61 protein-coding genes and 1 other annotated feature (1 of these 62 cut by a window edge) are annotated in these 57,457 nt (G+C 40.5%); of the genes, 51 read left to right on the forward strand and 10 right to left on the reverse strand.

Annotated features, from left to right (window positions below; translation table 11 throughout):
- Together QM911_RS02830 and QM911_RS02835 are read right to left on the reverse strand one after the other, a co-directional pair.
- The coding region (locus QM911_RS02830) for a transposase (protein ID WP_414313051.1) at positions 1–199 on the reverse strand (199 nt) is incomplete at its 3' end.
- A gap of 239 nt (positions 200–438) precedes the next feature.
- On the reverse strand, positions 439–1,929 hold the full coding sequence (locus QM911_RS02835; RefSeq protein WP_414313052.1) for a Sau3AI family type II restriction endonuclease: 1,491 nt from the start codon (positions 1,927–1,929) through the stop codon (positions 439–441).
- A 114-nt stretch (positions 1,930–2,043) separates the two neighbouring features.
- Between QM911_RS02835 and QM911_RS02840 the strand changes: the two genes are divergently transcribed.
- From QM911_RS02840 to QM911_RS02850, 3 genes are read left to right on the forward strand one after another with little or no spacing between them, the layout of a single operon-like run.
- The gene (locus QM911_RS02840; protein WP_414313053.1) at positions 2,044–3,327 is read left to right on the forward strand and encodes a DNA cytosine methyltransferase; all 1,284 of its coding nucleotides are present in this window, start codon (positions 2,044–2,046) and stop codon (positions 3,325–3,327) included.
- Positions 3,314–4,462 carry a hypothetical protein gene (locus QM911_RS02845; protein ID WP_414313054.1) on the forward strand — a complete coding sequence of 383 codons (1,149 nt, stop codon included), beginning with the start codon at positions 3,314–3,316 and terminating at the stop codon, positions 4,460–4,462. Before QM911_RS02840 ends, QM911_RS02845 begins: the two co-directional genes overlap by 14 nt.
- A gap of 1 nt (position 4,463) precedes the next feature.
- Positions 4,464–5,501, forward strand: a complete 1,038-nt coding sequence (locus QM911_RS02850) for a DGQHR domain-containing protein (RefSeq protein WP_414313055.1) — start codon at positions 4,464–4,466, stop codon at positions 5,499–5,501.
- 242 nt (positions 5,502–5,743) lie between these two features.
- Here the strand turns inward: QM911_RS02850 and QM911_RS02855 are convergent, their stop codons facing one another.
- Entirely contained in the window at positions 5,744–6,130 is a 387-nt protein-coding gene (locus tag QM911_RS02855; RefSeq protein WP_414313056.1) for a bleomycin resistance protein, read from the reverse strand.
- 11 nt (positions 6,131–6,141) lie between these two features.
- Positions 6,142–6,969 carry an exodeoxyribonuclease III gene (locus QM911_RS02860; protein ID WP_414313057.1) on the reverse strand — a complete coding sequence of 276 codons (828 nt, stop codon included), beginning with the start codon at positions 6,967–6,969 and terminating at the stop codon, positions 6,142–6,144.
- Between the two features lie 132 nt (positions 6,970–7,101).
- Here QM911_RS02860 and QM911_RS02865 point away from each other — a divergent pair, with 132 nt between their 5' ends.
- From QM911_RS02865 to trpA, 14 genes are all read left to right on the forward strand, one after another.
- Positions 7,102–7,557 (forward strand): DUF3290 family protein, encoded by a 456-nt coding sequence (locus tag QM911_RS02865; RefSeq protein ID WP_414313058.1) that lies wholly within the window; start codon positions 7,102–7,104, stop codon positions 7,555–7,557.
- Positions 7,554–8,189: a DUF421 domain-containing protein gene (locus QM911_RS02870; protein ID WP_414313059.1), complete on the forward strand. Its 636-nt coding sequence runs from the start codon at positions 7,554–7,556 to the stop codon at positions 8,187–8,189. The genes QM911_RS02865 and QM911_RS02870 overlap by 4 nt, the downstream gene beginning before the upstream one ends.
- A 54-nt stretch (positions 8,190–8,243) precedes the next feature.
- Positions 8,244–9,989, forward strand: a complete 1,746-nt coding sequence (locus QM911_RS02875) for an ABC transporter ATP-binding protein (RefSeq protein WP_414313060.1) — start codon at positions 8,244–8,246, stop codon at positions 9,987–9,989.
- Positions 9,979–11,721 (forward strand): ABC transporter ATP-binding protein, encoded by a 1,743-nt coding sequence (locus QM911_RS02880; protein ID WP_414313061.1) that lies wholly within the window; start codon positions 9,979–9,981, stop codon positions 11,719–11,721. Before QM911_RS02875 ends, QM911_RS02880 begins: the two co-directional genes overlap by 11 nt.
- A gap of 105 nt (positions 11,722–11,826) precedes the next feature.
- Positions 11,827–12,519, forward strand: a complete 693-nt coding sequence (locus QM911_RS02885) for a sugar transferase (RefSeq protein ID WP_414313062.1) — start codon at positions 11,827–11,829, stop codon at positions 12,517–12,519.
- A gap of 39 nt (positions 12,520–12,558) precedes the next feature.
- Positions 12,559–13,785, forward strand: coding sequence for a DegT/DnrJ/EryC1/StrS family aminotransferase (locus QM911_RS02890; protein ID WP_414313063.1), 1,227 nt, complete (start codon positions 12,559–12,561; stop codon positions 13,783–13,785).
- A gap of 60 nt (positions 13,786–13,845) precedes the next feature.
- Positions 13,846–14,076: a binding site (T-box leader), on the forward strand.
- Positions 14,077–14,237: 161 nt separating this feature from the next.
- Positions 14,238–15,416, forward strand: a complete 1,179-nt coding sequence (gene trpB, locus QM911_RS02895) for a tryptophan synthase subunit beta (RefSeq protein ID WP_414313064.1) — start codon at positions 14,238–14,240, stop codon at positions 15,414–15,416.
- A gap of 293 nt (positions 15,417–15,709) precedes the next feature.
- Positions 15,710–17,071, forward strand: coding sequence for an anthranilate synthase component I (gene trpE, locus QM911_RS02900; protein WP_414313065.1), 1,362 nt, complete (start codon positions 15,710–15,712; stop codon positions 17,069–17,071).
- Positions 17,068–17,634, forward strand: a complete 567-nt coding sequence (locus tag QM911_RS02905) for an aminodeoxychorismate/anthranilate synthase component II (RefSeq protein WP_414313066.1) — start codon at positions 17,068–17,070, stop codon at positions 17,632–17,634. The genes trpE and QM911_RS02905 overlap by 4 nt, the downstream gene beginning before the upstream one ends.
- Before the next feature lie 10 nt (positions 17,635–17,644).
- On the forward strand, positions 17,645–18,649 hold the full coding sequence (trpD, locus tag QM911_RS02910) for an anthranilate phosphoribosyltransferase (protein ID WP_006146009.1): 1,005 nt from the start codon (positions 17,645–17,647) through the stop codon (positions 18,647–18,649).
- Entirely contained in the window at positions 18,646–19,413 is a 768-nt protein-coding gene (gene trpC / locus QM911_RS02915) for an indole-3-glycerol phosphate synthase TrpC (RefSeq protein WP_414313067.1), read from the forward strand. The genes trpD and trpC overlap by 4 nt, the downstream gene beginning before the upstream one ends.
- Positions 19,400–19,999, forward strand: a complete 600-nt coding sequence (locus QM911_RS02920; RefSeq protein WP_414313068.1) for a phosphoribosylanthranilate isomerase — start codon at positions 19,400–19,402, stop codon at positions 19,997–19,999. Before trpC ends, QM911_RS02920 begins: the two co-directional genes overlap by 14 nt.
- Entirely contained in the window at positions 19,977–21,200 is a 1,224-nt protein-coding gene (gene trpB, locus QM911_RS02925) for a tryptophan synthase subunit beta (protein WP_070677728.1), read from the forward strand. Before QM911_RS02920 ends, trpB (QM911_RS02925) begins: the two co-directional genes overlap by 23 nt.
- A complete protein-coding gene (trpA, locus tag QM911_RS02930) occupies positions 21,193–21,975 on the forward strand; it encodes a tryptophan synthase subunit alpha (RefSeq protein WP_414313069.1) in 783 nt (260 codons plus the stop codon). The genes trpB (QM911_RS02925) and trpA overlap by 8 nt, the downstream gene beginning before the upstream one ends.
- Here trpA and QM911_RS02935 read toward each other — a convergent pair.
- Positions 21,944–22,606 carry a prepilin peptidase gene (locus QM911_RS02935; RefSeq protein ID WP_414313070.1) on the reverse strand — a complete coding sequence of 221 codons (663 nt, stop codon included), beginning with the start codon at positions 22,604–22,606 and terminating at the stop codon, positions 21,944–21,946. The two genes, trpA and QM911_RS02935, sit on opposite strands and share 32 nt — an antisense overlap.
- A 70-nt stretch (positions 22,607–22,676) precedes the next feature.
- On the opposite strand from QM911_RS02935, the gene QM911_RS02940 reads away from it, so the two are divergent.
- The 8 genes from QM911_RS02940 (at position 22,677) to QM911_RS02975 (ending at position 26,510) form a co-directional block, all read left to right on the forward strand.
- Positions 22,677–23,132 carry a GNAT family N-acetyltransferase gene (locus tag QM911_RS02940; protein ID WP_414313105.1) on the forward strand — a complete coding sequence of 152 codons (456 nt, stop codon included), beginning with the start codon at positions 22,677–22,679 and terminating at the stop codon, positions 23,130–23,132.
- A gap of 86 nt (positions 23,133–23,218) precedes the next feature.
- Positions 23,219–23,968, forward strand: a complete 750-nt coding sequence (gene truA, locus QM911_RS02945) for a tRNA pseudouridine(38-40) synthase TruA (RefSeq protein WP_414313071.1) — start codon at positions 23,219–23,221, stop codon at positions 23,966–23,968.
- Entirely contained in the window at positions 23,958–24,731 is a 774-nt protein-coding gene (locus QM911_RS02950) for a bifunctional hydroxymethylpyrimidine kinase/phosphomethylpyrimidine kinase (RefSeq protein ID WP_414313072.1), read from the forward strand. The genes truA and QM911_RS02950 overlap by 11 nt, the downstream gene beginning before the upstream one ends.
- Positions 24,709–25,170, forward strand: a complete 462-nt coding sequence (locus tag QM911_RS02955) for an ECF transporter S component (RefSeq protein WP_000814958.1) — start codon at positions 24,709–24,711, stop codon at positions 25,168–25,170. The genes QM911_RS02950 and QM911_RS02955 overlap by 23 nt, the downstream gene beginning before the upstream one ends.
- A 67-nt stretch (positions 25,171–25,237) precedes the next feature.
- Entirely contained in the window at positions 25,238–25,462 is a 225-nt protein-coding gene (locus QM911_RS02960; RefSeq protein ID WP_000646475.1) for a YqgQ family protein, read from the forward strand.
- A gap of 5 nt (positions 25,463–25,467) precedes the next feature.
- Entirely contained in the window at positions 25,468–25,848 is a 381-nt protein-coding gene (locus QM911_RS02965; RefSeq protein WP_000259322.1) for a rhodanese-like domain-containing protein, read from the forward strand.
- Between the two features lie 92 nt (positions 25,849–25,940).
- A complete protein-coding gene (locus tag QM911_RS02970) occupies positions 25,941–26,168 on the forward strand; it encodes a hypothetical protein (RefSeq protein WP_000660082.1) in 228 nt (75 codons plus the stop codon).
- A gap of 114 nt (positions 26,169–26,282) precedes the next feature.
- Positions 26,283–26,510, forward strand: a complete 228-nt coding sequence (locus QM911_RS02975) for a DUF4190 domain-containing protein (RefSeq protein ID WP_414313073.1) — start codon at positions 26,283–26,285, stop codon at positions 26,508–26,510.
- Positions 26,511–26,553: 43 nt separating this feature from the next.
- Here the strand turns inward: QM911_RS02975 and QM911_RS02980 are convergent, their stop codons facing one another.
- Positions 26,554–27,279: a 16S rRNA pseudouridine(516) synthase gene (locus QM911_RS02980; protein WP_414313074.1), complete on the reverse strand. Its 726-nt coding sequence runs from the start codon at positions 27,277–27,279 to the stop codon at positions 26,554–26,556.
- 161 nt (positions 27,280–27,440) lie between these two features.
- Between QM911_RS02980 and typA the strand changes: the two genes are divergently transcribed.
- Positions 27,441–29,282 (forward strand): translational GTPase TypA, encoded by a 1,842-nt coding sequence (typA, locus tag QM911_RS02985; RefSeq protein WP_049503436.1) that lies wholly within the window; start codon positions 27,441–27,443, stop codon positions 29,280–29,282.
- A 19-nt stretch (positions 29,283–29,301) separates the two neighbouring features.
- Positions 29,302–29,550 (forward strand): DUF3165 family protein, encoded by a 249-nt coding sequence (locus tag QM911_RS02990; RefSeq protein WP_000262655.1) that lies wholly within the window; start codon positions 29,302–29,304, stop codon positions 29,548–29,550.
- A 70-nt stretch (positions 29,551–29,620) separates the two neighbouring features.
- On the opposite strand, the gene QM911_RS02995 is transcribed toward QM911_RS02990, so the two are convergent.
- Positions 29,621–30,592 (reverse strand): aromatic acid exporter family protein, encoded by a 972-nt coding sequence (locus QM911_RS02995; protein WP_414313075.1) that lies wholly within the window; start codon positions 30,590–30,592, stop codon positions 29,621–29,623.
- A gap of 64 nt (positions 30,593–30,656) precedes the next feature.
- A complete protein-coding gene (sstT, locus tag QM911_RS03000; RefSeq protein ID WP_414313076.1) occupies positions 30,657–31,862 on the reverse strand; it encodes a serine/threonine transporter SstT in 1,206 nt (401 codons plus the stop codon).
- A gap of 151 nt (positions 31,863–32,013) precedes the next feature.
- On the opposite strand from sstT, the gene QM911_RS03005 reads away from it, so the two are divergent.
- The 23 genes from QM911_RS03005 (at position 32,014) to QM911_RS03115 (ending at position 54,070) form a co-directional block, all read left to right on the forward strand.
- The gene (locus QM911_RS03005; protein WP_414313077.1) at positions 32,014–32,580 is read left to right on the forward strand and encodes a mechanosensitive ion channel family protein; all 567 of its coding nucleotides are present in this window, start codon (positions 32,014–32,016) and stop codon (positions 32,578–32,580) included.
- Between the two features lie 51 nt (positions 32,581–32,631).
- Positions 32,632–33,537 (forward strand): magnesium transporter CorA family protein, encoded by a 906-nt coding sequence (locus QM911_RS03010; protein WP_049508908.1) that lies wholly within the window; start codon positions 32,632–32,634, stop codon positions 33,535–33,537.
- A gap of 24 nt (positions 33,538–33,561) precedes the next feature.
- Positions 33,562–34,089, forward strand: a complete 528-nt coding sequence (locus QM911_RS03015) for a YqeG family HAD IIIA-type phosphatase (protein ID WP_414313078.1) — start codon at positions 33,562–33,564, stop codon at positions 34,087–34,089.
- Between the two features lie 2 nt (positions 34,090–34,091).
- Positions 34,092–35,198, forward strand: a complete 1,107-nt coding sequence (gene yqeH, locus QM911_RS03020; protein ID WP_414313079.1) for a ribosome biogenesis GTPase YqeH — start codon at positions 34,092–34,094, stop codon at positions 35,196–35,198.
- A 211-nt stretch (positions 35,199–35,409) separates the two neighbouring features.
- Positions 35,410–35,721, forward strand: a complete 312-nt coding sequence (yhbY, locus tag QM911_RS03025) for a ribosome assembly RNA-binding protein YhbY (RefSeq protein ID WP_000060171.1) — start codon at positions 35,410–35,412, stop codon at positions 35,719–35,721.
- Between the two features lie 51 nt (positions 35,722–35,772).
- A complete protein-coding gene (locus QM911_RS03030; RefSeq protein ID WP_075227798.1) occupies positions 35,773–36,402 on the forward strand; it encodes a nicotinate-nucleotide adenylyltransferase in 630 nt (209 codons plus the stop codon).
- A complete protein-coding gene (yqeK, locus tag QM911_RS03035) occupies positions 36,402–36,995 on the forward strand; it encodes a bis(5'-nucleosyl)-tetraphosphatase (symmetrical) YqeK (RefSeq protein WP_414267103.1) in 594 nt (197 codons plus the stop codon). Before QM911_RS03030 ends, yqeK begins: the two co-directional genes overlap by 1 nt.
- Entirely contained in the window at positions 36,996–37,496 is a 501-nt protein-coding gene (locus tag QM911_RS03040; protein WP_414267104.1) for a cysteine hydrolase family protein, read from the forward strand.
- 12 nt (positions 37,497–37,508) lie between these two features.
- On the forward strand, positions 37,509–37,862 hold the full coding sequence (gene rsfS / locus QM911_RS03045) for a ribosome silencing factor (protein WP_049503418.1): 354 nt from the start codon (positions 37,509–37,511) through the stop codon (positions 37,860–37,862).
- Positions 37,863–37,972: 110 nt separating this feature from the next.
- On the forward strand, positions 37,973–38,713 hold the full coding sequence (locus QM911_RS03050; protein ID WP_414313080.1) for a class I SAM-dependent DNA methyltransferase: 741 nt from the start codon (positions 37,973–37,975) through the stop codon (positions 38,711–38,713).
- A 9-nt stretch (positions 38,714–38,722) separates the two neighbouring features.
- Entirely contained in the window at positions 38,723–39,820 is a 1,098-nt protein-coding gene (locus QM911_RS03055; RefSeq protein ID WP_414313081.1) for a nucleotidyltransferase, read from the forward strand.
- Between the two features lie 217 nt (positions 39,821–40,037).
- The gene (locus QM911_RS03060; protein ID WP_414313082.1) at positions 40,038–41,651 is read left to right on the forward strand and encodes a ribonuclease Y; all 1,614 of its coding nucleotides are present in this window, start codon (positions 40,038–40,040) and stop codon (positions 41,649–41,651) included.
- Between the two features lie 136 nt (positions 41,652–41,787).
- A complete protein-coding gene (gene gmk, locus QM911_RS03065) occupies positions 41,788–42,414 on the forward strand; it encodes a guanylate kinase (protein ID WP_060956086.1) in 627 nt (208 codons plus the stop codon).
- A gap of 24 nt (positions 42,415–42,438) precedes the next feature.
- The gene (gene rpoZ / locus QM911_RS03070; protein WP_007554975.1) at positions 42,439–42,753 is read left to right on the forward strand and encodes a DNA-directed RNA polymerase subunit omega; all 315 of its coding nucleotides are present in this window, start codon (positions 42,439–42,441) and stop codon (positions 42,751–42,753) included.
- An 84-nt stretch (positions 42,754–42,837) separates the two neighbouring features.
- Positions 42,838–45,234 carry a primosomal protein N' gene (locus QM911_RS03075; protein WP_414313083.1) on the forward strand — a complete coding sequence of 799 codons (2,397 nt, stop codon included), beginning with the start codon at positions 42,838–42,840 and terminating at the stop codon, positions 45,232–45,234.
- Positions 45,235–45,246: 12 nt separating this feature from the next.
- Complete coding sequence (gene fmt, locus QM911_RS03080) at positions 45,247–46,182, forward strand: methionyl-tRNA formyltransferase (RefSeq protein ID WP_414313084.1); 936 nt, start codon at positions 45,247–45,249, stop codon at positions 46,180–46,182.
- Positions 46,175–47,488, forward strand: coding sequence for a 16S rRNA (cytosine(967)-C(5))-methyltransferase RsmB (gene rsmB, locus QM911_RS03085; protein WP_414313085.1), 1,314 nt, complete (start codon positions 46,175–46,177; stop codon positions 47,486–47,488). Before fmt ends, rsmB begins: the two co-directional genes overlap by 8 nt.
- Positions 47,489–47,503: 15 nt before the next feature.
- Positions 47,504–48,244, forward strand: a complete 741-nt coding sequence (locus tag QM911_RS03090) for a Stp1/IreP family PP2C-type Ser/Thr phosphatase (RefSeq protein ID WP_414313086.1) — start codon at positions 47,504–47,506, stop codon at positions 48,242–48,244.
- Positions 48,241–50,145, forward strand: coding sequence for a Stk1 family PASTA domain-containing Ser/Thr kinase (gene pknB / locus QM911_RS03095; RefSeq protein ID WP_414313087.1), 1,905 nt, complete (start codon positions 48,241–48,243; stop codon positions 50,143–50,145). The genes QM911_RS03090 and pknB overlap by 4 nt, the downstream gene beginning before the upstream one ends.
- 88 nt (positions 50,146–50,233) lie before the next feature.
- On the forward strand, positions 50,234–50,992 hold the full coding sequence (locus QM911_RS03100; protein ID WP_414313088.1) for a threonine/serine exporter family protein: 759 nt from the start codon (positions 50,234–50,236) through the stop codon (positions 50,990–50,992).
- Between the two features lies 1 nt (position 50,993).
- Positions 50,994–51,443 carry a threonine/serine exporter family protein gene (locus QM911_RS03105; RefSeq protein ID WP_049503410.1) on the forward strand — a complete coding sequence of 150 codons (450 nt, stop codon included), beginning with the start codon at positions 50,994–50,996 and terminating at the stop codon, positions 51,441–51,443.
- A 180-nt stretch (positions 51,444–51,623) separates the two neighbouring features.
- Complete coding sequence (locus QM911_RS03110) at positions 51,624–52,796, forward strand: hydroxymethylglutaryl-CoA synthase (protein ID WP_414313089.1); 1,173 nt, start codon at positions 51,624–51,626, stop codon at positions 52,794–52,796.
- A complete protein-coding gene (locus QM911_RS03115; RefSeq protein WP_414313090.1) occupies positions 52,796–54,070 on the forward strand; it encodes a hydroxymethylglutaryl-CoA reductase, degradative in 1,275 nt (424 codons plus the stop codon). Before QM911_RS03110 ends, QM911_RS03115 begins: the two co-directional genes overlap by 1 nt.
- Positions 54,071–54,220: 150 nt before the next feature.
- On the opposite strand, the gene QM911_RS03120 is transcribed toward QM911_RS03115, so the two are convergent.
- Positions 54,221–55,186: a LacI family DNA-binding transcriptional regulator gene (locus QM911_RS03120; RefSeq protein WP_414313091.1), complete on the reverse strand. Its 966-nt coding sequence runs from the start codon at positions 55,184–55,186 to the stop codon at positions 54,221–54,223.
- Complete coding sequence (locus tag QM911_RS03125; protein WP_414313106.1) at positions 55,167–56,621, reverse strand: sucrose-6-phosphate hydrolase; 1,455 nt, start codon at positions 56,619–56,621, stop codon at positions 55,167–55,169. The genes QM911_RS03120 and QM911_RS03125 overlap by 20 nt, the downstream gene beginning before the upstream one ends.
- A gap of 362 nt (positions 56,622–56,983) precedes the next feature.
- On the opposite strand from QM911_RS03125, the gene QM911_RS03130 reads away from it, so the two are divergent.
- Positions 56,984–57,457 carry the 5' end (the start) of a sucrose-specific PTS transporter subunit IIBC gene (locus QM911_RS03130; protein ID WP_414313092.1) on the forward strand. Its footprint extends 1,410 nt past the window's final position, so only the first 474 of its 1,884 coding nucleotides appear in the window; its start codon is at positions 56,984–56,986; the stop codon falls past the right edge of the window.

A 57,457-nucleotide genomic window follows, 5' to 3' on the forward strand; every position in this document is an offset into this window, starting at 1 on the left:
GAATTTTGACTAGCATGACGGGATCAAGACTAGGACGACCATTATCTGGACTATAGGTATCTTCTACCAAGTCATAGATAAAGTCAAAATCAACCTTTGAATCTACTTGTCGAAGAAAGTGATCTTTTGGGACCAATTCGTCTATTGTATAGAAACCATATTGCTTACGGTTATAATCAGGTTTTTCTTTGTGAAACATAGGGAACACCTCACAACTTTTCTTACCTCTATTATACGACTTTACAAAAAGAAAAGCCCTTAGAAACTTGGGTTCTAAGGACTTTGTCTTCAATCTGAAAGAGGCTCAAGCCTCTTTTTATTATAGTTGATTGAATCTAGAATAGTACGCTAAGGATTCTAAAACGTTTTTAGAAATTAATTTGACTTTCCTAATCTCTTTGTTCATATATTATTTCAATCCACTATATTTCAAATAACTTAATCCCACTTACCATTCAAAATATCTTTCAGAAACTTTTTAGGAATCCAGAAAGAATGCTTGGTGATTCGTCTTCCATCAGGAAGAGGATTCGTATCTGAGAGTTTTCCTTTTCCTACAAAAACATTTTTTTCAATCTCATAATAAGAGTTTGATGCATGAATTTTGGTGAACAAGAACTTATTCACTTTGCTTTGAGGAAAGTTTGTCGAAACACCTTTTTTTGTCTGAGTTAACTGTACCCCTTCATTAATTATGGTACGTGTTTCATTCCAGACACGTTTGGCTTCATCGACTAAACGTTCAGGAAATCCCCAAAACTTCACTTGACTTAAAACATATTCTCCTTTTTCTCCTTCTTTAAATACAACAAACATATAGCGTTTGTCACAAACTTCTTGGAAAACATGAGATTCTTCCCAGTTATCATTTTTTGCTAATTCTATAAAATTATAAACTTTAAACGGCGAGTCTTGGCTGGGAAGTCCCTCTTTATTCACAATAATAACTCTAAGATTCATATTGGCTTTCTGGAATTCCTGGGTATTTTCTAAATCACCAGTAATACCAATCATTTTACGAATCAGTAAATTATTTCTAGATTTTGAGCGACGAGGAACATCGAACGCATTATATAAGTCCTCTGTCTTCCATCCTTCATACTTCAAAATTTTTTCTTCAATAAGCTGGGTAAATGTTTTTTTCGTTCCTTTTGCAGTAGCCAAAACACTTTCTTGATCTGATTGATTAAATATTTTATGATTAATCAGATAAGTCATGTAACTAGGTTTCAATTCCCAAGCTCTTTGCTTGGCTAATTCATCACTAAAAGGTTGGTTTCTCCAGTCTTTTTCCTTACCGGCTCCTTTTGTACAAGTCGATAAATAGTTACCATCCGATTCAGATAATTCGTGCGCTCGTCCCTCTTTAATTTTCTGTGTGATTCGAGCATAATCATCTAAGATAACATTCATATCTTCCTCAAACCATTCAAAAAGGAAAACTTTTTCAATCATATAATCAAAAACTGTGTTTTCAGGAATCAAACCATTATAAAACAGTAAAAGTATTTTTGAACATTTTTTCCACAGGTGTGATTGATAGAAATCATCCAAATTCTCTTCAAAATAATTGATAATCGTTAAGACCAGCCTTTCTTTTGCAGAGATAGTTCCATTTTTATTAATTTTAAATGGAGTCACCTTAAGCTCTACACCAATTTTTTCAAAATCGGCTGCTGCATTACTATTAGGCTGATATCCATAATAATATCGTTCTATATAGTTCGCATACTTCCCCTTTGATGATGGTTTAATCTCTTTTTTCTCATACTCATTAACTTCTTGATTTTGATAGTCCTCGTATGTTTTATAGAGAGATTGATTATACTCTTCCATAACATCAGCAAATTTTCTATTCAAAAGTTGGTGAGAGTAATTTATAACACTGTCAATATCTTCATCATTATAGTTAAATAAATTTTGTTCCATTCTTTTCTCCTACTCTCTATATTATATCAAATTAAATATACAGCAAACATTATTACTTGATCAATTTTTAAAAATAGTATATAATGGACTAAACTGAAAAATTAAGGAGAAAAGATGAAAGTTCTCGAACTATTTGCTGGGGTCGGGGGATTCCGAATAGGATTAGAAAAAGCTGATAAAAAGTTCTTTGAAACAAAGTGGGCAAACCAGTGGGAACCGTCTCGTAAATCTCAAGATGCATTTGAGGTCTATGACTATCATTTCCCTAACAGTGAGAATATCAATATTAGTATCTCTGAAATTAGCGATGAAGATTTTTCAAAAATGGATGCAGATATGATTGTAGGTGGTTTTCCTTGTCAAGATTATTCTGTCGCTAGAAGCAAAAAAAATGAAAAAGGCATCGAAGGGAAAAAAGGAGTTCTCTTTTGGGAAATCATTCGTGCTACTGAAAACATTAAACCTAAATATCTTATCCTCGAAAATGTCGATAGATTGCTAAAAGCTCCTTCTAAACAACGAGGAAGAGACTTCGCAATCATGCTAACAGCCTTCAATAATTTGGGATATTCAGTTGAATGGAGAGTTATCAATGCGGCTGATTACGGACGAAGCCAAAGACGTCGTCGTGTTTTCTTTTTCGTTTATCGTAATGATACTAAATTTGCGAAATCAGTTGATGGACAATACGAAAATAATGAATCAGTAGCTGAAGAACATAAATATGATGAGTATTTATTTCAAACAGGTTTATTTGCGACTCAATTTCCAATAAAAAACATTCCAGTTAAAAATAGACATGTTTTTCATGAATTTGGAGATGATATCGTAGAGGTATCTGATAATTTTACAGGTACTGTTTGGAACACAGGTATTATGAGGTATGGAAAATACTACTCTATTGATACAGAACCTAACTTTAACGGAAGACCAATTACACTAGGTGAAATTCTTCAGGATGAAGAGGAAGTATCTGAGAAATATTTTATTACAGACCCAGCAAAATTGGAAAAATTCCAATTTCTAAGAGGACCAAAACGAATAGAACGTACTTCTGCCGACGGTCATACTTATATCTATTCTGAAGGAAGAATGGCTCCTTATGACGATTTAAATTTACCTGGTCGTACTATGTTAACTTCGGAAGGTACTGTTAATCGTTCTACTCATTTTCTTAAAGTTAATGGCAAATACCGTCTAATAACTCCAGTTGAAGCAGAACGCCTTCAAGATTTCCCAGATAATTGGACAGCTAAAAAGAAATTAGCTGACGGATCTATTGTTGACGTTTCTGATAAAATGAGAATGTTTTTTATGGGAAATGCCTTGGTTACTGAGATTGTTAAAAAAATTGGAATTTATATTAAAAAATGGGAGGAAAAGTATGGGAGCGAGTAAAGAGGACTGGTTAAATATATTTGATATGCTCTCTGATTCTGTCAGCCAATCTAATAAATGTTTAAACGAATACCTTGAAGAGTTTATATCTATTAATATTACTAAAGGAATTACAGGGAAACAAAATAGGATTAAATCAAATGTTAGCTTTGTGGAAAAACTAGTCAGAAATGATTATTTAAATAAGTGGGATTATATTATAGGGGAGGATGAAAAAAATAAGAAAACTCTTAGTAGAAATTTACCAGATTTTATTGGCTATAGAATTAATACATTATTTTTTAATGAAGAGGAGCAACTAGCTAAGAAGTTAATCGAGTTTTTAAACAAAAAGCAAAATATTGAAATTCCAGCCGATCAATTAAATCCACATAATCAACAAGCAAATGGTCACCCGATAATGAAGTTCCAGGGACTTATTAAATCTGTAGATGATCCGGAACTAGAATTTGGATTTGAAATACAAATTAAATCATCTATTCATAATTTATGGGGTGAAGTTGAACATGGTTCAATTTATAAACCGAATAATTTTGATTTTCGTATTAAAGAAAAAAAGAAAAATGTTGAGGAAATCTGGAACACTCTAACTAGTTGCGATAGACAACTATATCTATTAAAAAAAGAAATATACAAAAAAGAGGATTTATTAAAACAATTACTTACGATTTATCTTGAACAAGCAAACTTGGTAGAACCTCTAAACTCTCACTATTTTTATTCAATTTTCTTTAATGTGTTTATTCATATAAATATTTCTGATTTAGAAGAGTTATTATCTCAGTTGATGACTAAAAAAAGTATAGAATTAAAAATAGACTATTCTTTTACAAATTTACATTCAAATCAGTTCTACCAACAGTTGAGAGAACTAATTTCAGTTTTACTTCTCCCAGACGAAATAATAACAATTAAAAAAATTTTTGATTTTTGTTTTAACAGCATCACAGATACTGAATTCTTAGATCTCATAATTTTTTCTATTATAGAAAATTCTGGTTTAAATTTGGAAGAAGAAACAGAAAACGAAGGTTTTGATGTTGATGATGAAGAGGAAGACGATCATAAAGACCATACGCGTTTACTATTAACATTGTTAGAGACAAAAGGATTTAAAATAAAAAGGATAAAATAAAATGATAGAGAATAAAATTAATCAAGTCCATACAGAATTCGATGGAATTGAATCAAAAAATATTACTATTGATGATTTGATTACAGTAACAAAAGTTGATGTTTTCAATTCTAGCAATTTCACAGGTTATCAGAGAGAAATTAATGAGAAACATGTTTTAAAAATAGAAAATTACATCACTGAAGAATTTGCAAAAGGTAATTTCCTTTTTCCGAGTCCTATCATTTGTTCTTTACGAGATGAGGAAATAGGGACTTTATATATAGTTGATGGTCAACATAGAGTCCAAGCATTTAAAAACATCAAAAATAAAAATAGTGAATTATATAATAAAATTAAGGATTTTGAACTTAATATTATTACTTTAATAAAACCAACTTTAAAGTTAGAGGTTGAGACATTTATAACTATTAACAAGACCTCAAAAAAAGTTGATACCTCCTTAGCACTTATAGCTAAGACATTACACTCTGAATTAAAAGAGAGTCAAGTTTCGGCAATAAAACAATATATTTTAGTAGAGACTGCTCGTAAAATGGATAGTTCTAAAGATTCATGTTTTTATAATAATATTGCTTGGGAAGGCACACCGAGGGCAACAGGGAAGTTAATTTCTCTAAACTCGTTTGTCAGAGCTTATATGCCAATTGTTAATTATTTAAAAAATAATAATTTTATTGATATAAATAATCTTGCAAAATTAAATGAATACATAGAATTTTGCTTTGAGATTATCAATACTATTTGGGTTTCTTTCAAGAATAAATGGCCACAGCTATTTCTAAAAGAAGGGGACAATAGTATTATTCAAGGGACTATAGGATCAAGCGCAATTATTAAATTTATATACAATTATTTACAAAATAATCCTCTTGAAACAAATGATAAACTAAATTTGTTAACAGAAATCAGAATTGCAATTAAAAAAATAAATTCTTCGTCTGACTACTGGCTTCCAAATGGCTTATACTCAAGTTATTCTTCTGGAGCTGGCCATACTATTATTTCTAAAATTTTGATAGATAGTTTAGATAGTTAAAGTGAGTATTTTTGAGATACCAATTTATAACTCAATATAACAACAGTTTTAATTTATACAATTTTATTCATGAAAATAACAAAAAACTGAGCTAAACTCAATTTTAAGAAAAATGAAGTAAGTAAATCTTCCCACAATAAAACGCATATTATCAAGGTTTTTCAACAGCTGATATTATGCGTTTTTTCTAATTTAAAAGTCTTTTTGTTCAGCCTCTTTTTTTACTCTAGTGCTTTATTATTCTATTCACTAAATCTTAAAAAATAGCCATCTGGGTCTAAAACTGCAAATTCATGAGGATAGATATATTGTTCACCAACACGAAATTCTCTTTTGGTCAAAGGACGATGAATAGGATAGTTAGACTCTATTACTTTCTGATAGAGTCGAGGGACATCCTCTATGCCGAAGGAGATGTTGACTCCACGACCAAAGGGGTAGGTCAGTTCAACTAATTCATCCTTTGTTCCCTCCTCTAGCATTAGTTGGCAATCTTCAAGCGATAAGAAGAGGAAGTTTTCTTCTGGTCGCTCGTATTCGATAGTAAAACCTAGTAAATCACAGTAGAAGGAACGAGACTGTTCTATATTTGATACCATAAACTCGGGAATAACTGCATTGTAGTCCATAAAGAAAATCCTTATAATTCAATCTCCAAGACAATCGGTGTATGGTCTTGGCGAGCGCCTGAATCTATCATATCTGACTTGGTAACTTTGTCTGCTACACGGTTACTTGTGAGCCAGTAGTCGATTCTCCAGCCTGTGTTGTTGATTTTTGAAGTTTTGCTGCGTTGGGCCCACCAAGTGTAGCGTTCTGGAACATCGCCATGGATATGGCGGAAGGTATCTGTAAATCCTTTGGCTAAAAGGTTTGTAAATCCTTCACGTTCTTCGTCTGTGAAACCTGGTGAACGACGGTTGCTTGCTGGGTTGGCAAGGTCAATTTCCTTGTGGGCAACGTTGTAGTCACCTGTAGCAAGAACTGGTTTTTTCTTGTCTAACTCAGCCAAGTATTCCGCATATTTGACGTCCCAGACTTGACGTTCTTCCAAGCGTTTGAGTCCATCACCTGCATTTGGTGTGTAGACTTGAGTCACGAAAAATTTATCAAATTCAAGAGTAATGATGCGACCTTCCAAGTCCATAGTTGAAGGTGCGCCAATTTCTGGGAAGCTGATGATTGGAGTTAGTTCTTTCTTATAGAGGAACATGGTTCCAGCATAGCCTTTACGGGCGGGCTCTTGAGAGGAACGCCAGGTGTTTTCGTAGCCTGGGAAGAGTTCTTCCAGTACCTCAAGGTGTTTTTTAGTAGGACCTTTAGCTGAAAGCTTGGTTTCTTGGATAGCGATGATATCAGCGTCTTCGGCTACCAAAGCTTGGAGAACGTCTTGAGACAATTTCGCACGCGCAGAATCACTCGTCAACGCTGCATTGAGGGAATCAATGTTCCATGAGATCAGTTTCATAGTGTGTACCTTTTCATTCAGATTATAGACAATATTATACCAGAAAAAGAAGTATTTCCCCAGCGTATAGTTTGAAAAATCAAGGTCATTCCTTTATAATAAAGAATGATTTATGTAAAGGATTGAAAATAAATGAAATTTTACTCATATGAATATGTCTTGAGCCAGATTGGCCAACAAAATAGTGTCATGATTGGCTTTGGAGTATTCTTGCTTGCCATCACTGGATTTTTTGCTTTTAAGGCTTACCGCGACCATCGAGGAACCAAGTTTCGCGAGTTGGTGATGATCTCGTCTTTGGCTTTACTGGCTGTCATTCTCGGGATTATATCTACATATCAGTCAAATCAAGCTTCCAACAACCAATTTCAAACTTCACTTCACTTTATAGAAGTTGTTTCTGAGGATTTAGGGGTGGATAAATCAGAGGTCTACGTCAATACTTCTGCAACGACAGATGGTACCCTTCTCAAGGTAGGAGACAAATTCTACCGTGCCTTAAGTGGCAGTGAGCCGGATAAATATCTCTTGGAAAAACTTGACTTGTATCAAACAAGTGACATTGAATTAGTGGAGGCAAACAAATGACATTTAACTATATCGAAATTCTTATTAAACTGGCTTTAGGTCTTGTATCTCTTGTCTTTGTTATCAATGTGACAGGGAAGGGAAATCTAGCGCCCAACTCAGCAATTGACCAAATCCAAAACTATGTTCTTGGGGGAATCATCGGTGGGGTTATCTATAGTAGCTCTATTACCATCCTTCAGTATGCAGAGATCTTGATTATGTGGACGATTTTAGTTTTGCTTCTCAAGTGGCTTACGAATAACGTTGGCTTTGTAAAACAAATGATTGACGGGAAACCAACTTTACTCATCAAAAATGGGGAAATCGATCCAGAAGCCTGTCGATCTGTTGGCTTATCAGCTTCTGACGTAGCCCTTAAACTTCGTAGCCAAGGTATCTTCCAGCTTAAAGAAGTCAAGCGTGCTGTACGAGAACAAAACGGTCAGCTGATTGTAGTACAAAATGGAGATGAAAATCCTAAGTTTCCTGTCATCACAGATGGTGTCATTCAGTCGGATGTCCTCGATACTCTCAGCTTAACGGAAGAATGGCTCATAGATCATCTGAATAAGCAAGGGTATGATAATGTGGCCAATATCTTTATCGCTGAGTATGACAAGGGTCAACTAAGTGTCGTCACCTATGAATAAGAAAAACCTGGGGTTCATGCCTCAGGTTTCCATTTGTCATTAGAAAGGAATTTTATGTCCATCATCCAAAAACTCTGGTGGTTTTTTAAATTAGAAAAACGCCGTTACCTAGTTGGAATTGTAGCTTTGGTTTTGGTTTCTGTACTAAATCTCATCCCACCTATGGTCATGGGGCGCGTGATCGATGCCATCACTTCGGGACGATTAACACAAGATGAGCTCCTGCTTCATCTCTTTTATCTCCTGCTGGCAGCTTTCGGGATGTATTATCTGCGTTACGTTTGGCGCATGTATATACTAGGGACCTCCTACCGACTTGGACAAATCATGCGTTCAAGACTATTTGAGCACTTTACAAAAATGTCTCCCGCTTTTTATCAGAGTTATCGGACTGGGGATTTGATGGCTCACGCAACCAATGATATCAATGCTCTGACTCGTCTAGCAGGTGGGGGTGTCATGTCTGCAGTGGATGCTTCTATCACAGCCTTGGTGACTTTATTGACTATGCTCTTTAGCATCTCATGGCAGATGACCTTGGTTGCCATTCTACCTTTGCCGTTTATGGCCTATGGGACTAGTCGTCTGGGGAGAAAGACCCATAAGGCTTTCGGAGAATCACAAGCAGCCTTTTCTGAACTTAATAATAAGGTTCAAGAGTCTGTATCGGGTATCAAGGTAACCAAGTCCTTTGGCTATCAGTCTGATGAATTGGCATCTTTCCAGGAAGTCAATGATTTGACCTTCCAAAAGAATCTGCAAACCATGAAATATGATAGTCTCTTTGACCCGATGGTTTTGCTCTTTGTTGGTTCTTCTTATGCCTTAACTCTCTTAGTTGGTGCCTTTATGGTGCAAGCGGGACAAGTAACCGTTGGTAATCTGGTCACCTTTATTTCTTACTTGGATATGTTGGTCTGGCCCTTGATGGCGATTGGTTTCCTCTTTAATATTACTCAAAGAGGAAAAGTTTCCTACCAACGTATCGAAAGTCTCTTGTCCAAAGAGTCACCTGTGAACGATCCGGAGTCTCCACTTGATGGGATTGAAAATGGGCGCTTGGACTATGCTATTGATAGTTTTGCCTTTGAAGACGAGGAGACGCTGAGAGATATACATTTTAGTCTTGAAAAAGGGCAAACTCTAGGCTTGGTTGGGCAGACTGGTTCAGGAAAAACAGCTTTGATTAAGTTGCTCCTACGTGAGTATGACGTTGATCAAGGAGCCATTTATCTAAATGGTCACGATATTCGTGCCTATCGACTAGCTGACTTACGTAGTTTGATGGGATACGTTCCACAGGACCAATTTCTTTTTGCCAGTTCTATCATAGATAATATTCGCTTTGGAAATCCCGACCTACCTTTCTCAGCAGTAGAAGAAGCGACTCAGTTGGCTCAAGTCTATCAAGACATTCAAGCCATGCCTGAGGGATTTGATACAGTTATCGGGGAAAAAGGTGTTAGTCTATCTGGTGGACAAAAGCAACGTCTGGCTATGAGTCGGGCTATGATTTTAAATCCTGATATCTTGATTTTAGATGATTCCTTGTCAGCTGTGGATGCTAAGACAGAGTTCGCAATCATCGATAATCTCAAGGAAACTCGCAAAGATAAAACGACCATCATCACTGCCCATCGTCTTAGTGCAGTTGTTCATGCTGATTTGATCTTGGTTATGCAAAATGGTCGCATCATTGAACGAGGCACTCATGAAGACTTACTCGCCTTGGATGGTTGGTATGCCCAAACCTACCAGTCTCAACAGTTAGAAATGAAAGGAGAAGAAGATGCGGAATAAACAAGAACAATGGGCTGTATTGAAGCGTTTGTTGTCTTATCTCAAGCCCTATAGTCTCCTAACCTTTTTAGCACTTGCTTTTCTCCTTGCGACGACTGTTATTAAAAGCGTAATTCCCCTAGTAGCTTCCCACTTTATCGACCAGTATCTAAACAATCTCAATCAGCTTGCCGTTACAGTTCTGCTAGTTTACTATGGGCTTTACATTCTTCAAACCATTGTCCAATATGTGGGGAATCTCCTTTTTGCGCGCGTGTCCTACAGCATCGTTAGAGATATCCGACGTGATGCCTTTGCCAATATGGAGAAGCTAGGCATGTCTTACTTTGATAAAACGCCTGCAGGTTCTATCGTTTCACGTTTGACCAATGACACTGAGACTATTAGTGATATGTTCTCAGGGATCTTATCCAGCTTTATCTCGGCAGTCTTTATCTTTGTGACAACCCTTTATACCATGCTTATTTTGGATTATCGTCTGACAGTTTTAGTCTTGCTCTTTCTACCTTTGATTTTCCTTTTGGTCAATCTCTACCGAAAAAAATCGGTCAAGGTCATTGAAAAAACCAGAAGTCTCTTGTCAGATATCAACAGTAAGCTGGCAGAAAATATCGAAGGGATTCGCATTATTCAAGCCTTTAATCAAGAAAAACGCCTACAAGAAGAGTTTGATGAGATAAATCAGGAACACCTGGTCTATGCTAATCGTTCAGTAGCCTTGGACTCCCTCTTTTTACGTCCGGCTATGAGTTTGTTGAAGTTGTTGGGTTATGCGGTTTTGATGGCTTACTTCGGCTATCGTGGTCTCTATCTAGGCATAACGGCAGGTACCATGTATGCCTTTATCCAGTACATCAATCGTCTCTTTGATCCCCTCATCGAGGTAACGCAAAACTTTTCTACCCTTCAGACATCCATGGTGTCAGCAGGTCGTGTCTTTGCACTTATCGATGAGACCAACTATGAACCGGTCCAAGAAAATGGACAAGCGGAGATTAGAGAAGGAAATATCCGTTTTGAACATGTGTCCTTCTCTTATGACGGAAAACACCAGATTCTCGATGATATTTCCTTTACCGTCAATAAAGGTGAAACTATCGCCTTTGTCGGGCATACTGGCTCTGGGAAATCCTCTATCATCAATGTTCTTATGCGCTTTTATGAATTCCAGTCTGGTCGGGTTTTACTTGATGGTGTGGATATTCGTAAGTATAGTCAAGAGGAGTTGAGAAAAAATATCGGTCTGGTCCTACAGGAACCTTTCCTCTATCATGGAACCATCAAGTCCAATATCGCTATGTACCAAGATATCAGCGATGACCAAGTCAAGGCTGCGGCAGAATTTGTCGATGCAGATTCATTTATTCAGGATCTTCCTTTGGGCTATGATGCCCCTGTGTCTGAGCGTGGTTCGAGTTTCTCAACCGGGCAACGTCAGCTGCTTGCTTTTGCTAGAACTGTTGCCAGTCAACCGAAAATACTGATTTTGGATGAAGCGACAGCTAATATTGATTCTGAAACAGAAGCTCTGGTCCAAAATTCTCTAGCCAAGATGAGACAGGGCCGGACGACCATTGCCATTGCCCATCGTCTTTCTACCATTCAGGATGCTAACTGTATCTATGTCCTAGATAAGGGACGAATCATCGAGAGCGGCACACACGAGGAACTTTTGGCCTTAGGAGGAACCTATCACAAGATGTATAGTTTACAGGCAGGGGCTCTTTCTTAGAGAAGAATTCCTTTAAAATACAGATTTCTTGCACTGCCTCTTTCATTTTGTGGTATAATGTAGAATGTTTAAAGATTACATATTAAAAAATAGAGGAGAATGTGCATGCTGAAATGGGATGAACTACCTCAGGAGATGCAATTGAGCGAGGTAAAACCATACTACCAGCTCGTCTCTAGAAGAAAAGGTTCACTGATTCTCAAGCGTTGTCTAGATTTGTTTCTAGCCTTGGTCTTGTTAGTCTTGACTTCACCCGTATTTCTGATTCTAAGCATTTGGATTAAGCTAGATAGCAAGGGTCCAGTCATTTACAAGCAAGTCCGGGTAACCCAGTACAACCGACATTTCAAGATTTGGAAATTCCGGACCATGGTGACCGATGCGGACAAGAAAGGAAGTCTAGTAACTTCTGCCAATGACAGCCGCATCACCAAGGTTGGAAATTTCATTCGCCGTGTTCGTTTGGATGAACTTCCACAATTGGTCAATGTTCTCAAAGGAGAGATGTCCTTTGTGGGAACTCGTCCAGAAGTACCACGCTACACAGAGCAGTACAGCCCAGAAATGATGGCTACCTTGCTCTTGCCAGCAGGGATTACATCGCTTGCCAGCATTAACTATAAGGACGAGGATGCCATTATCAGTCAAATGACTGCAAAAGGTATGTCCGTTGACCAGGCTTATGTGGAAAGAGTCCTTCCAGAGAAAATGCACTTTAACCTAGCCTACCTACGTGATTTTAATTTCTTCGGAGATATCAAGATCATGTTCCAGACTGTAGTTGAAGTTTTAAAATAAAGTAGTCACAAGAGTGAATACAGTAAAAGGAGTAAATCAATGACAAAGTATAATATTCCATTTTCACCACCCGATATTACCGAAGCTGAAATTGCTGAAGTAGCTGATACCCTTCGTTCTGGTTGGATTACAACAGGTCCTAAGACAAAAGAATTGGAACGACGTTTATCTCTCTATACTCAGACACCTAAGACAGTCTGCCTCAACTCTGCAACAGCAGCTCTTGAATTGATTTTGCGCGTGCTTGAAGTAGGACCTGGTGATGAAGTTATCGTTCCAGCTATGACTTATACAGCATCATGTAGTGTTATCACTCACGTAGGTGCGACACCAGTTATGGTTGATATCCAAGCTGATACCTTTGAAATGGACTATGACAAGCTTGAACAAGCTATTACTGAGAAGACAAAGGTTATTATTCCAGTTGAACTTGCAGGGATTATCTGTGACTATGACCGTTTATTCCAAGTTGTTGAGAAGAAACGTGACCTCTTTACAGCGGCTAGCAAGTGGCAAAAGGCCTTTAACCGTATTGTGATTGTCTCTGATAGTGCCCACGCTTTGGGTTCAACCTATAAAGGACAACCAGCTGGTTCCATTGCAGACTTTACATCATTCTCTTTCCACGCAGTTAAGAATTTTACAACTGCTGAAGGGGGAAGTGCGACCTGGAAAGCTAATCCAGCTATTGATGATGAAGAAATGTACAAGGAATTCCAGATTCTTTCCCTTCATGGTCAAACAAAAGATGCTCTTGCCAAGATGCAACTGGGTTCATGGGAATACGATATCGTAACACCTGCCTACAAGTGCAACATGACAGATATCATGGCTTCGCTTGGTCTGGTTCAGTTGGACCGTTATCCTGCTTTGCTACAACGTCGTAAGGACATCGTAGATCGCTATGACCGTGGATTTGCAGGGACTCGAATCCATCCATTGGCTCATGAGACAGATACAGTAGAATCTTGTCGTCACCTCTACATCACCCATGTAGAAGGAGCAAGTCTCGAGCAACGTAATCAAATTATCCAAGAATTGGCCAAGGCAGGAATTGCAAGTAATGTTCACTACAAACCGCTTCCTCTTTTGACAGCCTATAAGAATCTAGGATTTGACATGGCTGATTATCCACGAGCTTATGCTTTCTTTGTAAATGAAATTACACTACCACTTCACACGAAATTAACGGATGAAGAAGTAGATTATATCATCGAAACTTTTGTCAGAGTTTCTGAAGAAGTTCTAGGTGCTTCAGAAAAATAATTAAAAAAATTAGTAAAAAATTAGTGAAAACGGTTGACAAAGAAAAAACAATAACATATAATTAACTCAACAAATCAGAAAAGTAATTATTTTTAATCTTCAGGGAGCCTGTGGTTACTGTGAACAGGTGGTTGGAACTAGTGAAATTGGGCTGATTTTAAAAGTGAATTTGAAACAATGAAAATTCGGTAGGCACACCTTACAGTGCAACTTGTTGTTAGACAAGGCAGAGATGTAAAGGGGATATTCTCTTTACAAATGAGGTGGTACCGCGTTACGAACGCCCTCACATGGAAGTAAATTCCGTGTGTGGGCTTTTTTCTATCCGTCATTTTATTTATCTTTTATTAGGGCGTTAAGTCGCTTTGATGAACTTGAGTTCTATCTACAGCTCCTTGCCTACTACTAAAAGCAAATAAAAAACCGGATTCATACAGAAGGAGGAAAATTTTATGACAACAAAAGGATATTTTGGACAATTTGGTGGTAGTTTTGTACCAGAACCAATTCAGGCTTTATTAGATGAGTTGGAAGTGACTTTTGATAAATACAAGGACGATCCAGAGTTTTTGGCAGAATATCGTCATTACTTAAAAGATTATTCAGGCCGTGAGACTCCGCTCTATTTTGCAGAAAGTTTGACGGATTATCTAGGTGGGGCTAAGATTTATCTCAAACGTGAAGATCTTAACCACCTTGGTTCACACAAACTTAACAATGTCCTTGGACAGATCCTTCTTGCTAAACGTATGGGGAAAAAACGTGTGATTGCAGAGACAGGAGCTGGTCAGCATGGTGTTGCAACAGCTGCAGCTGCGGCTAAATTTGGTATGACATGTGATGTCTACATGGGGGCAGAAGATGTGGAACGTCAACGCCTCAATGTCTTCCGTATGGAGATGATGGGAGCAACTGTTCACGCAGTTGAAACAGGTACTCGTACCCTCAAAGATGCGGTAGATGCAGCCTTTGGAGCATGGATGAATGACCTTGATGCTTTCTACGTTTTAGGTTCAGCTGTAGGACCTCACCCTTATCCAACGATTGTTCATGAATTCCAAAAAGTGATTAGTGAAGAGTCTCGACGTCAGATCTTGGAAAAAGAAGGACGTTTGCCAGACTACGTCATTGCCTGTGTGGGTGGTGGTTCTAATGCCATCGGTGCCTTCTCGCAGTATGTAGCTGATGAAGAAGTTAAATTGGTTGGGGTAGAAGCTGCTGGTCACGGTTTAGATACCGACAAACACGCGGCAACAATGACCAAGGGTAGTGTAGGAATTGTCGATGGAATGAAAACCTATGCAGTCTTTGGTGAAGATGGAAATGTTGCACCTGTTTACTCTATCTCTGCTGGTTTAGACTATCCAGGGGTTGGACCAGAACACGCCTTCTTTAAAGACTCTGGTCGTGTAGAATATGTTGCAGCGACTGATGAAGAAGCTGTCCAAGCCTTGCTTTTACTTAGCAAGACTGAAGGAATTATCCCAGCTATTGAAAGCTCCCATGCTATCGCTGAAGCAGTCAAACGAGCACCAAAACTAAGTAAAGATGAGATTATCATCATCAATGTCTCTGGTCGTGGAGACAAGGACGTAGCTGCTATTGCAGACTACCTTGAAGCTAAAAAATAAAAGATGGAAAAGATACAGAGATTTCTCTCACAGAGAGCTTGTGGTTGCTGAAAACAAGCAGAGAAAGCTGTAAGGTTGGGTCCGTCTGAAATGAGAGAAGAAAACATGATTCTCAAGGGAGTGCCCTTTATCGCACAACCTGTTACAGGAAGGTTCTGAGACAGGAATGAGAGATAGGAGAAATCCTATAATTGAGGTGGCACCACGAATTTCGTCCTCACGCAAGTTATTTTGCGTGGGGATTTTTTGTAGAATCAACACGGAATTTAAGAAGAACTGAAAGGGAAATTACAATGGAACGAATCATTCATGGAGATGTTTTATCACCAATCTTGGCTTATATGCGTTTGAACGGACAACACAAGGTCATACTTGAAAGTATCCCAAGAGAAAAGGAAAATGCTCGTTTTTCTATCTTAGCCTATAACCCAGTTTTTGAAATTAAGTTCGAAAATGGAGTCCTTTATCAAAATGGACAAGAGATTGATCGTGATCCTTTGGATTTCCTCTATGAGGTTACTCATAAGAGCCAGCACCATTCAGACCTACCTTTTGGTGGTGGAGCTATTGGCTTTGTTGGTTACGATATGATTTCGCTCTATGAAGAAATTGGTCAAATCCCTGAGGATACCATTGGGACGCCAGACATGCATTTCTTTGTCTATGAGAGCTATATGGTCTTTGACCACAAGAAGGAAAAAATCCATGTCATCGAGGATGCTCTCTACAGTGAACGTAGTAATGAAGAACTAGAAGTGGCTTTAGATCAGGTTTTAGAAGAGTTGAAAATCCCTGCTCCAAATGAATTTGAAGATTTGGATTTATCACCACTTGACTTCAAACCCCATATCGCTCCTCAGAAGTTTGAGGAAATGGTGGAAACAGCTCGCGACTTGATTCGTAACGGAGATATGTTCCAATGCGTGCTCAGTCAGCGCTTCTCCGCAGAAGTAACTGGAAATCCTTTTGACTTTTACAGAAATCTCCGCGTGACTAATCCATCAAATTACCTCTATTTCTATGATTTTGGAGATTATCAAATCATCGGTGCCAGTCCTGAGAGCTTGGTTTCCGTCAAGAATGGTGTCGTGACAACCAATCCAATTGCAGGTACGCGACCTAGAGGTGCCAATGACGAGGAAGATGCGACTTTAGCAAATGATCTACTTTCTGATGAAAAGGAAACGGCAGAACACCGAATGTTGGTGGACTTGGGACGAAATGATATCGGTAGAATTGCTGAAACAGCCAGTGTCCAAGTAACTAAGTATATGGAAGTCGAACTTTTCCGCTATGTCATGCATTTGACCAGCGTGGTTAAAGGACGTTTATCACCAGAATTAACTGCAATGGATGCCTTGAAGGCGACTCTTCCGGCAGGAACAGTATCGGGAGCACCAAAGATTCGGGCCATGAAACGCATCTATGAACTAGAAACAGAGAAGCGAGGCGTATATGCAGGAGCTATCGGTTACCTATCAGCAACTGGAGATATGGATTTCGCCATTGCAATTCGAACCATGATTCTTAAAAATAAAACAGCCTACGTACAGGCTGGTGCAGGAATTGTTTATGATTCCATCGCTCAGAACGAATACCAAGAAACGATTAACAAAGCTAAATCTATGACAAGAATAGGAGAACTAAGACTATGATCTTATTGATTGATAATTATGATTCATTTACCTATAACCTGGCTCAATATATCGGGAATTTCGCAGAAGTTCAGGTTTTGAGAAATGATGATTCAAACCTTTATGAAGAAGCTACAAAGGCAGATGGACTGGTCTTTTCTCCTGGTCCAGGTTGGCCAGCTGATGCTGGGAAAATGGAAGAAATGATTCGTGATTTTGCAGGTAAGAAACCTATTCTAGGTATTTGTTTGGGGCACCAAGCCATTGCAGAAGTCTTTGGTGGTAAGTTGGGATTGGCTCCTAAAGTTATGCACGGTAAACAAAGCCAGATTCGGTTTGAGACTCCATCCGTTCTCTATCAAGGGATTGAGGACAATCGTCCAGTCATGCGTTACCACAGTATTTTAATCGAAGAGATGCCAGAAGAGTTTGAAGTGACAGCTCGTTCGACAGATGACCAAGCCATTATGGGTATTCAACACAAAACTCTTCCGATTTATGGTTTTCAGTATCATCCAGAAAGTATTGGAACGCCAGATGGCCTATCTTCTATTCAGAATTTTGTCGAGAAAGTTGTAAAGTGAGGAACACAAAATGAAAGAAATTATTGAAAAATTAGCGAACTTTGAAGATCTATCAAGTGTTGAAATGACAGATGTGATCGAACGCATCGTGACAGGGCGAGTGACAGAAGCACAAATTGCTTCACTACTTTTAGCCCTTAAGATGAAGGGAGAAACACCTGAAGAAAGAACAGCCCTCGCTCAAGTCATGAGAGGACATGCTCAACACATTCCAACAAATATTCAAGATGCTATGGATAACTGTGGTACAGGTGGAGATAAGTCATTTAGCTTTAACATCTCTACAACTGCAGCCTTTGTCTTGGCAGGTGGTGGAATTCACATGGCTAAACATGGAAATCGTTCTATCTCTTCTAAATCTGGTTCAGCAGATGTCTTGCAAGCTTTGGGGATCAATATTGACCTCAAGCCAGCACAATTGGGTAAGGTATTTGATCAAACAGGAATCGTCTTTCTCTTTGCAAAAAACATGCACCCAGCCATGAAATACATTATGCCAGCTCGTTTGGAGTTGGGAATTCCAACTATCATGAATTTGACAGGTCCACTCATTCACCCAATGGTCTTGGAAACACAGCTTCTAGGAATCAGTCGTCCTGAACTTCTGGAAAGTACTGCTCAGGTTTTGAAAAACATGGGTCGCAAACGTGCTATCGTAGTAGCTGGTCCAGAAGGATTGGATGAAGCTGGTTTGAATGGAACTACCAGCATTGCCCTTCTTGAAAATGGAGAAATCACTTTGTCAACCTTTACTCCTGAAGATTTGGGAATGGAACGCATTGCTATTGAGGACATTCGTGGTGGTAATGCTCATGAGAATGCAGCCATCCTTGTCAGCGTTCTTAATAACGAACCAAGTCCATTCTTGGAAACAACAGTCTTAAATGCTGGCCTTGGTTTTTATGCCAATGGTAAAGCAGACAGTATCAAGGACGGAGTTGAATTGGCACGTCAAGTGATTGCCAGTGGTAAGGCTCTTGAAAAACTTAGACTATTACAGGAGTACCAAAGATGAGTCAGGAATTTTTGTCACGTATCCTAGAGCAAAAGGCGCGTGAAGTTGAAACGATGGAACGAGAGGAACTTCGTCCCCTGCGAGCAAGTTATCGCTTAGCTGAATATTTGAAAAACCATCAGGACCGTTTGCAAATCATTGCAGAGGTCAAGAAGGCTAGTCCAAGTATGGGTGATATCAATCTGGATGTGGATATTGTTCAACAGGCCAAGACTTACGAGGCTAACGGCGCTGTTATGATTTCTGTTCTGACAGATGAAGTTTTCTTCAAAGGTCATTTGGATTATCTTCGTGAGATTTCCAGTCAAGTACAGATTCCAACGCTGAACAAGGATTTTATTATCGATGAAAAGCAAATCATCCGTGCTCGCAATGCAGGTGCGACAGTTATCTTGCTCATCGTAGCGGCTTTGTCAGAAGAACGCCTCAAGGAACTGTATGACTATGCGACAGAGCTAGGTCTAGAAGTTTTGGTGGAAACTCATAATCTAGCAGAGCTAGAAGTTGCCCACCGTCTTGGCGCTCAAATTATCGGTGTCAACAATCGCAATTTGACCACCTTTGAAGTTGACTTGCAGACAAGTGTAGACTTGGCCAAATACTTCAAGGACGATTGCTTCTACATTTCTGAATCTGCTATTTTTACAGAAGCAGATGCGAACCGAGTCGCACCCTACTTTAATGGAATTTTGGTAGGAACAGCTCTCATGCAAGCAGAAGATGTCGCCCAGAGAATCAAGGAGTTGCAGATTGACAAAGGTTAAGATTTGTGGACTATCGACCAAAGGAGCAGTAGAGGTAGCTGTGTCGGCTGGAGCAGACTACATCGGTTTTGTCTTCGCTCCTAGCAAAAGACAGGTGACCTTGGAACAAGCAATAGAACTGGCTGAGATTATTCCTACAAATGTAAAAAAAGTTGGGGTATTTGTTTCACCAAGTCGGGAAGAACTACTAGAAGCGATTGAAAAGATTGGTTTGGACTTAGTTCAAATTCATGGTCAGGTGGCGGATGATTTGTTTGAGAATTTACCTTGTGCCAGCATTCAGGCTGTTCAGGTGGATGGAGATGGTCATGTACCCAATTCTCGGGCAGATTATCTCCTCTTTGATGCACCTGTGGCAGGGAGTGGTCAAACCTTTGACTGGGGTCAACTGGATACGACAGAACTATCTCAGCCTTTCTTCATCGCAGGCGGGCTCAATGAGGATAATGTAGAAGAAGCAATTCAACACTTTACTCCCTATGCAGTAGATGTATCAAGTGGAGTAGAATCAAACGGACAAAAAGATCATGAAAAGATTAGAAGATTTATAGAGAGGGTAAAACATGGCATATCAAGAACCAAATAAAGATGGATTTTACGGGAAATTCGGTGGACGTTTTGTCCCAGAAACATTGATGACAGCAGTATTGGAATTGGAAGAGGCTTATCGTGAAAGTCAGGCAGATCCAAGTTTCCAAGAAGAGTTAAACCAACTTTTGCGCCAGTATGTAGGACGTGAAACTCCCCTTTACTACGCAAAAAACTTGACCCAGCATATCGGCGGAGCCAAGATTTACCTCAAACGTGAAGACCTCAACCATACAGGTGCCCACAAGATTAACAATGCCTTGGGACAAGTTCTTCTGGCTAAACGCATGGGCAAAAAGAAAATTATTGCTGAAACAGGTGCCGGTCAACATGGTGTGGCAACTGCAACTGCTGCGGCCCTCTTTAACATGGAATGTACCATCTATATGGGTGAGGAAGATGTCAAACGCCAAGCCCTTAATGTCTTTCGTATGGAACTTTTGGGTGCCAAGGTAGAAGCTGTGACAGATGGTTCTCGAGTGCTCAAGGATGCAGTCAATGCAGCCCTTCGTTCTTGGGTAGCCAATATCGATGACACTCATTATATCCTTGGTTCTGCCTTAGGCCCCCACCCTTTCCCAGAAATTGTTCGTGACTTCCAAAGTGTCATCGGACGCGAAGCTAAACAACAGTACCGTGACTTGACAGGGCAAGATTTGCCAGATGCCCTAGTAGCCTGTGTTGGTGGAGGTTCTAATGCTATCGGTCTCTTCCATCCATTTGTGGAAGATGAGTCAGTGGCTATGTATGGAGCTGAAGCAGCAGGACTAGGTGTGGATACAGAGCATCATGCAGCAACCTTGACCAAGGGTAGACCAGGAGTTCTCCACGGTTCGCTCATGGATGTGCTCCAAGATGCTCATGGTCAAATTTTAGAAGCCTTCTCTATCTCAGCAGGTTTAGACTACCCAGGTATCGGTCCAGAACATTCTCATTACCACGATATCAAGCGCGCGACCTATGTTCCTGTGACAGATGAGGAAGCCTTGGAAGGATTCCAACTCTTGTCTCGTGTGGAAGGGATTATCCCAGCTTTGGAGTCTAGTCACGCTATCGCCTTTGCGGTGAAATTAGCCAAAGAACTTGGTCCAGACAAGTCTATGATTGTCTGTCTATCAGGTCGCGGGGACAAGGATGTAGTTCAAGTCAAAGACCGTTTGGAAGCAGACGCAGCAAAGAAGGGAGAAGCTCATGCCTAAGACACTAACAGAAAAATTGAACGCTATCAAAACAACTGGAAAGGGAATTTTTGTTCCCTATATCATGGCTGGAGACCACGAAAAAGGTTTGAATGGTCTCGGTGAAACAATTCACTTCTTAGAAGATCTGGGTGTGTCTGCCATTGAGGTGGGAGTTCCCTTCTCGGATCCGGTTGCAGATGGTCCTGTTATCGAAGAAGCTGGTTTGCGCAGTCTAGCTCGCGGAACCTCTACCCAGGCTTTGGTTGAAACCTTGAAAACCATTGAAACAGAAATTCCGCTTGTCATCATGACCTACTTTAACCCCCTCTTTCAGTACGGTGTGGAGAAATTGGTTAAAGATCTTGCTGATACAGCAGTCAAGGGCTTGATTATTCCAGACCTCCCTCATGAACATGCCAACTTTGTAGAGCCTTTTTTGGCAGGTACAGACATTGCTTTGATTCCTCTAGTCAGCTTGACGACAGGAATTGACCGTCAAAAGGAACTCATTGAAGGGGCAGAAGGATTTGTCTATGCCGTTGCTATCAATGGGGTAACAGGGAAATCAGGAAATTACCGAGATGATTTGGATAAGCACTTGGCTCAACTTCACCAAGTGGCTGACATTCCAGTTTTGACAGGATTTGGTGTATCCACTCAGGCTGATGTGGAACGCTTCAATGCTGTATCAGACGGTGTTATCGTCGGTTCCAAGATTGTTAAGGCTCTGCATGAAGGACAAGTAGCAGAAATCGCTGACTTTATCCGAGAAGCAGTAGCTTACCAAAAATAATCACACAAGCAGCAAGCAAGAGGAAGGGCACAAAAGGAAGTCTTTCCTTTTTCTTTAGTAGGAGAAAGGCTAGAATGCCAGTTGTGGAAGCAAATTGGATGAGAATCAGAATTTCTGTAAGTGTAAAGACGAGTGCACAAGAGGCTAGAAAGAGAAAATCACCTGCTCCTATGCGAATATCGATGAAATGAGCAATGATTCCAAGAATCAAGAAGAAAGCCATGGCCAGATTCCAATTACAGCAAGCCATGAGAACTAGGTGGAAAGTCAGCCAGACTAGCAAGGGATATTCTTGATGGCGGATGTCGTAGATGCCTAAAGTCAAGCCAGTGGTGATCAAAATGACTTGACCTAAAGTTAGAAATCCCAAAGAAAAAGTTAAAAAGAGCAATCCCAAGCACAACTCAAAGAAAGCATACCAGAAAGGATATCGTACCTTGCAATAGCGACAGCGAAAGCGATGGACTACTTGAGAGACAATTGGAATCAAATCCAGTGGTCTCAAACGAGTCTGACAAGAATCACAGTGACTAGCAGGAAAGACGATGGATTGTTCAGGGAAGCGATCGATGACTAAGCCTAGAAAGGAAGCAAGAATCGTTCCAACAAGAAAAAAGTAAAGATGAATCATACTTATTTATTCGGAAAAAATAAGAGAAAGAGTATAATAGTTGGATATAGGAGAAGTTTTAGGAACAAATATGAAAATTCACTTTGAAAAAGGACTTCAGTTAGAAAATGCCCGACTCATTAGCCAGTGGTCTAATGCTTTGGGAGAAAGTTTTCAGAAACAATGGATGGGTCCAAAAATTTATTATCCCTTAATTGCTCAATCCTTACAAAAGCTGGAAGGAAATTTTTCCATTTTTGAAGGACAAGAGTTTGTAGGCATCATCCAGAAAATCAGGCTAGAAGACAGGAATCTTCATATCGGGAGATTTTTTATCAATCCCCAGAAACAGGGGCAGGGGTTAGGTAGCCAGGCTTTAAGGAAATTTGTTAGTTTGGCCTTTGAAAATGAAGACATAGATACTATTTCTCTAAATGTCTACGAGGCAAATCAAACAGCTTATAATCTTTACCAAAAAGAGGGATTTGAAATCGTTCAAATGGTTGAAGTACCTATACGAAAATACATCATGAAAAAGGTCAGATAGAACATAAATAACTTCGAGGAACTGTCCCCTTACAATTTTTAATTCTCAAACTTGTTGCAGAGAAATTTTCTTGATAAAATAGATACATGACTAGATATAAAGCTATAATTTCTTATGATGGCTACGCTTTTGCTGGTTTTCAACGGCAACCTCACGCGCGTAGTGTCCAAGAGGAAATTGAAAAAACTTTAACAAAATTAAATAAGGGACAAGCTATTACCATTCATGGCGCTGGGCGAACGGATAGTGGTGTTCATGCATTAGGTCAGGTCATCCACTTTGATCTTCCCTATCAGATGGATGAGGAGAAACTTCGCTTTGCTCTTGATACCCAAAGTCCTGAAGATATCGATGTGATTTCGATTGAGATAGTGGCTGCCGATTTTCATTGCCGCTATGCCAAGCATAGCAAGACCTACGAGTTTATCGTAGATAGAGGACGTCCTAAAAATCCTATGCGTCGTCATTATGCGACTCATTATCCCTATCCACTAGATGTGGAGCGGATGCAGCTTGCTGTAAAAAAACTGGAGGGAACACATGACTTTACTGGTTTTACAGCATCAGGGACTAGCGTGGAGGATAAGGTTCGGACGATCACGGAAGCTAGCCTTAGAGTTGATGAAACAGGACAGTTTTTGACCTTTACTTTCTCTGGCAATGGTTTCCTCTATAAGCAGATTCGAAATATGGTCGGAACTCTGCTTAAAATTGGTAACAATCGGATGCCGATTGAACAAATTGACCTTATCTTGGAGAAAAAAGACAGACAGTTGGCAGGCCCAACTGCAGCGCCTAATGGTTTGTATTTGAAGGAGATTCGTTATGAAGAATAATCGTATTTTAGCACTGTCAGGAAATGATATTTTTAGCGGGGGTGGCTTAGCGGCTGACCTTGCCACCTATACTTTAAATGGTTTGCATGGTTTTGTAGCCATGACTTGTCTAACTGCTCTGACTGAAAATGGTTTTGAAGTCTTTACGACAGATGAAATTATTTTCCAACAACAGTTAGATAGTCTCAAGAGTGTAGATTTTGCATCTATTAAAATTGGTCTTTTACCGACTGTTGGTGTTGCTGAGAAAGCTTTGAATTTCATTAAGGAACGATCAGGAGTTCCTGTAGTCTTAGACCCTGTATTGGTTTGTAAGGAAACGCACGACGTTGCAGTCAGCGAGCTCTGTCAAGAGTTGATTCGCTTTTTCCCTTATGTATCAGTGATTACTCCGAATCTTCCTGAGGCAGAGTTGCTTGCAGACCAAAAGATTGAAAGTCTGGAAGACATGAAGGCTGCAGCGCAGAAATTACATGACTTGGGTGCACCAGCAGTGATTATCAAGGGTGGAAATCGCCTCAGTCAGGATAAGGCTGTGGATGTCTTTTATGATGGAGAGAATTTTACCATTCTTGAAAATCCAGTCATTCAAGGACAAAATGCTGGTGCAGGATGTACCTTTGCATCAAGTATTGCTAGTCAGTTAGTCAAGGGAGAGGAACTATTACCAGCAATTGAAACTTCCAAAGCCTTTGTTTACCGTGCCATTGCACAAGCAGATCAATATGGAGTGAGACAGTATGAAGCAAACCAAAACAACTAAAATTGCCCTAGTATCCATCTTGGCAGCTAGTTCTGTCGTATTGGGGTATTTTATAAAAATCCCGACACCAACTGGATTTCTAACACTTTTGGACGTTGGAGTCTTCTTCACAGCCTTTTACTTTGGCAGTCGTGAAGGGGCCGTTGTTGGAGGTTTAGCAGGATTTCTTATTGACCTCATTTCAGGCTACCCTCAGTGGATGATTTTTAGCTTAATTAACCATGGTTTCCAAGGTTATTTCGCAGGCTTTAAAGGGAAATGGCAATGGCTAGGCTTAGTCTTAGCGACTTTATTCATGGTAGCTGGTTATGCCTTGGCATCAGCTTGGATGAATGGTTGGGGTGCAGCTATTCCAGAAATTATTCCAAATCTCATGCAAAATATCGTTGGAATGACTTTAGGATTTCTTCTTTGTCATAGTGTAAAGAAATTCAGATAATAGTGAAAAAGGAAACCTACCCCGAACTATTAGGGAACTATTGAAAAAACTCTGATTATTTGCTAAAATGAAAGCTATGAAAACACTCTACGATGTGCAACAATTTCTCAAACAGTTTGGCATTATTGTCTATATGGGGAAACGTCTCTATGACATTGAACTGATGAAGATCGAGCTATCTCGAATCTATGATGCAGGCTTGATGGACAAGCTGGATTATCTTGAAGCGGAGGCTGTTCTTCGCAGAGAGCACAAACTAGAATTAGACTATTTAGAAAAAAATGGAGATTAAGTAATATGGTAACTTGGGTATTATGGGGACTTATTATAGCGATGTTGGCTTGGATGGGATATAACTATCTTCGCATTCGTCGTGCAGCGAAAATTGTAGACAATGCAGAGTTTGAGTCTTTGATTCGTACAGGTCAGTTGATTGATTTGCGTGATCCAGCTGACTTCCACAGAAAACATATCCTCGGAGCTCGTAATATCCCTTCAAATCAATTGAAGACAAGTCTCGCAGCGCTTCGCAAGGATAAGCCTGTCCTTCTCTATGAAAACCAACGTGCGCAACGTGTCACAAATGCAGCGCTTTTCTTGAAAAAACAAGGTTTCTCAGAAATCTATATCCTCTCTTATGGATTGGATTCTTGGACAGGGAAGGTGAAATCTAATTAACAATGTGAAAAAACTTGTCACATATGTTTAATATAAAGTCTTGGCTTTTTATGGTATAATTGTTAGTATAAAATTTAAGGAGTTTTTTGAAGATGAAAGAAAAGAAAAAACCATCACTTGTTTTAGGTGTCCTATCTATCGTCCTTGGTTTGCTATCTCCAATCGTAGGTCTCGTTTTGGGGATCATTGGTCTAGTCTTGGCTAATTCACATCAAAAAGAATCTGAGCTTGATTACAAAACAGAACGAATTCTTAATATCGTAGGGATTGTAATTTCTGTAGTTAACTGGGTTGCAGGTCTCATCTTAATGATGCACTAATCAGGATTCTAACAAAAAAAGCTTTATCTTTAAAAGCTTTTTTGTTTTATCCAATTGATAAAGCTAATTTTTATAGTATTATTCATTTGTATGAGTTTAAGGAGTTTTTTGAAGATGAAAGAAAAGAAAAAAGCGTCACTTATTTTGGGGATCTTGTCTATCATTCTTGGTTTGCTTTCGCCAGTGGTAAGTTTGATTTTGGGTATTATTGGTCTAGTCTTAGCTAACTCACATCAAAAAGAATCTGGGCTAGACTATAAGAGGGAAAAAAATCTGTCCATCCTAGGGATTGTAATTTCTGCACTTCACTTTATTTTAGGTGTCATGGTATTTATACGCTAAAGAAGATTTTAAAAAGCTTTATTTATTTAAAGCTTTTTTTGTTTTATCCACTGTTTTCTAAGTAATTTTTAATAACCTGCAATTCTTCTTTGTTTAGAAGTCGGAAATCACCTTCTGCTAGCTCAGGGTCCAATATAAAATCTCCAAATTGAACTCGTTTGAGAGCAGTAACCTTGACTCCAACAGAAAGGAACATTTTTTTGATCTGATGAAACTTTCCTTCAGAGATGGTGATAGTGGCTTGGCTGAGACTAGGACTTGAGGATAAAATCTCAAGTTGAGCAGGTTTACAGATAGTTCCATCAAGAAAGGCAATACCATCTTTAAACTCTTGAATATGGTCGGAAGTTAGTGGCCCATTGACCTCTACTTGGTAAGTTTTATCCACATGATACTGAGGATGGAGGAGTTGAAAACCTAGAGGTCCATTATCCGTTAAGAGAAGGAGACCCGTCGTATCCCGATCCAGACGGCCGATGGCGTAGAGTTGATCAGACTGGAGATGCTGAGGAAGAAGGTCCATGACAGTTGGGAGTTTTTTATCCTTGCTTGCAGTTACGACTCCGTTTGGCTTGTGTAGCATGAGGTAGGTGTGATCATATCCTTGGATTTTTCTATCTTTGAAAATCAGCTCTTGCAACCCTGTATCAACATTCTGTGCAAGGGAACGAGCAAGGTGTCCATCTACAAAGATTTCTTTTTTCAGAAGAGCTTGTTTCATGGCTTTACGGCTGATTTTTTCCTGGGCTAATAAATTATCTAAACGCATACCAGCCTATCTTATCACAAGTCGGAATTTTTGAAAAGAAAAGAGAAGGAATGAATTTTCTTTTGAAAACATTTACACTTACTTGAATTAAGTCATTTGCTTAAAATTGTGGTATAATCGTTCAGTTAGAAAATAAATTTTTGAATATAATAGAGGAAATCATGACAAAATTAAGAGAAGATATCCGTAATATCGCGATTATCGCCCACGTCGACCACGGTAAAACTACCCTCGTTGACGAATTGTTGAAACAATCTGAAACTCTTGACGCGCGTACAGAGTTAGCTGAGCGTGCAATGGACTCAAACGATATTGAGAAAGAGCGTGGAATCACCATCCTTGCGAAAAATACAGCAGTTGCCTACAACGGAACTCGTATCAACATCATGGACACACCAGGACACGCGGACTTCGGTGGAGAAGTTGAACGTATCATGAAAATGGTTGACGGTGTTGTTTTGGTCGTAGATGCTTACGAAGGAACTATGCCACAGACTCGTTTCGTATTGAAAAAAGCCTTGGAACAAGACCTTGTGCCTATCGTTGTGGTTAACAAAATCGATAAGCCATCAGCTCGTCCAGCAGAAGTAGTAGATGAAGTCTTGGAACTTTTCATCGAGCTTGGTGCGGATGATGACCAACTTGACTTCCCAGTTGTTTATGCGTCAGCTATCAACGGAACATCTTCATTATCAGATGATCCAGCAGACCAAGAAAAAACTATGGCGCCAATCTTTGACACTATTATCGACCACATTCCAGCTCCAGTTGATAACTCAGATGAGCCCCTTCAATTCCAAGTGTCACTTTTGGACTACAACGACTTCGTAGGTCGTATCGGTATCGGACGTGTCTTCCGTGGTAGTGTAAAGGTAGGGGATCAAGTTACACTTTCTAAATTGGATGGTACAACTAAGAACTTCCGAGTTACAAAACTCTTCGGTTTCTTTGGTTTGGAACGTCGTGAAATTCAAGAAGCTAAAGCTGGTGACTTGATTGCCGTTTCAGGTATGGAAGATATCTTTGTCGGCGAAACCATCACTCCAACAGATGCAGTTGAAGCTCTTCCAGTTCTTCACATCGATGAGCCAACACTTCAAATGACCTTCTTGGTCAACAACTCACCATTTGCTGGTCGTGAAGGTAAATGGGTCACTTCTCGTAAGGTTGAAGAGCGCCTTCAAGCAGAATTGCAAACAGACGTTTCTCTTCGTGTTGAACCAACTGACTCACCAGATAAATGGACTGTATCAGGACGTGGGGAATTGCACTTGTCAATCCTTATCGAAACAATGCGTCGTGAGGGCTATGAGCTTCAAGTATCTCGTCCAGAAGTTATCGTAAAAGAAATTGATGGCGTCAAATGTGAACCATTTGAACGCGTGCAAATCGACACACCTGAAGAATACCAAGGATCCGTTATCCAAAGCCTTTCTGAACGTAAAGGTGAAATGTTGGATATGATCTCAACTGGTAATGGTCAAACTCGTTTGGTTTTCCTTGTTCCAGCGCGTGGTTTGATCGGATACTCAACTGAGTTCTTGTCAATGACTCGTGGTTACGGTATCATGAACCATACCTTCGACCAATACTTGCCATTGATTCCAGGTGAAATCGGTGGACGTCACCGTGGTGCCCTTGTCTCTATCGATACCGGTAAGGCAACAACATACTCTATCATGTCTATCGAAGAACGTGGTACTATCTTTGTCAACCCAGGTACTGAGGTTTACGAAGGAATGATCATCGGTGAAAACTCTCGTGAAAATGACTTGACTGTTAATATTACGAAAGCGAAACAAATGACTAACGTTCGTTCAGCAACTAAGGATCAAACAGCGGTTATCAAAACTCCTCGTATCTTGACCCTTGAAGAATCACTTGAGTTCTTGAACGACGATGAATACATGGAAGTAACGCCTGAATCTATTCGTTTGCGTAAACAAATCCTTAACAAGGCAGAGCGTGAGAAAGCAAACAAAAAGAAAAAATCAGCTGAATAAAAGCTAGAAAGAGCAGAAAATGGTCTATTTAATCATAGGGATTTTATTACTCTTACTCTATATATTTGCGACACCTCAAAGTATCAAGGGGACGGTTAATATTGTAATTCTTGTTTTTGGTCTCGTTTCCCTCGTGATTTTGCTCATGTTGTCCATCCTGCAAATCTTTCAGCTACCAACAGAATTCTTTATCACAGTAGCTATGCTGGTCCTTGCTTACTTTAGTTTGCGAGATATCAGTCTCATGTCGATTCGAAAAAAACACTAATCATCAATTCGAATCCTAAAATAACAAAAACTTCTATTAGCAACTAGTTGGCTGATAGAAGTTTTTTTGATTAAGATAGATTGCTTTTTTCTTCAGAATAGCGTTGATAGAAGTCAACTTTCAGTTGGATAAAGTTTTCCAATTCGCGCAGGAGTTGAAGTAATGTTGCGCGTGTTTCAAATTCTTCCCTTGTTTTAGGGAGGCTACGATTGCGAAATACCTGCAGGTAGCTTTCAATATCATTTAATAGATCGTTGGCTGGATTGGTCTGACTGAGTTGATCCGCAATTTTAGCAAATAGTTGGGCAAGGATTAGGCTTTCGCTTGCTGCTAGATTACAGGTGTTGATTTGCTGGGCCATATTGCGAAGAATGCGACTCTGTCTCTGTCTCATTTCGAAATAGTGGATATGATAGTCGGTCTGATGAAAGAGATGGTCAGAGTGATCAAGATAGACCAGTTTGAGAGCTTCTTCAAGAAGCTGATCCAGTTCATCAACGAGTTGAGCACGGTTACGGCCATCGCCCTTTCCAAGATAATATTCAAAACGTTGTAGAATGTGTTTGAGTTTTTCTTCTACCTTGAGATGATAGAGATGGATTTCTTCTTGCCGAGAAGGCATATAGAGATTGACAGCCAAGGCAAATCCTGTACCGATAAGAAATAGGAGAAGCTCGTTCACTAGCAGATCTGGTGATGTAGACTCTTGAACTAAGAGATGACTGACCAGGACACTACTCGGGGTAATGCCAATTTCCCAGCCGAATTTATAGGCAAGGGGAACATAGAGGGCCAAATAGAGACCGAAACTCCAGATATGGTAGCCAGTCAGGTGAAAGGAAAGGACACCAATGAAAAGAGCAAGAAGGGTAGAGAATAAACGATTACGAGCTAGCTTAATGGTGCTTCGACGGGTATCCGATAAGCTCAATAGGGCAATGATACCAGCGGACACTGCTGAAGATAAATCCAGAAAGTAGGCTAGAACACAGGCCAAACAGGTTGCCAGAACGAGTTTAAAAGTACGTTGGGTGATAGACATGAGACATTTCCTATAATAAATGATAGAAACCAGACAAAACAAGCCCTAAATAGGCTTGCCTTGATTATTTATTGCGAGCAGAGGAAAATTCGGCTACTGCTGTAAAGAGGACATCTGTTGAAGAGTTGAGGGCTGTTTCGCAAGAGTCTTGGATAACACCGATGACGAATCCGACACCCACAACCTGCATAGCAATATCATTAGTAATCCCAAAGAGACTGCAAGCAACCGGGATAAGTAGGAGAGAACCTCCAGCAATTCCTGAAGCACCGCAGGCAGAGATGGCTGCAACGATACTGAGTACAAAGGCTGTTGCAAAATCAACAGAGATTCCTAGAGTATTGACAGCTGCTAGGGTTAAGATGTTGATGGTAACAGCAGCTCCAGCCATATTGATGGTTGATCCCAAGGGGATTGAGACAGAATAGGTATCTGGATTAAGACCTAGATCCTCACAGAGTTTCATATTAACAGGGATATTAGCAGCGGAACTTCGGGTGAAAAAGGCTGTAACGCCACTGATACGCAAGCATTTCCACACCAAGGGATATGGATTTTTCTTGATAAAGAGAAAAGCAATCAGAGGATTGATCACTAGGGCAACGAAAACCATAGTGGCAATCAAAAGTCCGAGTAGGATTCCGTAATTTGCTAAACTAGCGATACCTTGGTCAGAGATGGTTTCAAAAACTAACCCGAGGATACCAAATGGCGCAAGGTTGATGATCCATTCGACAATTTTTGAAGTCACACTGGCCATTGTTTTGAGTAGCTCCTTGCTATTTTTGCTAGCTTCTCGCATGGCAACTCCAAAGACGATAGCCCAAGATAAAATTCCGATATAGTTAGCTTCGATGATGGCGTGGACAGGATTATCTACTATTTTTAGCAGAAGATTGCTGAGCACTTGTCCGATACCGTCTGGAGGAGTAACTTCTGTGCTAGCGCTACTCAAGACCATCTGAACAGGGAAGAGAAAACTGGACATAACCGCCACAAGAGCCGCAGCAAAAGTCCCCAGCAAATAGAGGAAAATGACTCTTTTCATATTGCTATCTTGGCCTTTTTGGTGTTGGGAAAGGGCGTTAGCGACTAAAGCAAAAACCAGGATAGGAGCGATAGCTTTTAGTTCTCCTACAAATAAATCTCCCAATAAACCAATGCCAGTTAGATTAGGAAAGAGTAGACCTAGAATTGCTCCCAAGACCATTCCGATACCGATCCGTTTGATTAGATTTGTTTTGTTCCAAGCACGAATAATTCTTTTCATAGAGGTCTCCTTTTTTGTGTATTGTTTATGATTATAGTATAAATATGCTTGAAAAGCAAGTGAGTTATAAGTTTTGTTGGAATAAATGAATATTTATGAAAAGGATGGCTGGGAAGGATTTATGGTATAATGGATAGAAAAGGAGTTTTATATGCAAGAATTTTTTCAACGTTATTTGGATAAATTAGATCTAACAACTGTATTAGAAAATCTCTTGACCAAGGTGATTTCTCTTCTACTTCTTATCCTTCTATTTTATATAGCTAAAAAGTTCCTCCATGTTGCTGTAGGAAAGATTGTTAAACCTTCACTTAAGTTTTCAAATCGAGATGCAGGTAGACAAAAGACTATTTCTCGTTTGCTTGAAAATATTTTCAACTACACGCTTTATTTCTTCTTGATTTACTGTATCTTGTCTATTTTAGGGTTGCCTGTTTCTAGCTTGATTGCAGGTGCGGGGATTGCTGGGGTGGCTATCGGTATGGGGGCACAAGGTTTTCTATCAGACGTCATCAATGGCTTCTTTATTCTCTTTGAACGCCAGTTGGATGTAGGAGATGAAGTTGTTTTGACCAATGGGCCTATTACTGTATCAGGAAAAGTGGTTAGTGTCGGAATTCGAACAACTCAACTGAGAAGTGATGACCAAGCCCTTCACTTTGTTCCTAACCGTAATATTACTGTGGTTAGCAATTTTTCAAGAAAAGACGAGGACTGAAATTTTACCTGATTTATGGTACAATAGAAAGAGTTTGGTAAAGGAGAAACGATGTTTTTAGATAAGCAGTTAGGGAATGGTTGCACCTGGATTAATCTAGATGTGGAAATCATCAAAAATCTTGAAGATTTATCTGAAATCTATGGATTGGATAAAGAAACCATCGAGTATGCGCTGGATAGAAACGAACGAGCCCACATGGATTATAACCGTGAAAACGGGACAGTGACCTTTATCTACAACGTTCTTGACTTAGAAAGGGACAAGGAATACTATGAAGCTATTCCTATGACCTTTATCGTGGAAAAGCAACGAATGATTACCATCAGCAATCATAAGAACGCTTATGTCATTGATCAGATGCTAGGCTATCTTGAAAATCATGAAATCATTTCAATCTACAAGTTTCTATTTGCCGGTTTAGAGCTTATCAGCAATGCTTATTATCCTGTCATTGAACAGATGGATAAAAGTAAGGATGAAATCAGTGCCTTGTTGCGTCAAACAACCACTAAAAAAAATCTCTTTGCCCTCTCTGACTTGGAAACTGGTATGGTTTACTTGACAGCTGCGGCTAAACAAAATCGCCTCCTCTTGGAGCATATCCAGGGACATGCGCTTTATCGGAACTTTAACGAAGTGGAAAGAGAGCAGTTTGATGATGCTATGATTGAAGCACATCAGTTAGTGTCCATGACAGATTTGATTTCCCAGGTTTTACAACAACTCTCAGGATCTTACAATAATATCCTAAACAACAATCTGAATGATAATTTGACAACCTTGACCATTATCTCAGTTTTGCTAGCCATTCTTGCAGTCATTACAGGATTTTTCGGAATGAATGTCCCTCTGCCATTTACAGAAGAGCCTAATGCCTGGATATATATTTTGATTGCTAGTTTAATTTTATGGGCAATCTTGGCTCAGTATCTAAAGAAAATTGCTAGAAACTAAAAAATAGAAAGAAAAGGAGCCAGAATGGCGATTGAAAATTACATGCCAGATTTTGCTGTGGAAGCAGTTTATGATCTGACAGTTCAAAGCTTGCAAAAACAGGGAATCAAAGCTGTTTTGGTGGATTTGGACAATACCCTGATTGCTTGGAATAATCCAGATGGAACAGTAGAGATGAAGCAATGGTTGCATGATCTGCGCGATGCTGGGATACGTATCATTGTGGTATCTAACAATACTCCCAAACGTGTCAAACGAGCAGTTGAAAAATTTGACATTGACTATATTTACTGGGCACTGAAGCCCTTTACTTTAGGAATTAACCGTGCCATGAAACATTTCCACTATGAAAAAGACCAAGTGGTCATGGTAGGCGACCAGCTGATGACGGATATTCGAGCAGCCCATCGAGCAGGTATTCGTTCGATTTTGGTTAAACCCTTGGTCCAGCACGACTCTATTAAGACTCAGATTAACCGAGCGCGTGAGCGTTGTGTGATGAGAAAAATCGCTGAAAAGTACGGACCAATTACATATAAAAAAGGAATCTAATTATGGAAGAAATTCTCTGTATTGGTTGCGGAGCAACCATTCAGACGGAAGATAAGATTGGTTTAGGTTTTACACCTCAGTCAGCACTTGAAAAAGGTTTGGAAACTGGAGAAGTTTATTGCCAGCGTTGTTTCCGTCTTCGTCACTACAATGAAATCACTGATGTTCAGTTGACAGATGATGATTTCCTCAAACTCTTGCACGAGGTTGGAGATAGCGATGCCTTGGTGGTCAATGTGATTGATATCTTTGATTTCAATGGCTCTGTTATCCCAGGATTGCCACGCTTTGTGTCAGGTAATGATGTGCTCTTGGTTGGAAATAAAAAAGACATCCTTCCTAAGTCTGTTAAGCCTGGTAAAATTAGCCAATGGCTCATGGAACGTGCCCATGAGGAGGGTCTTCGTCCAGTCGATGTCGTCCTAACTTCTGCACAAAATAAGCATGCCATTAAGGAAGTCATTGACAAGATCGAGCACTACCGTAAGGGACGTGATGTTTACGTAGTTGGTGTGACCAACGTTGGGAAATCAACTCTTATCAATGCTATTATCCAGGAAATTACGGGTGACCAGAACGTCATCACAACTTCACGCTTCCCAGGGACAACTCTAGATAAGATTGAAATTCCGCTCGATGATGGTTCTTATATCTACGATACGCCTGGAATTATCCATCGTCACCAGATGGCTCACTACTTGACGGCCAAAAATCTCAAGTATATCAGCCCTAAAAAGGAAATCAAGCCAAAAACCTATCAGCTAAACCCTGAACAAACCCTATTTTTAGGTGGCTTGGGACGCTTTGATTTCATTGCAGGAGAAAAGCAAGGATTTACAGCTTTCTTTGACAATGAACTCAAACTTCACCGTACCAAGCTTGAAGGAGCGAGTGACTTTTACGATAAGCACCTTGGAACTCTCCTCACGCCACCAAATACCAAGGAAAAAGAAGACTTTCCAAAACTAGTCCAACATGTATTTACCATCAAGGATAAGACAGACCTAGTCATCTCAGGATTAGGCTGGATTCGTGTAACAGGCACCGCCAAAGTCGCTGTCTGGGCCCCAGAAGGCGTCGCAGTCGTCACACGAAAAGCCATTATTTAAAACAAAATCACTGAGCGAACAAAGTGAGCTCATAAAAAGATAGTTATTGTTGTGGTGTGCTTGCCAATCCATAGATTGGCAAGGGGCACAATTGAGATCCAGGTTCAATTGTGAGGTCAGGAAATCCATTTTTCAAAGATGAAATCATTGAAAAATTAGTTCCGACCGCCCCCCACCACCTAAAATAACTATCAAAAAAGGAAGAAAGAATATGTCATTAACATCGAAACAACGTGCCTTCCTCAACAGCCAGGCACACACCCTCAAACCTATCATCCAAATCGGGAAAAATGGACTCAACGACCAAATCAAAACCAGCGTTCGTCAGGCACTTGATGCCCGTGAATTGATCAAGGTTACTCTCTTGCAAAACACAGACGAAAATATCCACGAAGTAGCTGAAATCTTGGAAGAAGAAATCGGTGTGGATACAGTCCAAAAAATCGGCCGCATCTTGATTTTGTATAAACAATCAAGCAAGAAAGAAAATCGCAAGATTTCTAAAAAAGTTAAAGAAATCTAAGAACGATACTCCAAAAAACTGTTTTTACAGAAGAGTAAAGGAGATTAACCTATGGCAATCGAATTATTAACTCCCTTTACGAAAGTGGAGTTAGAGCCAGAAATCAAAGATAAAAAACGCAAACAAGTCGGTATTTTGGGTGGAAATTTTAACCCCGTTCATAATGCCCACCTTATCGTCGCAGACCAAGTGCGCCAACAGTTGGGATTGGATCAGGTTCTGCTCATGCCTGAATATCAACCACCTCACGTAGACAAAAAGGAAACCATTTCTGAACACCACCGCCTCAAGATGCTTGAATTGGCTATCGATGGAATCGAAGGTTTAGCTATTGAGACCATCGAGCTGGAGCGCAAGGGTATTTCCTACACCTACGACACCATGAAGATTTTGACAGAGAAGAATCCAGATACAGATTATTATTTCATTATCGGAGCCGATATGGTGGACTATCTGCCTAAGTGGTATCGAATTGATGAGCTGGTCGACCTTGTTCAGTTTGTAGGAGTTCAGCGTCCACGCTACAAGGCTGGGACTTCTTATCCAGTCATCTGGGTGGATGTGCCTCTCATGGATATTTCATCCAGTATGGTACGTGATTTCATCGCCCAAGGTCGCACACCTAACTTTCTCTTGCCAAAATCAGTGCTAGACTATATTGAGAAAGAAGGGCTTTACTGATGACATACCAAGACTATATCAACTGTTCGCGTGAAGAATTGTTGGAAAAAATGGCAGAGCTCCTACCTGAGAAACGTTTGACCCATTGTTTGGGTGTAGAGCGCGCAGCTATTGAATTAGCTCAACGTTTCGGTGTGGATGTTGAAAAAGCAGGTCTAGCAGGGCTACTTCATGATTATGCTAAAAAGCTATCAGATCAAGAGTTTCTAGACTTGATTGATCGATATCAACTTGACTCTGACCTTAAAAACTGGGGTAATAATGTCTGGCATGGGATGGTCGGCATTTACAAGATTCAGGAAGATTTGAACTTGCAAGATCCTGAAATTTTACGGGCTATCGAAATTCATACAGTCGGAGCAAGTCAGATGACAGACCTTGATAAGGTTATCTACGTCGCAGACTATATCGAGCACAATCGTGCCTTTCCAGGTGTGGACCAGGCACGTGAGATTGCTGAGCAATCGCTCAATAAGGTTGTGGCCTACGAAACAGCTCGTACTGTGGAGCATTTAGCTCACCAGGGATTTCCCATCTATCCCCAAACCCTTGAAACCTATAACGCCTATGTGCACTATTTGAAAGAGGATTAAATGAAGACGGCTTTTATCATTATTGATGTACAAAATATTTTAGTGGAAACGGGGTTTCAGACAAAAGGTCTATTGGAAAAAATTTCTTATTTACAAAACCAAGCTAGAAGTAAGAATATCGAAATTATCTATGTTCAACATATTGAGAACCCTGAAGCCCAAACATCAGAAGATTGGCAGTTATCTGCGCTTTTAAATCGAAAACCTGATGAAAAGGTCTTTCAGAAGAAGTATAATAGTATTTTCAAAGAAACTGGTTTAAAAGAATACTTGGATAAACAGGGGATTAAAAAATTAGTTTTATGTGGTATGCAGACAGAATATTGTGTGGATACCTCTGTCAAGGTTGCTTTTGAATATGGCTATAAGCTTATTATTCCAGAAGGAACTTGCACAACGTTTGATGGGGATGACATTCCAGCTGAAACGATAAATGAATTTTATGAGGACATTTGGGAGGAGCGCTTTGCAGATGTCCTAGATTACAAACATATTTTCTAGAAAGAGGATTAAATGAACGAAAAAGAATTACTAGAACTAGTCGTGAAAGCGGCTGATGAGAAACGTGCAGAGGATATCCTCGCACTTGATGTACAAGATTTGACTAGTGTGACTGACTATTTTGTCATCACTAGTTCTATGAATAGTCGTCAGTTGGATGCTATCGCTGATAATATCCGTGAAAAAGTAGCTGAAGCTGGCTTTAAAGGTAGCCATGTTGAAGGCGATGCAGCTGGAGGCTGGGTCCTATTAGACCTCGGTGGTGTCGTAGTACATATCTTCTCAGAAGAAATGCGTGCCCACTATAACCTCGAAAAACTATGGCATGAGGCAAATTCTGTAGACATTTCAGAAGCCTTAGCATAGAAGATGAACTCAGTTGTAATCAACTGGGTTTTATTTGCTTATGTTAGAAGAAAATTGTTAGAAAGGTAAGGGCTAGTGGTGTTTACCATGGGGCTCTTGGTATCATGATTATGGCAACTTATGAAACTTTTGCGGCGGTCTATGATGCGGTTATGGATGATAGTTTATACGACAAATGGACGGACTTTTCTCTGCGTCATTTACCTAAAACCAAGGACAGAAAGAAACTATTGGAGCTTGCTTGTGGAACAGGAATTCAATCAGTGCGCTTCTCTCAGGCTGGTTTTGATGTGACTGGACTTGATTTGAGTGCGGATATGTTGAAGATTGCCGAAAAGAGAGCGGCTTCAGCCAAGCAAAAGATTGATTTCATTGAAGGCAATATGCTGGATTTATCCAAGGCTGGTCAATACGACTTTGTCACGTGTTACTCGGACTCAATCTGTTACATGCAGGATGAAGTGGAAGTTGGGGACGTTTTTAAAGAAGTCTATAATGCCCTCAATGAAGATGGTGTTTTTATCTTTGATGTGCATTCGACTTACCAGACAGATGAGGTCTTCCCAGGTTATTCCTACCATGAAAACGCCGAAGACTTTGCCATGCTCTGGGATACCTATGAAGATGAAGCCCCTCACTCCATCGTGCATGAACTGACCTTCTTTGTCAAGGAGGCAGATGGTTCCTTTAGCCGTCATGATGAGGTACATGAGGAGCGAACCTACGAAGTCTTGACCTATGATATTTTGTTAGAACAAGCTGGTTTTAAGTCCTTCAAACTCTTTGCGGACTTTGAAGGCAAGGAACCAACAGAAACCAGTACCCGTTGGTTTTTCGTCGCTCAGAAGTAGGAGATTTCCATGACCATTACAGGTATCATCGCGGAGTTCAATCCCTTTCATAATGGCCACAAATACCTACTGGAACAGGCAGAGGGACTGAAAATCGTTGCCATGTCTGGGAATTTCATGCAGCGTGGGGAGCCTGCTATCGTGGATAAGTGGACACGGGCTCAGATGGCGCTGGAAAATGGGGCGGACTTAGTGGTAGAATTGCCCTTTTTAGTCAGTGTCCAAGCAGCGGACTTCTTTGGACAAGGAGCAGTAGATATTTTGGCACGGTTGGGGATTGATAGCCTAGCTTTTGGGACAGAGGAAGTTCTGGATTACCAGAAAATTGCTGACTTATACACAGAGAAAGGTGCTGAGATGGAGAAATTTGTGGATAACTTATCTGATTCTCTTTCTTACCCTCAGAAAACGCAAGCTATGTGGAAGGAATTTGCAGGTCTTGATTTTTCAGGCAATACGCCTAATCATGTCCTTGCTCTCGCTTATGCCAAGGCGGTTGCAGGACGAAACATCAGACTTCATCCGATTCAGCGTCAAGGAGCCGGCTATCATTCTGTGAACAAGGATGTAGACTTTGCCTCGGCCACAGCTCTCCGTCAGCACCAAAGTGATAAAGATTTCTTAGAACGCTTTATGCCTTCTGTTTCCCTTTTTGAAAATGCTAGTAAGGTAAATTGGGAAGATTATTTTCCTTTGCTTCGCTATCAAATCTTGTCCAATCTAGACCTGACCATCATTTATCAGCTCAATCAGGAAATGGCAGTGCGTATTAAGGAAGCCATCAAAATAGCAAAATCTATTGAGGAATTGGTTGAGTTAGTGGCTACCAAACGCTACACCAAGGCGCGTGTGCGACGCCTCTTGACCTATATCTTGGTACAAGCCAGAGAAAGTGACCTTCCAGAAGGTATTCATGTCCTTGGTTTTACCGAAAAAGGTAGACAACACCTTAAAACTCTTAAGGAGCAGGTTAATCTAGTTAGCCGAATCGGCAAAGATCCCTGGGATGCTATGACTCAAAAGGCAGACCAAATTTATCAACTGGGACACCCAAGTATCGCAGAACAAAATTTTGGTCGAGTACCAATCAGAATCGAAACAAACTAAGTCTACTTTGAGGTAGGCTTTTTAACTTATTTTTTTGTAAAAAAATCTTTAAAAATTTACTTAGGGAGAATAGCCTGTTTTATTAGGGAAAATAAGGATTTTAATCGCCGAAATAAGCAAAACAACTTCAAATTAAGGTTTGTTAAAAATCAATTTTTATGGTAAAATGTATAAGAATGTAATTCATTCGGATAAACAAATAAATTGAGGTAAAAACATGGAAATTATGGCGATTGTTATCGTTGTTTTTGCCGTCATCATTGGTTTAGTCATTGGATATGTCAGCATCTCAGTCAAGATGAAATCATCACAAGAGGCTGCGGAGTTGATGCTTTTAAATGCTGAACAAGAAGCAACTAATTTACGAGGACAAGCTGAGCGCGAAGCGGATTTATTACTCAATGAAGCTAAGAGCGAAAGCAAGTCTCTTAAAAAAGAAGCACTATTGGAGGCCAAAGAAGAAGCCAGAAAATACCGTGAAGAAGTGGACGCTGAATTTAAGTCAGAACGTCAAGAACTCAAGCAAATCGAAAGTCGTTTGACCGAACGTGCTAGCAGTCTTGATCGTAAAGATGACAATTTGACGAACAAAGAAAAAACACTTGAACAAAAAGAACAAAGTATTTCTGATAGAGCAAAAAACCTTGATGTACGTGAAGAGCAACTAGAAGAAATTGAGAAACAAAAGCAAGCTGAACTAGAGCGTATTGGAACTCTGACTCAGTCGGAAGCAAAAGACATTATCTTGGCCCAGACAGAGGAAAACTTGACTAAGGAAATTGCTAGCCGTATTCGTGAGGCTGAGCAAGAAGTCAAGGAACGTTCAGACAAATTGGCTAAGGATATCTTGTCTCAAGCCATGCAGAGAATTGCTGGTGAGTATGTAGCTGAATCTACCAACTCAACCGTTCATCTGCCTGATGATACCATGAAAGGTCGTATCATTGGTCGTGAAGGACGTAATATCCGTACCTTTGAAAGTTTGACAGGGGTTGATGTTATCATTGACGACACTCCAGAAGTGGTAACCTTGTCAGGTTTTGATCCTATCCGTCGCGAGATTGCCCATATGACGATGGAAACCTTGCTTAAGGATGGACGTATCCACCCAGCTCGTATCGAAGAGTTGGTTGAGAAAAATCGTCAAGAGATTGATAACAAGATTCGTGAATATGGTGAAGCCGCAGCCTATGAAATTGGTGCACCGAACCTTCACCCAGACTTGATGAAGATCATGGGTCGCTTGCAGTTCCGTACTTCATACGGACAAAATGTCTTGCGTCATTCGATTGAAGTTGCTAAGTTGGCTGGTATCATGGCCAGCGAACTTGGTGAAAATGCTACCCTTGCTCGTCGTGCGGGATTCCTCCACGATATTGGTAAAGCCATTGACCGTGAAGTAGAAGGTAGCCACGTTGAGATTGGTACCGAGTTAGCTCGCAAGTACAAGGAACACCCAGTTGTGGTGAATACTATTGCTAGTCACCACGGAGATGTAGAACCTGAAAGTGTGATCGCAGTCATCGTTGCTGCGGCGGATGCATTGAGTGCTGCCCGTCCAGGAGCTCGTAGTGAGTCACTCGAAAGCTACATCAAACGTCTCCATGATCTTGAAGAAATTGCTAATAGCTTTGAAGGTGTTCAAAATAGCTTTGCCCTTCAAGCTGGTCGCGAAATCCGCATTATGGTAAATCCAGGTCAAATCAAAGATGACAAGGTCACAATCTTGGCTCATAAAGTTCGTGAGAAAATCGAAAACAATCTCGATTACCCAGGAAATATCAAGGTAACCGTGATTCGTGAACTTCGTGCAGTTGATTATGCAAAATAAATAAGAAAGAGCAGTTGAAAAATTACTGCTTTTTTGTTACACTAGATAGAAAGATTGTAGCGAGCAGAAATGGCTTTAGATATATAATCTTACAGAAATTTTCAAGTCATTTCACAAACTATCCAAAGGAGATATAATGGCAGACCGAGGCTTACTAATCGTTTTTTCAGGTCCTTCAGGAGTTGGAAAAGGAACGGTTAGACGAGAAATTTTTGAGAGTTCTGAAAATCAATTTCAATATTCTGTATCTATGACAACGCGGGCGCAACGTCCAGGTGAAGTAGACGGAGTTGACTATTTCTTCCGTACGCGTGAAGAATTCGAAGAATTGATCCGTCAAGGACAGATGTTAGAGTATGCAGAGTATGTCGGTAACTACTACGGTACTCCTCTGACTTATGTTAATGAAACACTTGATAAGGGAATCGATGTCTTTCTTGAAATTGAAGTGCAGGGAGCTCTTCAGGTCAAGAAAAAAGTTCCAGATGCTGTCTTTATCTTTTTGACACCACCAGATTTGGAAGAATTGCAAGACCGTCTCGTAGGCCGAGGTACAGATAGCGCAGAAGTAATTGCTCAGCGTATCGAAAAAGCCAAGGAAGAAATTGCTTTGATGCGTGAGTATGACTACGCTATTGTCAATGACCATGTTTCTCTTGCCGCAGAACGTGTCAAACGTGTGATTGAAGCAGAACATTTCCGTGTAGACCGCGTGATTGGTCACTATCAGGATATGCTACCAAAGTCTCCGACTATTCGATAAACTATAGAAAACAGGTACAAACAAATGATGCTTAAACCCTCTATTGATACCTTACTTGACAAGGTACCATCAAAATATTCACTCGTAATCTTGGAAGCAAAACGTGCTCACGAATTGGAAGCTGGAGCACCTCCAACTCAAGAATTCAAATCTGTAAAATCTACGCTTCGTGCCTTGGAAGAAATTGAATCAGGGAATGTAACCATTCATCCAGATCCAGAAGGAAAACGCGAAGCTGTTCGCCGTCGTATCGAAGAAGAAAGACGATTGAAAGAAGAAGAAGAAAAGAAAATCAAAGAGCAAATCGCGAAAGAAAAAGAAGAAGGTGAAAAAATTTAAGGTTGGGGGGACTCAATCTTATTTTTTCTATTGCAAGAATACTCAATCAATTAAAAGGATTTAAGAAGAGAAGGAGGTGAGGATATGGCCATTGCAAAAATCATTGTGGATGTTCCCTTGATGCAGACAGACCAGCCCTATAGCTACAAAATTCCTGAGGAATTTGAGGGGATGCTGGAAGTCGGCATGCGAGTTCATGTACCTTTTGGAAAGGCCAATCGCTTGATTCAGGGAATTGTTCTTGGAATGGAGTCTCAATCTGATGCAGATGTGGCAGACGAAGATTTGAAAGAGATTGCAGAGGTACTTGACTTTTCTCCAGTTCTAACAGAGGAACAACTCTGGCTAGCAGAGGAGTTACGTAAATCAGTCTTCTCCTACAAAATTTCCATTCTAAAAGCTATGCTCCCTGGATTTTTGAATTCTAGCTATGATAAAATCCTCTATCCTCTGAAAGGCTTAAGTCAAGAAGATAGAGACCGTTTGTTTGGTTCGCAGGAGTCTCTAGCATTTTCATCTCTAGACATAGAAAAGCAGGCTGAGATGATGCGATTGACTCGAAAAGGTCTCTTGAGGCTAGAGTATCAGGCTGTAGACCAGAAGAAGGTCAAAACGCAGTCTTGGGTTGAAGTGAATCTTGATAAATTAGAAAAGCTAGAAATCTCAAACCGTGCCAAGAAGAAATTGGAACTGCGAGATTATTTATTAGCTCATCCTGAAACAGTTCCTTTGGCTACTTTGTTAGAACATTACTCACGGGAACAAGTCAATTTCTTTGTGGAACAGGGTGCTTTGACGATTTTTCAAAAGGAAGTTCAACGCTCAGCTGCTTATTTTGAAGGAATCGAGTCGAATCAAGCCTTAGAGTTAAATCAAGAGCAAAAAGTAGCCTGTGAGGCAGTTGTTGGAGCGATTGGGAAGCAATATCCTCCCTTTCTGCTTCAAGGAATTACAGGAAGTGGTAAAACCGAGGTTTACCTGCAGATTATCCAAGGTGCCCTGGATATGGGAAAAACAGCGATTGTTCTAGTTCCGGAAATCTCTCTGACACCTCAAATGACCGAGCGATTTATTGCTCGTTTTGGTGAGCAAGTTGCCATCCTCCACTCAGGCTTGTCCAATGGTGAAAAGTATGATGAGTGGCGCAAGGTGGAGCGTGGAGATGCTCAGGTAGTTGTTGGGGCCAGGTCTGCTATTTTTGCCCCTTTGAAAAATCTAGGTGTTATCATTATCGATGAAGAGCATGAGGCTAGTTATAAGCAAGACAGCAATCCTCGTTATCATGCTAGAGATGTGGCTCTTTTACGAGCTCAGTACAATCAAGTTGCCCTAGTCCTTGGTTCTGCAACACCGAGTCTAGAGAGTCGTGCGCGTGCTGGCAAGGGTGTCTATCAGCATCTACGCCTGACTAAACGTGCCAATCCTTTAGCAAGTATTCCTGAAGTTCAACTGATTGACTTCCGTGACTATATCGGGCAGAATGAAACATCAAACTTTACACCACCACTGATTGAGGCCATTCAAGATCGACTGGATAAAAAAGAGCAAGTGGTTCTCATGCTCAACCGCCGTGGCTATTCTAGTTTTGTTATGTGTCGGGAATGTGGGACTGTTGATACCTGTCCAAACTGTGATATTTCCTTGACGCTACACATGGATACTAAAACCATGAACTGCCATTATTGTGGATTTTCTAAGGAAATTCCTCATGTTTGTCCAAACTGTCAGAGTCGTAGTATTCGTTACTATGGAACAGGGACCCAGAAGGCCTACGATGAGCTGGCTGAACTCTTTCCAGAGGCACGTATTCTGCGCATGGATGTGGATACAACTCGCAAAAAAGGTTGTCACCAAGCACTTCTTGAGCAGTTTGGCAAGGGTGAAGCGGATATTCTTCTGGGAACCCAGATGATTGCCAAGGGCTTGGACTTTCCAAATGTGACCTTGGTTGGTGTTCTCAATGCGGATACAGCCTTGAACCTGCCTGATTTCCGTTCTTCTGAGAGAACCTTTCAACTCTTGACCCAGGTGGCAGGTCGTGCAGGACGGGCTGAAAAAGCAGGTCAGGTCTTGATTCAGTCTTATAATCCTCAGCATTATGCCATTCGATTCGCAAAGGATCAGGATTACGAAGGTTTCTATGTCTATGAAATGGGCATCAGACGTCAGTTGGGTTATCCACCTTATTATTTCACTATTGGAATCACCTTATCTCATAAAAAAGAAGAAGAGGTTCTTAGACGTGCTTATGAAGTCATGGAGATTTTGCGGTCAGGTTTATCGGATGCTAGTGTAATTCTAGGTCCGACGCCAAAACCTATCGCTCGTACTCATAACCTCTATCATTATCAGATTTTAATTAAATATCGTTTAGAAGATGAGCTGGGTCCAACCCTTAACCAGGTCTTGGCCTTGACACAAGAACGGGAAAATAGCGAACTTCGTCTCAGTATTGACCACGAACCGCAACAATTTTTATAAGAAGGAGAAGATATGACAAAACTAATATTTATGGGAACGCCTGAATTTTCAGCGACTGTTTTAAAGGGACTTTTGACAGATGACCGCTACGAGATTGTTGCAGTTGTAACTCAGCCAGACCGTGCGGTTGGACGTAAAAAAGTCATCCAAGAAACCCCAGTGAAACAAGCAGCCAAAGAGGCAGGACTTCCTATTTACCAACCTGAAAAATTATCGGGTAGTCCAGAGATGGAAGCTATCATGAATTTGGGAGCTGACGGGATTGTGACTGCAGCTTTTGGACAATTTCTCCCAAGTAAACTCCTTGATAGCATGGATTTTGCAGTCAACGTTCATGCTTCGCTTCTTCCAAAGCACCGTGGTGGAGCTCCTATCCATTATGCCTTGATTCAGGGTGATGAGGAGGCAGGAGTAACCATTATGGAAATGGTCAAGGAAATGGATGCCGGAGATATGATTTCTCGTCGTAGTATTCCAATTACAGATGAGGACAATGTAGGAACCTTGTTTGAGAAATTGGCAATTATTGGTCGTGATCTGCTTTTGGATACTTTGCCTGCATACATTGCTGGCGAGATTCAGCCTCAACCACAGGACCCAAGCCAGATTACATTTTCGCCTAATATCAAACCTGAAGAAGAAAAGTTGGACTGGAACAAGACCAATCGTCAACTCTTTAACCAAATTCGTGGGATGAATCCTTGGCCAGTTGCTCATACTTTTCTAAAGGGCGAACGCTTCAAAATCTATGAAGCTCTGCCTGTAGAAGGCGAGGGGAATCCAGGTGAGATTATCTCTATCGGTAAGAAAGAATTGATTGTCGCAACAGCAGAAGGAGCCCTGTCTTTCAAACAGGTTCAACCAGCAGGAAAACCTAAAATGGACATTGCTTCCTTCCTCAACGGTGTGGGACGAACTTTGGCAGTAGGAGAACGATTTGGTGACTAAAGTAGAAACGGCTAGAAGTTTAGCCCTAGAGGTATTGGAGGATGTCTTTATCCAACAAGCTTACTCCAATATCGCTTTAAACAAACATCTTAAGGGAAGTCAACTGTCAGCGGCAGATAAAGGCTTGGTGACCGAACTGGTCTATGGAACGGTAGCCCGTAAACTAACTTTAGAATGGTATTTATCTCATTTTATCCCAGACAGAGAGAAGCTAGATAGTTGGCTCTATGTTCTTCTTCTCATGAGTACTTACCAACTCCAATATCTAGATAAGGTTCCAGATCATGCAGTGGTCAATGAAGCGGTGGAACTGGCTAAACTTCGCAAAAAAGGTAGCGAAAAACTGATCAATGCAGTCCTTCGCCGTATCCTGCGAGAAGGTTTGCCAGATATTTCCAGTATCAAACGTAAAAATAAGCGTGATTCTATCGCCTACTCTTTGCCAGTGTGGTTGGTTTCTAAGCTCAAGGAAGAGTATGGAGAAGAGCGAGCGCAAGCGATTTTTGAGAGTCTTTTGCAACGCAATAAAGCCAGTATCCGTGTGACAGATTTGAGCCGAAAAGAGGAAATTAAAGCTTTGCTTGGTGCAAGTGATTCTCATTTATCTCCTGCTGGTCTGGTCAAGGAGCAGGGGCATTTTGCTGGTCATGACTTGTTTGCTGAAGGGGCTATTACTATCCAGGATGAGTCTAGTCAACTGGTTGCACCGACACTAGAGCTACAAGGCGACGAGCAGGTTTTAGATGCTTGTGCAGCTCCTGGTGGAAAGACCGCCCATATGGCATCCTATTTGACGACAGGTCAGGTAACGGCTCTAGATCTCTACGACCATAAACTCACTTTGATTCAAGAGAATGCAAAGCGACTAGGTGTAGCGGACCGTGTCCAAACGCAAAAACTGGATGCTCGAAAAGTGCATGAATTTTTTGGTAAGGATCAATTTGATAAGATTCTTGTTGATGCTCCTTGTTCAGGGATTGGTCTATTGCGTCGAAAACCAGATATCAAATATAATAAAGAGACAGCAGATTTCGCGTCATTACAGGAAATTCAGTTGGAAATATTAGGTAGTGTTTGTCAAACGCTACGTAAAGGTGGTATAATAACTTATAGTACCTGCACTATTGTCTCTGAAGAGAACTTTCAAGTGGTTCAAGCATTTTTAGAAAGTCATCCAGAGTTCGAGCAGGTTAAACTAGAACACGAATGTAAGGATATCGTGAAAAATGGTTGTATCCTCATTACTCCGGAATTATACGGTAGTGATGGATTCTTTATCAGCCAATTTCGCAAGATATCCGATTAGGAAGGAACTGACACAATGGAGATTTCATTATTAACAGATGTGGGTCAGAAACGTACAAATAATCAAGACTATGTTAATCTTTTTGTCAACCGTGCCGGTCGTACAATGATCATCTTGGCTGACGGGATGGGAGGACACCGTGCAGGTAATATTGCCAGCGAGATGGCAGTTACGGATTTAGGTGTTGCCTGGGTTGATACGCAGATTGACACCGTTAATGAAGTTCGCGAATGGTTTGCCCACCATCTAGAAGTTGAAAATCAAAAGATTTATCAAATGGGGCGTGATGAAGCCTACAAGGGAATGGGGACAACTCTAGAAGCCCTTGCAATTATTGATCATCAAGCTATTTATGCTCATATTGGAGATTCTCGTATCGGTCTGATTCGTGGTGAAGAATACCGTCAACTGACCAGTGATCATTCTTTGGTCAATGAATTGCTCAAGGCAGGTCAATTGACACCTGAAGAAGCTGAAGCACATCCACAAAAGAATATCATCACCCAATCTATCGGACAAAAAGACGAAATTCAACCTGATTTTGGAATTGTCAGCTTGGAACCAGGTGACTATCTGGTCATGAATAGCGACGGTCTAACCAATATGATCTCAGGCAGTGAGATCTATGATATTGTGACAAGCGATATTTCGCTTGATGATAAGGCAGCCACTTTGGTACGCTTTGCCAACAATGCCGGAGGGCTTGATAATATTACAGTTGCCCTTGTTTCGATTAAGGAGGAGGCGGCAGAATGATCCAAATCGGCAAGATTTTTGCCGGGCGGTATCGGATTATCAAACAAATTGGCCGTGGAGGTATGGCAGATGTCTACCTGGCCAAGGATTTGATTTTAGATGGGGAAGAGGTAGCTGTTAAGGTCTTGAGGACTAACTACCAGACTGACCCGATTGCTGTTGCTCGTTTTCAGCGTGAAGCGCGTGCAATGGCTGACTTAGATCATCCCCATATCGTTCGGATAACAGATATCGGCGAAGAGGACGGTCAACAGTACCTAGCTATGGAATATGTAGCTGGTCTTGATCTCAAGCGCTATATCAAAGAACACTATCCCCTCTCAAATGAAGAAGCTGTCCGTATCATGGGTCAGATTCTCTTAGCGATGCGCTTGGCGCACACTAAAGGTATTGTCCATCGTGACTTAAAGCCTCAAAATATTCTTTTAACTCCTGATGGAACGGCTAAGGTGACGGACTTTGGGATTGCCGTAGCCTTTGCAGAGACCAGTCTGACTCAGACCAACTCTATGTTGGGTTCTGTTCACTACTTGTCACCTGAGCAGGCTCGTGGCTCTAAGGCAACTGTCCAGAGTGACATCTATGCCATGGGGATTATTTTCTACGAGATGCTGACAGGGCATATCCCTTATGATGGCGATAGTGCAGTAACTATAGCCCTCCAGCATTTCCAAAAACCTCTTCCTTCGGTCATAGCTGAAAACCCATCTGTTCCCCAAGCTTTGGAGAATGTGGTCATCAAAGCAACTGCTAAAAAGCTTACAGATCGATACCAGTCGGTTTCAGAGATGTATGTTGATTTATCGAGCAGTCTATCTTATAATCGCAGAAATGAACCTAAACTTGTTTTTGATGATGCAACTAAGGCAGACACAAAGACATTGCCAAAGGTTTCTCAGACAACCTTGACCTCTATTCCTAAGGTTCAACCACAGACAGATAGCCATCAGGCAACTAAAGCTAGCCCAGAAGCAAGTGCTAAAAAATCTGTGGGAAAACCGGTGAAAAAACGTCGTTTTAAAGCACGTTATCTAGTTCTACTAGCAAGTTTCGTACTGGTTGCTGCTTCTTTGGTGTGGATTTTGTCTAGAACACCAGCTACTGTTGAGATTCCAAAAGTTGCAGGTCAAACTGTCGCTGAGGCAAAAGAAAATCTGAAAAAAGCGAATTTTGAGATTGGTGAGGAGAAGACCGAAGCGAGTGATACCGTAGAGGAAGGTCGGGTTATCCGAACAGATCCAGATGCTGGCTCAGCTCGCAAGGAAGGGTCTAAAGTTAATCTAATCATATCTTCAGGTCAACAATCCTTCAAGCTTGGAAATTATGTTGGTCGTAAATCTACAGATGTCATTGCTGAGCTGAAAGGGAAAAAAGTTCCTGAAAATCTGATTAAGATTGAAGAAGAAGAGTCCAGTGAATCAGAACCAGGTGTAATTTTAAAACAGAGCCTAGCAGAAGGTACAACCTATGATCTTAGCAAGGCAACTTCTATCGTTTTGACTGTTGCTAAAAAGGTGACAACCGTGACCATGCCAAGTTATATTGGCTCAAGTCTTGAATTTGCAAAGAATAACTTAATTCAAATTGTTGGTGTCAAGGAAGCTAATATCGAAGTAGTAGAGGTTTCGACAGCACCTGAGGGCACTGCTGAAGGAACTGTTGTCGATCAAAGTCCAAAACTAGGTGAGAAAGTTGATCTAGCTACGACACGTATAAAGATCTCTATTTATAAACCAAAAACTCCACCACCACCTTCTTCTTCTTCTTCTTCTTTTTCTTCGGTTCCGTCTTCGAGCCAGCGTAACACTAACAGAGTAGATAATACAGTGCCATCACAAAGTCAATCGACTCCATCTTCGTCAACACATAATCAAACAGACGAACATAACACAGATAATTAATCAATCTTTGTCACAGTTTTTGTGGCAAAGATTTTTTTTCCTCCGAAATTATGATAAAATAAAATGGAGTTTGAAAAAGGAGGGAAACATGGAAGAATCAAAAAAACTGAATGCAGTTATTGATGTCATCATGCTAGCAGGTACGATTCTGCTTCGCAATGGTTCTGAGATTTATCGTGTTGAAGATACCATGATTCGGATTGCTCATTCACAGGGTATTATGGATTGTAATGTTTTAGCCATGCCTGCAGCCATTTTTTTCTCCATTGAAAATACAAATATCTCTCGCATGAAGCGAGTGACCTCCTCTGCTTATAATATTGAGAAGGTGTGTGATGTCAACCAGATTTCACGGCAGCTTGTAGCGGGACAGCTTGATTTGGAAACGGCTTTTATGCAACTAAAGGAATTAAATGCTAAGGCCTCACCCTACACTAATGTTCAGCTAACGGCTGCAGCGACCCTCAGTGCTCCTTTCTTTTCAATTATGTTTGGTGGGAATGTCTACGATGCAATAGGAGCAGGAGTGGCGACCTTGTTTGCTTTTACTTTCTCTCTCTATGTAGAGAAGTTTATTCGTATTCCTTTTATGACAGCTTTTGCAGGTGCTCTTGTCTTCGGTTTGATTGCACAATTTTGGGCGCGCTATTCTGGTTTGCCGTCGACAGCTGATCTGGTGATTGCGGGTGCGGTCATGCCCTTTGTACCTGGAATTGCCCTGACCAATGCTGTTCGAGATATTATGACCAATCACATTAACTCTGGTATGAGCAAGATGTTTGAATCTTTGCTGATTACCCTTGCCTTAGGGGCAGGCACCTCTGTCGCCCTCGTACTCATGAACTAATATGACACTAACAACATTTTTATTGCAAGCTCTGGCAAGTTTGCTTGCCATTATTACCTTTTTAATCGTTTTAAATGTCCAGCGTTCCATGCTGATACCTGGTGGAGTTTTGGGAATGTCTATCTGGCTACTCTATCTGATACTCAAGGAGCCGACTAATGTCATTTTGGCAACCTTTATTGCTGCGGTGATTGGTTCTTGTGTCAGCCAGATTATGAGTATTCTCTACAAAACGCCAGCAGTAGTTTTTGCCCTAGCCATTCTGGCACCACTAGTACCAGGTTATCTGTCCTATCGAACGACTTCCTTCTTCGTTACAGGTGACTACGGCCATGCCATTTCTAGTGCCATGCTAGTTATGATGTTGGCCCTTGTTATCTCCATTGGAATGGCCAGTGGGACAGTTTTGTTGAAATTGTATCATTATCTCAAAAAGAATCGAGCTAGTTAAGACTCGATTTTTTTGTGCTAATCAGTTTATGGTAGGACCTTGTTTGATTAAAGCCTGATGCTTAAATTTATGAGTGAACTTGATTTGGGGAATCAAGTCTTTTTTAGCTCATTTGACCTCAATTGTGATAAAATAGAGGTGAACGATTTTTTACAATGAATGATAAAAATAGAGGTAAATATGACAATCGGTATTGATAAGATTGGTTTTGCGACCAGTCAATACGTTTTGAAATTACAAGATTTAGCAGAAACCCGAGGAATTGATCCTGAAAAATTGAGTAAAGGACTCCTTTTAAAAGAATTGAGTATCGCTCCTTTAACAGAGGATATTGTTACCTTGGCTGCTAGTGCAGGAAATTCTATCCTGACTGAAGAAGATAAGCAAGAGATTGATATGGTTATTGTAGCGACAGAGTCTGGGGTTGACCAGAGTAAAGCTGCAGCAGTCTTTGTACACGGTTTGTTAGGAATCCAACCTTTTGCTCGTAGTTTTGAAATCAAGGAAGCTTGCTATGGTGCAACTGCGGCCCTTCACTATGCTAAGTTACATGTAGAAAATTCTCCTAAATCAAAGGTTTTGGTGCTGGCTAGTGATATTGCAAGATATGGTGTCGAAACTCCTGGAGAACCAACTCAAGGTGCAGGATGTGTTGCTATGTTGATTAGCCAAAATCCACGTGTGATGATTTTCAACAATGATAATGTTGCACAAACTCGTGATATTATGGACTTTTGGCGTCCAAACTATTCGACAACACCATTTGTAAATGGGGTTTACTCAACGCAACAATATCTTGATAGTTTAAAAACGACTTGGGAAGAGTACCAAAAGCGTTATGACTGTAACTTGGAGGATTTTGAAGCTGTATGTTTCCACTTGCCATATCCGAAGCTAGCTCTCAAAGGATTGAAAAAAATCCTAGACAAATCCTTGCCTCAAGAGAAGAAGGACTTGCTTCAAAAGCACTTTGATGAATCTATTATTTATAGCCAAAAAGTTGGAAATATCTATACAGGTTCACTCTTCTTAGGTCTCTTGTCTCTTCTTGAAAATTCTGATAGCCTAAAAGCTGGGGATAAGATTGCCCTCTACAGCTATGGTAGTGGTGCTGTATCTGAGTTCTTTAGTGTGGAATTGGTTGAAGGTTTTGAAAAGCAATTGCAGCATAATCGCTTAGAGTTGCTAGACCAACGTCAAGCATTGAGCGTAGCTGGTTATGAACGAATGTTCTTTGAGGAAGCCCACTTAGATGAGTCTGGATCTGCAACGATGTCAGGCTATGAAGGACAAGACTACGCACTGGTTGAGATTGTAGACCACCAACGTCGCTACAGCAAGGTTGAAAAATAATGAAAAAAAATTGGAATGGATTTGCTAAAAAATCAATTCAAGAGCGCCTAGAGTTCGTTAAGTCTCAGGCGCTTACTACTATTGAAGCCCAGGAAAGTCTTGAGCAGAATGAAAATCTCAGTCTAGCAGTTGCGGACCAATTGAGTGAAAATGTGGTGGGGACCTTCTCGCTTCCTTACTCAGTAGTTCCAGAAGTTCTGGTAAATGGTCAGGAGTATACCGTTCCCTATGTCACCGAAGAACCATCTGTTGTTGCTGCAGCTAGTTTTGCAAGCAAAATTATCAAAAGAGCAGGCGGTTTTACTGCTCAGGTTCACCAACGTCAAATGATCGGTCAAGTGGCTCTCTATCAAGTCCCAGATAGTGACCAAGCTCGTCAGGCTATTCTGAGTCAAAAGTCGGAACTGATGGAACTGGCAAATCAAGCCTATCCCTCTATTGTCAAACGTGGTGGTGGGGCCAGAGAGCTAACAGTTGAAAAAATTTCTGGTGAGGCTGACTTTCTAGTAGTTTATCTCCATGTCGATACTCAGGAAGCCATGGGAGCTAATATGCTCAATACCATGCTTGAAGCTTTAAAACCAAGTCTAGAGGCTCTAAGTCAAGGGCAAAGTTTAATGGGAATCTTATCCAACTATGCCACAGATTCTCTAGTAACTGCAACTTGTCGCATCGCCTTTCGTTATTTGAGTCGCCAGAAGGATGAAGCGCGTGAGTTGGCAGAAAAAATGGTTTTAGCCAGTCAGTTTGCTCAGGCAGATCCTTATCGAGCAGCGACTCACAACAAGGGAATCTTTAACGGAATTGATGCTCTCTTGATTGCTACTGGAAACGATTGGCGTGCCATTGAAGCGGGAGCGCATGCCTATGCGAGTCATGATGGTGCTTATCGAGGACTCAGTCGTTGGACGATGGATTTGGAAAGTGAAGAGCTTATTGGAGAGATGACCATGCCGATGCCAGTTGCCACCAAGGGTGGATCTATTGGTCTCAATCCTCGAGTCGTACTCAGTCATGAGTTGCTAGGTCATCCATCTGCCAAAGAATTGGCTCAAATTATCGTGTCAATTGGTCTTGCACAAAACTTTGCAGCCCTTAAGGCTTTGGTCAGTACAGGGATTCAGCATGGACACATGAAACTTCAGGCAAAATCGTTAGCACTTTTAGCAGGTGCGACTGAGGCAGAAGTACCTAAGCTAGTAGAAAACTTGATTGCTGAAAAAACTTTTAATTTAGAAAAAGCCCAAACTCTTTTGAAAAACTTAAGATCATAAGAAAAACTCAGACGAATTTAGTCTGAGCTTTTTGTTTATACTCAATGAAAATCAAAGAACAAACTAGGAAGCTAGCCGCAGGCTGCTCAAAACACTGTTTTGAGGTTGCAGATGGAAGCTGACGTGGTTTGAAGAGATTTTCGAAGAGGATTAAATACTTTTACCTGGTAAGAGGCTGACTGGTAAGAAATAACCGGTTGTGGCAACTTCTTTTCCTTCGATTTTTTGAAGGAGTAAATCAACTGTCAGGCGAGCAATTTCTTCTAAAGGTTGTTTAATGGTAGTGAGGTGAGGGTAGAAATTCTCAATAAAATAAGTTCCATCATAACCAATAACCTTAAGTTGTTCTGGAACAGAAATACCAAGTTCCTGAGCGATCTTCATCACCAAGATGGCTGTCAAATCATCCGATGCGAAAATAGCATCTGGTTTTTGTTTGGTTAGGATAGTTTTGATTTCCATTTCCTTGCGGAGGGGTGAAAAGTCACTGGAAATATTGATGATGGGAGCTTTTGGGAAGATAGAAGCAAAGCCTGCATGACGAAGTCCAGTTGGAGAATTGGAGTTATCATTACCTGTAATCATAATGACAGACTTAGCTCCAGTTTTCTCTAAAGTTTGAGCTGCAAGGACTCCACCAGCATAGTTATCAGAAGAAACGACAGGAATGTCAGGCGATAGGTTTCGGTCAAAAGAAATGATAGGAGCTGTTACGCGATTGTAGTCTTCAATTCCCAAGTTATGGCTACCAGAGATAATGCCGTCCACTTGATTAGCTTCTAGCATTTCAAGATATTCACGTTCTTTTTCCGAATCGTGCTCACTGTTACAGATGATTGTCTTGTAGCCTTTTTTGAAGAGTTCGTGTTCCAATTTGTCAATCAATTCAGCATAGAAAACATGGCTGATTTTTGGAAAAATCAACCCAATTAACTTGGCTGATTTCCCTTGGAGGCTACGAGCTAGGTTGTTGGGTTTATAACCCAACTCCCGCATAGCTTCATTGACCTTTTGAATAGTTTTTTCAGACAGATAACCTTTTTTATTGATAACACGTGAAACAGTAGTAGGGCTGACGCCAGCTAATTTTGCGACATCAGTTAGTTTTGCGACCATATTCTAATTCGTAGTAAGTTCCAGTTGGGTTTCCAGATTTAATGAGGATTCCATTTTGATCTTCATGAGGGAAGACACGACCAGAAAATACTTTTTCTCCTTTATTGATGAAAATTTCAAAGACTGAATTATCGATGAAGATATTTACAGTAGTAGCTTGGTTGTCGATTGAACATGAGCGAGTAGTTCCAAATTCTTGAGCATATTGCTCACCTGCTTGACTGCGGTCAACAGTAACTTGACCCTTGACAAGGTCGAAATTGATAGAGAGTCCTTTGCCATCTTTATCAGCAAGAAGAACGATTTCACTTTGACTATCAGCTTCTAAGTTAAGCTCAAGCTCGTAGGTGTTTTTAGTTTTAGAACGATTTGAAAATTCCTCTTCTGAAGCACGGAGTTCTTTGATAGCAGCTACAGGATACTGATAGAGTTTGCCATCTTTAATGGTAAGTTCCTTGACCAATGAGAAAGTTCCTTGGTGATCAAAACGGTCAGATGGATAAGATACATCTGGTAGACCAAGCCAACTAACAGCAAGTGCACGTCCATCAGGCGCATTGAAGGCTTGAGTAGCGTATGCTTCAAACCCATAATCGAGGTTGTGTAGTTCAGATACATCTACCATACGTGCATTTTCAGGATCAAAGGAAGCACCGATTTTATACATATTTGGATAGATGTTGTCATAGTCAAGAACCTTTTTATCCAAACCTTGTGGGCAGTAGAGAAGGACGGGTTGTTCTCCGACAAAGACAAGATTCGGGCACTCCATCATATAGGCAGTACGGTCGTTGTTGAAGTCCAAATCACCAACTTCTTGCCAGTTTGTATAATCATTATCGACAGCTTTGTAGAGACGGACAAAACCTTTTTTCTCCAAGTCTTGTCCACCAACGATTGCGTAGTATTGTCCTTTAAAGTTAAAAATCTGTGGATCGCGGAAGTGGTCAGTAGCATCAGCAGGCTGATCAATCAAGATCTTATCAATCTTTTTAATATTTCCATCCTTATCCATCAAGGCACCAATCTGATAAGGGTGGCGAACCCAATTTTCATCACGGACATTTCCTGTATAGAATAGGAACAATTGATCACCAAACTGCATAGCAGATCCTGAGTAAGCGCCGTGGCTATCCAGTGGAGTATCAGGTAAGATTTTTACACCTGTTTCAGTAAAGTGCACCAAATCGTCACTCTCAAGTTGAACCCAAGATTTCAAGCCGTGGGCTGCTCCAAAGGGGAAGTTTTGGTAAAATACAATCCACTTACCATCAAAATAAGAAAACCCATTTGGATCGTTGAGAAGTCCTTCCTTTGGTTCAATGTGATAGCTGACATGCCATGGGGATTGCGCCATCTTTTCTTGGGTTTCTTTTCTTTCTTCTTGTGTCCAATCTTCATAACGTCTGTAACGACGTTCAGTAGTCCATTCCATTTCTATTTCCTCCATAAAATTCTACTACCTTTATAGTAAACGTTTCCTTATAAAAAAGCAAGTCTTTTACACTAAATTAACGAAAAAAATGTCAAACGTTTGACAGAATGCAGAAGCACTATTTTATGAAAAACAATGAAAATATGAAAGTTTTTGAAAATTTAAAAGTAAAAACCTTGAGTTTATAGGGTATTTATTGCTGTATTGATGAAAAAAATAGCAAAAACAATCAAAAAATAAAAATTAGCAAAATTTTTCTGCAAAACGCTTGACATATTTTTTAAACGTGATAGAATAATATTCGTAGGGCGGATAAAATCGCTTTCAAACAAGAAAAAAATTTTATAAGGAGATTTTTGCAAATGACGAATACAGAAATTGCAAAAAAAGTCATCGAAGCCTTGGGCGGACGTGAGAATGTTAACAGTGTAGCTCACTGTGCGACTCGCCTTCGTGTTATGGTTAAAGATGAAGCGAAGATTAACAAAGATGCTATCGAGAGCTTGGAAAAAGTTCAAGGTGCTTTCTTTAACTCAGGTCAATACCAAATCATCTTTGGTACTGGTACAGTAAACAAGATGTACGATGAAGTCGTAGCTCTTGGTTTGCCAACTTCAACAAAAGCTGAAATGAAAGCAGAAGCTGCTAAACAAGGAAATTGGTTCCAACGTGCCATCCGTACTTTCGGTGACGTCTTCGTTCCAATCATTCCAGTTATCGTAGCAACTGGTCTCTTCATGGGGGTTCGAGGTCTCTTGAACGCACTTGGAATGACACTTCCAGAAGATGTTACAACTTACACTCAAATCTTGACTGACACAGCATTCATTATCTTG

The sequence above is a fragment of the Streptococcus infantis genome, assembly GCF_047460825.1.
Taxonomy (GTDB): domain Bacteria; phylum Bacillota; class Bacilli; order Lactobacillales; family Streptococcaceae; genus Streptococcus; species Streptococcus infantis_V.

Excerpts from the sequence above, each read along its gene's own strand:
- QM911_RS02835 (WP_414313052.1), bottom strand. The coding sequence starts at position 1,929 with ATGGAACAAAATTTATTTAACTATAATGATGAAGATATTGACAGTGTT.
- QM911_RS02840 (WP_414313053.1), top strand. The coding sequence starts at position 2,044 with ATGAAAGTTCTCGAACTATTTGCTGGGGTCGGGGGATTCCGAATAGGA.
- QM911_RS02845 (WP_414313054.1), top strand. The coding sequence starts at position 3,314 with ATGGGAGCGAGTAAAGAGGACTGGTTAAATATATTTGATATGCTCTCT.
- QM911_RS02850 (WP_414313055.1), top strand. The coding sequence starts at position 4,464 with ATGATAGAGAATAAAATTAATCAAGTCCATACAGAATTCGATGGAATT.
- QM911_RS02855 (WP_414313056.1), bottom strand. The coding sequence starts at position 6,130 with ATGGACTACAATGCAGTTATTCCCGAGTTTATGGTATCAAATATAGAA.
- QM911_RS02860 (WP_414313057.1), bottom strand. The coding sequence starts at position 6,969 with ATGAAACTGATCTCATGGAACATTGATTCCCTCAATGCAGCGTTGACG.
- QM911_RS02865 (WP_414313058.1), top strand. The coding sequence starts at position 7,102 with ATGAAATTTTACTCATATGAATATGTCTTGAGCCAGATTGGCCAACAA.
- QM911_RS02870 (WP_414313059.1), top strand. The coding sequence starts at position 7,554 with ATGACATTTAACTATATCGAAATTCTTATTAAACTGGCTTTAGGTCTT.
- QM911_RS02875 (WP_414313060.1), top strand. The coding sequence starts at position 8,244 with ATGTCCATCATCCAAAAACTCTGGTGGTTTTTTAAATTAGAAAAACGC.
- QM911_RS02880 (WP_414313061.1), top strand. The coding sequence starts at position 9,979 with ATGCGGAATAAACAAGAACAATGGGCTGTATTGAAGCGTTTGTTGTCT.
- QM911_RS02885 (WP_414313062.1), top strand. The coding sequence starts at position 11,827 with ATGCTGAAATGGGATGAACTACCTCAGGAGATGCAATTGAGCGAGGTA.
- QM911_RS02890 (WP_414313063.1), top strand. The coding sequence starts at position 12,559 with ATGACAAAGTATAATATTCCATTTTCACCACCCGATATTACCGAAGCT.
- trpB (WP_414313064.1), top strand. The coding sequence starts at position 14,238 with ATGACAACAAAAGGATATTTTGGACAATTTGGTGGTAGTTTTGTACCA.
- trpE (WP_414313065.1), top strand. The coding sequence starts at position 15,710 with ATGGAACGAATCATTCATGGAGATGTTTTATCACCAATCTTGGCTTAT.
- QM911_RS02905 (WP_414313066.1), top strand. The coding sequence starts at position 17,068 with ATGATCTTATTGATTGATAATTATGATTCATTTACCTATAACCTGGCT.
- trpD (WP_006146009.1), top strand. The coding sequence starts at position 17,645 with ATGAAAGAAATTATTGAAAAATTAGCGAACTTTGAAGATCTATCAAGT.
- trpC (WP_414313067.1), top strand. The coding sequence starts at position 18,646 with ATGAGTCAGGAATTTTTGTCACGTATCCTAGAGCAAAAGGCGCGTGAA.
- trpB (WP_070677728.1), top strand. The coding sequence starts at position 19,977 with ATGGCATATCAAGAACCAAATAAAGATGGATTTTACGGGAAATTCGGT.
- trpA (WP_414313069.1), top strand. The coding sequence starts at position 21,193 with ATGCCTAAGACACTAACAGAAAAATTGAACGCTATCAAAACAACTGGA.
- QM911_RS02935 (WP_414313070.1), bottom strand. The coding sequence starts at position 22,606 with ATGATTCATCTTTACTTTTTTCTTGTTGGAACGATTCTTGCTTCCTTT.
- QM911_RS02940 (WP_414313105.1), top strand. The coding sequence starts at position 22,677 with ATGAAAATTCACTTTGAAAAAGGACTTCAGTTAGAAAATGCCCGACTC.
- truA (WP_414313071.1), top strand. The coding sequence starts at position 23,219 with ATGACTAGATATAAAGCTATAATTTCTTATGATGGCTACGCTTTTGCT.
- QM911_RS02950 (WP_414313072.1), top strand. The coding sequence starts at position 23,958 with ATGAAGAATAATCGTATTTTAGCACTGTCAGGAAATGATATTTTTAGC.
- QM911_RS02955 (WP_000814958.1), top strand. The coding sequence starts at position 24,709 with ATGAAGCAAACCAAAACAACTAAAATTGCCCTAGTATCCATCTTGGCA.
- QM911_RS02960 (WP_000646475.1), top strand. The coding sequence starts at position 25,238 with ATGAAAGCTATGAAAACACTCTACGATGTGCAACAATTTCTCAAACAG.
- QM911_RS02965 (WP_000259322.1), top strand. The coding sequence starts at position 25,468 with ATGGTAACTTGGGTATTATGGGGACTTATTATAGCGATGTTGGCTTGG.
- QM911_RS02970 (WP_000660082.1), top strand. The coding sequence starts at position 25,941 with ATGAAAGAAAAGAAAAAACCATCACTTGTTTTAGGTGTCCTATCTATC.
- QM911_RS02975 (WP_414313073.1), top strand. The coding sequence starts at position 26,283 with ATGAAAGAAAAGAAAAAAGCGTCACTTATTTTGGGGATCTTGTCTATC.
- QM911_RS02980 (WP_414313074.1), bottom strand. The coding sequence starts at position 27,279 with ATGCGTTTAGATAATTTATTAGCCCAGGAAAAAATCAGCCGTAAAGCC.
- typA (WP_049503436.1), top strand. The coding sequence starts at position 27,441 with ATGACAAAATTAAGAGAAGATATCCGTAATATCGCGATTATCGCCCAC.
- QM911_RS02990 (WP_000262655.1), top strand. The coding sequence starts at position 29,302 with ATGGTCTATTTAATCATAGGGATTTTATTACTCTTACTCTATATATTT.
- QM911_RS02995 (WP_414313075.1), bottom strand. The coding sequence starts at position 30,592 with ATGTCTATCACCCAACGTACTTTTAAACTCGTTCTGGCAACCTGTTTG.
- sstT (WP_414313076.1), bottom strand. The coding sequence starts at position 31,862 with ATGAAAAGAATTATTCGTGCTTGGAACAAAACAAATCTAATCAAACGG.
- QM911_RS03005 (WP_414313077.1), top strand. The coding sequence starts at position 32,014 with ATGCAAGAATTTTTTCAACGTTATTTGGATAAATTAGATCTAACAACT.
- QM911_RS03010 (WP_049508908.1), top strand. The coding sequence starts at position 32,632 with ATGTTTTTAGATAAGCAGTTAGGGAATGGTTGCACCTGGATTAATCTA.
- QM911_RS03015 (WP_414313078.1), top strand. The coding sequence starts at position 33,562 with ATGGCGATTGAAAATTACATGCCAGATTTTGCTGTGGAAGCAGTTTAT.
- yqeH (WP_414313079.1), top strand. The coding sequence starts at position 34,092 with ATGGAAGAAATTCTCTGTATTGGTTGCGGAGCAACCATTCAGACGGAA.
- yhbY (WP_000060171.1), top strand. The coding sequence starts at position 35,410 with ATGTCATTAACATCGAAACAACGTGCCTTCCTCAACAGCCAGGCACAC.
- QM911_RS03030 (WP_075227798.1), top strand. The coding sequence starts at position 35,773 with ATGGCAATCGAATTATTAACTCCCTTTACGAAAGTGGAGTTAGAGCCA.
- yqeK (WP_414267103.1), top strand. The coding sequence starts at position 36,402 with ATGACATACCAAGACTATATCAACTGTTCGCGTGAAGAATTGTTGGAA.
- QM911_RS03040 (WP_414267104.1), top strand. The coding sequence starts at position 36,996 with ATGAAGACGGCTTTTATCATTATTGATGTACAAAATATTTTAGTGGAA.
- rsfS (WP_049503418.1), top strand. The coding sequence starts at position 37,509 with ATGAACGAAAAAGAATTACTAGAACTAGTCGTGAAAGCGGCTGATGAG.
- QM911_RS03050 (WP_414313080.1), top strand. The coding sequence starts at position 37,973 with ATGGCAACTTATGAAACTTTTGCGGCGGTCTATGATGCGGTTATGGAT.
- QM911_RS03055 (WP_414313081.1), top strand. The coding sequence starts at position 38,723 with ATGACCATTACAGGTATCATCGCGGAGTTCAATCCCTTTCATAATGGC.
- QM911_RS03060 (WP_414313082.1), top strand. The coding sequence starts at position 40,038 with ATGGAAATTATGGCGATTGTTATCGTTGTTTTTGCCGTCATCATTGGT.
- gmk (WP_060956086.1), top strand. The coding sequence starts at position 41,788 with ATGGCAGACCGAGGCTTACTAATCGTTTTTTCAGGTCCTTCAGGAGTT.
- rpoZ (WP_007554975.1), top strand. The coding sequence starts at position 42,439 with ATGATGCTTAAACCCTCTATTGATACCTTACTTGACAAGGTACCATCA.
- QM911_RS03075 (WP_414313083.1), top strand. The coding sequence starts at position 42,838 with ATGGCCATTGCAAAAATCATTGTGGATGTTCCCTTGATGCAGACAGAC.
- fmt (WP_414313084.1), top strand. The coding sequence starts at position 45,247 with ATGACAAAACTAATATTTATGGGAACGCCTGAATTTTCAGCGACTGTT.
- QM911_RS03090 (WP_414313086.1), top strand. The coding sequence starts at position 47,504 with ATGGAGATTTCATTATTAACAGATGTGGGTCAGAAACGTACAAATAAT.
- pknB (WP_414313087.1), top strand. The coding sequence starts at position 48,241 with ATGATCCAAATCGGCAAGATTTTTGCCGGGCGGTATCGGATTATCAAA.
- QM911_RS03100 (WP_414313088.1), top strand. The coding sequence starts at position 50,234 with ATGGAAGAATCAAAAAAACTGAATGCAGTTATTGATGTCATCATGCTA.
- QM911_RS03105 (WP_049503410.1), top strand. The coding sequence starts at position 50,994 with ATGACACTAACAACATTTTTATTGCAAGCTCTGGCAAGTTTGCTTGCC.
- QM911_RS03110 (WP_414313089.1), top strand. The coding sequence starts at position 51,624 with ATGACAATCGGTATTGATAAGATTGGTTTTGCGACCAGTCAATACGTT.
- QM911_RS03115 (WP_414313090.1), top strand. The coding sequence starts at position 52,796 with ATGAAAAAAAATTGGAATGGATTTGCTAAAAAATCAATTCAAGAGCGC.
- QM911_RS03120 (WP_414313091.1), bottom strand. The coding sequence starts at position 55,186 with ATGGTCGCAAAACTAACTGATGTCGCAAAATTAGCTGGCGTCAGCCCT.
- QM911_RS03125 (WP_414313106.1), bottom strand. The coding sequence starts at position 56,621 with ATGGAATGGACTACTGAACGTCGTTACAGACGTTATGAAGATTGGACA.